The organism is Thermosynechococcus sp. (assembly GCF_046299655.1).
In the GTDB taxonomy this organism is placed as follows: domain Bacteria; phylum Cyanobacteriota; class Cyanobacteriia; order Thermosynechococcales; family Thermosynechococcaceae; genus Thermosynechococcus.
Window position 1 is genome coordinate 1 of the sequence record NZ_JBKBHZ010000019.1, and the last position, 46,716, is coordinate 46,716.

Genomic DNA, 46,716 nt, shown 5'->3' on the forward strand with positions numbered 1-46,716 from the left:
AGCTATGGGGGCGAGCGTAAACCGTCCTGGCGGTCCTTGGTTGTCTTGCCAGATAACTGCAGGGCTACTGAAAGCCCGCGCTGTAGCTTAGCTCAGCGTCGAGTAGTTTACTGACATGATGATTCAAATCCAGCAGTACAACCCGCACACACAGGGTTATGAACTAAGTCTAATGCCCGTGATTCGTTTTCCCAATTTTAGCGATCGCACAGCGGATATTCCCCTTGAGCGGTTCTTTATCCTTGTGGGCAATGAAAAGGGCAAGCCACTCCAACGGGTGAACCTCAAGGAATATCTCAGCAACTTTCGCAACTATCTCCACAACCCGCGATCCTGGGCAGGGAATCGTCGCTCCCTTTTGGCCGATCGCGATAGCCATGTCTTGGTGAGTGCCCAAGCCTGTTTCCTACCCATTCCGCCCCAGGGGGAAGCCACCTTTAACCCTGTCCTCTTTAACTACCAGAGCTACGCAAAACATCCAGCAGTTTTGGCCATTCTCGTCACCCGCCAAGGCACCAGTGCCACCGTCATTGACAACACGCGGGACGCCTTTGAAGCGGGGCGAACGTGGGGGCAGCGACTGTTTTTCAACAAAAACGGCGAACGGGCGAGCCTAGTGGGACAGCGTGCCCGCGACTTTGGCCTCAGCAGCGGCCAAGGTGAAATGACCTCCGCCCAAGCGGAAGCCGCAGGGATGAATATGGTAATGCTCATTCAAGTGCCCCTAAAGCAAGCACCTCGGCCACGCCCGCCAATGCCAATTTTCTCAGTACCAGAATCAAAATTGATGGAAGGGATGTCCACTGCCGCTCGCTCTAATGTGGAGGCCGCGGTAATTAGCCATGGCAAGGTGGAAGGTCCCTTTACCGAGATTGATGGTCTGCCCATCGAGCGGGATCCCCGCTTCCCCTTTCGGGTCACAGTGCAATTTTACAAGGCCACCGACAATGGCGTTGTCTCTGCTGCGGATATGCGGCACATCAACGATCAAATTGCCAAGGTCTATCGCAATGCGGATTATGTGGGCAGTCTCGTCATTGATGGGGATACTGGCCGACCCACGGAATACATGGGTAGTAAGCAAGAACTTTCAGGCTTGTCAACAAATCTTGGTTCAAGCCCACATGTCATCAACGAGGTGACAAACCTGAACCCCCCCAGCTGGTGGGAGGACTTTTGGCAACGGCACCAACAAAATACCGGTCAAACCCGCGAAGAAGCCCTAGAAATGTTGCGGCGATTGCGGGGCAAGGACTGGATGCCAAGGTCGCAGGGGGAACTAGAAGAGGCTTTGAAGACGCTACAAAATTCCCCCTAATAAAACTAACGCCGCTGCTGCTTACTCACCCATTTGCGGCTAAAGCGCAGTTCCATGCCGACGCTTTCTGCCCAGACTTGTAATTGCTTGAGGAAGGCTTGGCGATCGCTCCCTTGCAGAACGGCCAATTGATCGGCAGCTTCGAGGGCATAGGGATAGCCTTGACCGCTAATCAGTTCGCCACAGAGCCAGCGAATCACCTGATCCAGTAAACCCGCCTCGTAGATCCACAAGGGGAGTTCCAAACGCACAGGGTAGCCCTGATGCGCCTTGAGGTAGCAAAAGCCAATGCCCCTCGCCCAATCGCCGTACTCTTTCAGGATACCGCCGCGATCGCAAATAAACAGCGGCGAGCGATCGCCCCACTGGGTCAAAACGGAATTCAATAACTGCGCATCGGAAAGATAAGGGCTAGGCTCAAGGTGGGCAAGATGTCCCAGCAGGGTTACTAAATCCCGCGCTTGGGAGCTATCAATGTAGGCGACCACTGGAATGCGTTGCTGCGAACTGGCTTCTAAGATCTGGCGCAGGGCTGCCACATAGCGTGCTTGCCATTCGGGGGCATAGGACTCGGCAAACGTGGCCACAAAGGAGCCATCAAACAATAGGAATGCAGGTGCGGTTACCTCGGCCATGCGCTGCCGTAGGGTTTTTAGTTCCAGTTCAAAGCGGCGCAGGTGAATATAGCGTTCTTGGAAGCGATAGATTTGCGGCTGTCGCAACTGTTCTTCCGCTTGGCGCAGTTCCGCTGGTGTAATCAGTTCAAGGACAATTTCCTTAGCGTAGGGGCGATCGCCCCTGTGGGGATTCAGAAACCAGCCCGCTTGAACCACCCCCACGGGCAACAATAGCTCCTCACTGGGCACAATCTGGGAACCATCTACCGCAACGGTGGTGACATCCATGAGTTGAGTCATTGCCCACTCCCGTGCCGCCTGCCGATGGGGCCACTGTACCCCCAAGGGAATGCGCCACCCCTGATGCCAAGGTTCAATGGGACGTGCTCCCCAATCGGTGATCTGCGGATCCATGGCAGCGGTGATGTCGGGAATGGTTTGTTGCTGCCATGTCTTTAGAGCCTGTTGATAGGCCTGTCGCACCTGAGCCAAGGCGGTGTCATAGCTGAGAAATTCAGCCTTTTTATGGTTGAGTTGCTGCACCAGTTGGGAAAGGGGTAACACCATGCTTGGGAAAGACTAGAGAAACGCCTGTTGCTATTCTCATCGGAATAGGTATGGGTTTGCCTTGTGTCCCCTCCTGCGGTAGATATTAAGGTGTCCACTGACCCTCTCCCAAAAACTGTGAAGGCACTCAATCTTCTTGGCTCCACTGGCTCCATTGGCACCCAAACCCTCAACATTGTTGCCCAATATCCCGATCGCTTTCGGGTTGTTGGCCTTGCAGCGGGGCGCAACTTGGCGCGACTCATTCCGCAAATTCGCCAATTTCAGCCGGAGATTGTCAGTATTGCCGATCCCAAGCAACTGCCGGAGTTAGAGGCGGCATTGGCTGATCTGCCCCAAAAACCGCAACTGGTGGCTGGGGAAGCCGGTATTGCGACGGTGGCGGCCTATGGGGATGCCGATGTGGTGGTAACTGGCATTGTGGGCTGTGCGGGTCTGGTGCCGACAATCGCCGCCATCAAAGCGGGCAAAGATATTGCCTTGGCGAATAAGGAAACGCTGATTGCTGGCGCGCCAGTGGTTTTGCCCTTGCTCCAAGAGTACGGAGTCAAGCTATTGCCTGCGGATTCTGAGCACTCGGCGATTTTTCAGTGTTTGCAGGGGGTGCCCGAGGGAGCACTGCGGAAAATTATTCTCACTGCTTCTGGGGGGGCTTTTCGTGACTGGCCGGTGGAGAAGCTCTCGCAAGTGACGGTGGCCGATGCCCTCAAACACCCCAACTGGTCAATGGGACCCAAAATTACCGTGGACTCAGCGACCCTGATGAATAAAGGCCTAGAGGTGATTGAAGCCCACTACCTCTTTGGCATGGACTACAACAATATCGAGATTGTGATCCATCCCCAAAGCATTATTCACTCGCTGATTGAATTGCAGGATACCTCGGTGCTGGCGCAGTTGGGCTGGCCGGATATGCGGTTGCCGCTGTTGTATGCCCTCTCGTGGCCAGAGCGAATTCCCACGAATTGGTCGGCACTGGATCTGGTGAAGGCGGGGGATTTGACGTTTCGATCGCCGGATCACGAAAAGTATCCCTGCATGGGGCTGGCCTACGCTGCGGGTCGTGCTGGCGGGGCGATGCCGGCGGTGCTCAATGCGGCCAATGAACAGGCAGTAGCCCTCTTTATTGCCGAGGCCATTTCCTTCCTTGAGATTCCGCGACTCATTGAGATGACCTGCGATCGCTACTCTGCCCAAAACATTAGCAACCCTACCCTAGAGGACATTTTGGCCGCTGATCGCTGGGCGCGAGAAACGGTACAGGCGTTGGCACAACGGGGAGTTAGCCCCATGGTTGCCCTGTAGAGTGTGTCAAAATACCATCAGACTGCTTCAGAGGAGAGCCAATGGATACCCGCGCATTCAAGCGATCGCTACACAGTTCAGAAAACTACCACCGCAAAGGCTTTGGCCACGGCGAGGAAGTCAGTCAGCAACTGCAGGGAGAGTATCAAAGTACGCTGATTCAGCAAATCCGCGCCAATGGCTATCGCTGGCAGGAGGGGGATGTGAAGATTCGTTTGGCGGAGGCCTTTGGCTTTTGTTGGGGGGTAGAACGTGCCGTTGCCCTAGCCTATGAAACCCGCACTCACTTTCCCACGGAGCGCATCTGGATTACGAATGAGATTATCCATAACCCCTCAGTGAATGAGCGCCTACGGCAAATGGCGGTGGAATTTATCCCCGTCGTCAATGGAGCAAAGGACTTTAGCGGCGTGCGCCAAGGGGATGTGGTGATTTTGCCCGCCTTTGGTGCCAGTGTTCAGGAAATGCAACTGCTGAATGCGCGCGGCTGCACGATTGTGGATACCACCTGCCCATGGGTCTCGAAGGTGTGGCACAGTGTGGAAAAGCACAAAAAAGTGAGCTTCACCTCGATCATTCACGGCAAGTACAACCACGAAGAAACGATCGCCACCAGCTCCTTTGCGGGAACCTATTTGATTGTGCTGAATCTTGAGGAAGCCCGCTATGTCTGCGATTACATTCTCAAGGGGGGCGATCGCGAGGCTTTCATGGCCAAGTTTGCCAAGGCCTGTTCTGCCGGCTTTGATCCCGATCGCGATCTGGTGCGGGTGGGCATTGCCAATCAAACAACGATGCTCAAGGGGGAAACGGAGCAGATCGGCAAATTGTTTGAGCGCACGATGATCCAAAAATACGGTCCCGATCGCCTCAACGAGCACTTCATGAGCTTCAACACCATTTGCGATGCCACCCAAGAACGCCAAGATGCCATGCTGAACTTGGTCAAGGAACCCTTAGATCTGATGGTGGTGATTGGTGGCTACAACTCCTCAAATACGACCCACCTCCAAGAAATTGCCGTTGAGCACGGCATCCCTTCCTACCACATTGATTCTGCCGATCGCATTGGGCCGGGGAATCGCATTGAGCACAAGCCCCTGCATCAGGAGCTGACGGTGGCTGAAAACTGGCTGCCGGATCGGCCCATTACTATTGGCATTACCTCCGGTGCCTCCACTCCCGATAAGGTGGTTGAAGAGGTGCTCAATAAAATTTTTGCCCTGCGCTCTGTGGCAAGGGTGGCCTAGGCCTCTCGCTCTTGGGTCAAATCCCAGGCGGGCGATCGCTGGCAACTGATCTCGTAGAGGGCAATCCCCACTGCCACTGAGGCATTGAGGCTTGGGGTGCGCCCCGCGAGGGGAATCGCAACCATTTCATCACAGTGCTTTTGGGTTTGCAGGCTAATCCCTTCCCCTTCACTACCGACGACAAAAACGGTGGGGCGATCGAAGGTGATTTTGGGCAGGGGCACGGCTCCCCGCTCTGAGAGGCCATAGATCCAGTAGCCTGCTGCCTTCAGGGTTTCAAGGGCTTGGTTGAGGTTGATTACCCGTACCACCGGTAAATACTCCAAGGCACCTGCGGCTGCTTTGGCCACCGTTGCGGTAATGCCCACAGCGCGGCGTTGTGGAATAATCAGCCCCTGCATGCCGAGGGCCTCAGCGGTGCGGATCATGGCACCGAGATTTTGCGGATCTGTAATGCCATCGGCAGCCAAGAGAACGGGTTGACTCACGGTTGCGGCCTTGGCCAAGAGATCCTCAAGGGACCAATAGTTATAGGCCGCCACCTGAATTGCAATCCCCTGATGTCGTCCCCGCTGGCAGAGTTGATCGAGGCGTTCGGGGGTCACGGTATCAATAATCGCCCCTTGCTGCTTGGCCTCATTCAAGCGTTGATGAAAGCGTGGATCGTAGCGCAGTGAGGGAATGACCCAAATACGGTTACAGGGGCGGCCACTTTCAAGGGCTGAGAGCACGGCATGGCGGCCATAGAGGAGTTCGGCGGCCTCCTCCGCCGCGGGGGGAGTTGGGGTGTGTCGCCGGGAGCGAGGAGAACGGATTGCTGTCGGGCGATTTTTTTTGCGAGGACGAGGTTTCTCGGTCATGAAGAATCCCTAAGATGGCTCAGGTGTTCGCTAAAACATTGCCAAGGGGCGATCGCCATCATAAAAGATCGCGAAACCTTTAGGAGCTGCCTTTTGCCAAGTGGCTCAGGGCCAGATCTTGGGCAATGCGGTCGTGTCCATAGCTAAAAACGCGGGGCACGTCGGGGTGCAGATGCCGGGCAATCTCGCGGTAGGCATAGGGACTGCCATAGACCACCAGACCCGCCAGTTGATTTTGGGTTTGCAGTCGTTCGAGGGTGGCGATCGCTGGCCCACTTAAGCCCGCTTTGCCTCGAAAGGGATTGCCGCGACTAAACACCTGCACTAAGGTCGGTGCTTTGGGAAAGCCTGCAATCATGGTGAGAGGCGTTTGCTGATCAATCGCCACCCGTTGCTTAAATCCCCACTTGGGGGGCAGGGTCAAGGCCGCACAAGTACGCTTCAAGAAGCTGGCGTGCAGGGCATCATCCACTATCAGGCAATTTACCCCTGAGATCACGGGTTGCAAGGCTGGGCCAGCCCGCTCCAAACTCTCCTGGGCAATGGCGGTGGCCACCTCAAGGGCAGGTGTGGTTTGGAAATAGTCCAACCGTAATGCTAGGGGCTGAAGGCGAGCCTTGGCGGCTTGAATGCGGGCGACAGAGTCCCGAATGCGTTCAGGAGGAATCCGCCCTGACTCGACGGCGGCAACCACCGCTTCAATAGCTGCTGGGGGATCCAAGGGCATGAGCAAAATATCGGCACCCGCTTCTACGGCTTTAACGGCGGCTTCAGCGGTACCGTAGGTGTTGGCGATCGCCCCCATGACCAAGGCATCGGTCACAATGAGACCCCTAAATCCCATCTCTTGGCGCAGGATGCCCGTGAGAATCGGAGGAGACAGAGTGGCGGGTCGTGCCGCATCTAGGGCAGGGAGATGCACATGGGCACTCATGACGGCATCCACCCCGGCGGCAATGGCAGCAACAAAGGGCGGCCATTCAACGGCTTGCAGGCGATCGCGAGCGTGGGGAATTACGGGGAGTTCCAAATGTGAATCCGTGGCTGTATCCCCGTGGCCGGGAAAGTGCTTTGCCGTTGTTAGCACTGGATAGGCGCGTGCCCCTTGAATAAATGCGGTTGCGAGGCCACTCACAATGTCTGGCTCTTCGCCAAAGGCACGCACATTAATCACCGGGTTCGCAGGATTATTATTTACATCCACCACTGGCGCGAGAACCCAATTCAACCCAATGGCTAAAGCCTCGGCTGCGGTGTATGCTCCCATTTCCCTTGCAAGGTCAATTGCCCGTTCGCGGTTCTTTTGGGCAATGGCTCCCAAAGCTGCCGGCGGGGGAAATTGTGTGGCGCCACTGAAGCGCTGACCGACCCCCTCCTCAATATCCGCCGCTAGTAATAGCGGAATCGTCGCCCAAGATTGAAGTTGCCGACAGCGTTCTGCCACTTCGACGGCACTGCCCCCCAAGAGAATGACCCCCCCTACGCCCCAGTCTTTAATCCAGTGTTTTAAGGTGTCTTGGGGCGGCTCCCAAGTGGGGTACTGAATCTGGCGATCGTAGAGGTAGCCGCTGGCTCGCACCACCACCATCTGCGCCACCTGTGCCCGCAGCGAAAGATCAAAAAGATCAACAAGAGGGGGAATCAATGTCATCGGTGTAATCGCATTTAGAACAAAATTTCACAAATCAATAACTTCCTTATTCAGCATATAAAAAATTGTCTCCAACTCTCTCAGGGAACTGGCCTGATTTTTTATACTAAAAGTACAGCCTTTACCTAATGATCTTGAATGATCTTTAGGGGAAGTCCAATTGTGTTGCTTCACGAGAGCAAGTTTCAAATCTTTCCTGCGGTGTTCAATCATTAAGCCAAAGACTGGAGCCTAAATCGCTTTCTTTAGGAGTTGACCTATGCTAAAAGCACTACGTGAGAAACTACAAAGTATGATGGTCTTTTTGATGGAGGCATTTGGGCGCATCTTCACCCCTCGAAATGATCACTATCCTTCTACAGGAGCACAGCCCTTTACGGGAACGCCCGCCCGTAAGAGTTAGTTACTGCCTGACACAAGCATAATCCCTGTAGAGACTTTACAGGTAAAGATAACTAGTATTAGTTCTGCATCAGCTCTGCCATAGCGACAAGCAGGGGGCTGGTGCAATTTTTTATGAGCTTGGGGCGATCGCCGGAATTGTCAAAATGCAGAGATAGCACTCAAGGCTAAGGATACCACTAAAAGGACGTAACCGCTGAATCTAACGGCCTATTACAGAATCGGTTAAGGAATATTTCAGATATTGAATTTCCAGTTAACATTTGAGCGTTCCCAAAGACCTATGCTAACCTAAAAGTAGGCACAGAAAGAAAGGTTAACGATAAGAGTGAACTTAAGGCTTGTGCCTCCCAGTCCTTGAGTTCGGGATAAAGCAAGGTTACTCCAAGATAAATCTCACTCCTGTCTTGCGGGTAACATCACAATTCATCCTTTGAGCTTCACCGTTGTGTATTTGTCCTCTCGCTTTATCCAGCCTTATCGTTTGTGTGGTTACTGCCGAAGTCCCCCATCCTGTCGTCCATGGGAGTTAAGGCAAACTAGGTAACCTCTCAATATCCAAGGTCGTCAACGTTGACAGCAGTCCATTAACTCATTACCTAGTGTCCATGCTCCAAACCTGATCGGTTCAGATCATGTAGTGGGGGGTTGGATCGCTAGGTAGAACCACACTTTGTCCACGTTAGTTGTTGAGTTAATTCGTCATTGCTAACTTCGTTAGGGGTCTTGCTGCCGTCAGCTTGACCCCCTCGTTTTGTTTGCTTTTAGACTGCTTTTAAGCTATGGAGTGAGTTGCGGTTGTCGCATGGCGCGTGCCAGTTCTGCCGCCACCTCTGGTCGCGAAAACTCTGGGGGGGGTAATTCTCCCCGGCGCAGCATTTCCCGTACCTTGGTGCCGGAGAGGTGAATGCGCTCTTCCGGTTTGCTGGGACTGGTTTTACTGGTGGCCATCGACTGGGTGCGGGTGCAATAGAAGGCATGCTCAAATTTCAAGGGAATAATCCCTAGGGCTGCCGGATCAAATTCATCAAAAATATGTTGGGCATCGTAGGTGCCATAGTAATCCCCTACGCCCGCGTGATCCCGACCGACAATGAAATGGGTACAGCCGTAGTTTTTGCGCACAAGGGCATGGAAAATGGCCTCCCGTGGTCCGGCATAGCGCATGGCTGCTGGGTTAATGGCCAGCACTACCCGATCCTTAGGGAAGTAATGTTCCAAGACAATTTCATAGCAGCGCATGCGCACATCGGCGGGAATGTCATCCTCCTTGGTGGCACCCACAAGGGGATGCAAAAAGAGACCATCGACAATTTCAAGGGCACATTTCTGGATATATTCATGGGCGCGGTGGATGGGGTTGCGAGTTTGGAAACCGACAATGGTGCGCCACCCTTTTTCACGGAAGAGGGCACGGGAATCTACCGGATCAATGCAATAGTTGGGAAATTGGGGATGGGGATGCCGCTCTAGGAGCCAAATTGGGCCTGCTAAGTTGACGTCTCCCTGTTCATAGAGCACCTTGACGCCGGGGTGTTTGTCATCCTCGGTGCGATAGACACAGCGAGCCTCACGGCGTTTGTCATAGGTGTATTTTTCGGTGAGTTCGAGAATGCCTAAAAACTGACCCGCTGCATTATCCAGACGAATGGTTTGGCCAATTTCTAGGGGAGATGCCACCTCAGCACTGACAGAGAGGGTGATAGGAATAGACCACGGCAGGCCATTGGCAAGGTACATTTCCTCAACGACTCGCTCGTAGTCGGCCTGTCCCATAAAGCCCGTCAGGGGACTAAAACCACCAATGGCAATAAGTTCTAGATCAGAGACGGCGCGCTCATCAAGAGTCACGCGGGGCAATTCATCGGCACGGGCAAGCCAAGCCTGTTTTTCTTCAGCAGAAAGGATGCGATTCACGAGAGTGCCGCCGTGGGGGGCGATCGCATCCTTTGTTTGTACGGTTACGGATGAACTCAAGGTCGAACTCCTTTTGGGGCTAAATGAACGCGTTGCAAAACTTCAAAACTTCATAAGATAGAAGTCATTATTGGACGAATGGGTGCAGGAGACAACGGGTGAATCCCTATCGATATGGCGTACAGCGGGAGTGGTGCTGGCGGGGATGGTACACTCGCTATAGTTTCTGGCAGCCCGCTTCCTCTGGGGGAACACCGCTGATCCTGCTCCACGGTTTTGGGGCATCTCTACGGCACTGGCGATACAATTTGCGGGTTTTGGGAGAGCATCAGCTGACCTATGCCCTTGATTTAATGGGGTTGGGGGCAGCAGAAAAGCCCATTGCGGCCTATGGGGCTGAATTTTGGGCGGCTCAGGTTCATGCCTTTTGGCAGCAGATTGTCGGGCAACCGGCAGTGATTGTTGGCAACTCCATTGGCGCGTTGATTGCCCTCACCTGTGCTTACTGCTACCCAGAGATGGCGGCGGGAGTGGTGATGCTCAGCTTGCCGGATCCAGCGGTGCGTGAGGAACTGATTCCAAGGGCGATCGCTCCCCTACTCAGCGGAATTGAACAGATTTTTACGGCTCCTTGGCTCCTGCGCACTCTTTTTTACCTCGTTCGCCGGCCCCCTGTTGTCAAACGCTGGGCACAACTGGCCTACGCCAATCCCGCCTGTGTGGATGATGAATTATTGGACATCTTGCTCACCCCTGCCTATGACCGCGATAGCGATCGCGCCTTTGTGCAAATAACCCGCGCCATGAGTCGTCCAGATTTTGGCCCTAGTGCTAAAACGATGCTCAAAACCTTGTCCCAACCCCTATTGCTCATCTGGGGTAAACAGGATCGCTTCATCCCGCCGATGTTGAGTCAGCAGTTTCAACAGGTACAGCCGAGGATGCAGGTGATGATGCTGGATCACACGGGGCACTGTCCCCACGATGAGCAGCCCGATCGCGTCAATGGTCTGATTTTGGACTGGTTGCGCAGCCAAGCACTTACGGGGGGTTGAGTTCTACCCTCCGACAATCTACCGAGTGGGCGGGGGAAGCCGTCACTCCCTCAAATGGACCCCACGCCAAGGGATAGAATGGAAACGGGCTGGGCCGCCGAGCCGTCTCCCCTAAAAGCTGCATTGTGAGTGCGCCAATGACTTCTGTACTCCTCCAATCCGTTGTTGAAAGTGATGAACGTAGCGATCTGCGGCAGTTTTCACGAATTTTGCAGTTGGGGGAAAAACGCTATCTTCTGCGCAATGAAATTTTGACGGCCTTTGCGGAGTACTGTCGGGAACACGATCGCCCTGTGCCTACCCCCTCAGAATCGCGCCTCAGCAAGCTGGTCTTTTACACCCAAGAGATCATTATTGACAACGAAAGTCTGTGTTGGATTATTCGCCCCCGCATTGCCCAGCAGGAGGTGTGTCGGTTACTCATAGAAGATTTGACGATCGTGCCGATGACAATTCCCGAGCTACTGGATTTGCGCGATCGCCTGGTGAATCGCTATCACCCGAATGAAGGGGATATTTTTGAGATTGATGTGCAACCCTTCTATGACTATTCGCCGGTTATCCGCGATGCCAAAAATATCGGTAAGGGGGTGGAGTTTCTCAACCGTTACCTGTCCAGTAAACTCTTCCAAGACCCCCGCCAGTGGCAGCAGAACCTTTTTAATTTCCTGCAGATTCACCGCTACAACGGCTACCAGCTCCTAATCAATGAGCGCATCCGCTCACCCCAGCAGCTCTCAGAACAGGTGAAGCAAGCCCTTGTAGCCCTGAGCGATCGCGCCCCCGACGAGGCCTATAGTGAGTTTCGCTTTGAATTACAGAACTTGGGGTTTGAACCCGGTTGGGGGAATACTGCAGCGCGAGTGCGGGAAACTCTGGAAATTCTGGATCAACTCCTCGATTCCCCCGATCACCAAGTGCTGGAGGCCTTTGTCTCGCGGATCCCGATGCTCTTTCGCATTGCGCTAATTTCTCCCCACGGCTGGTTTGGTCAAGAGGGGGTGCTGGGGCGACCCGACACGGGTGGGCAGGTGGTCTATATCCTCGACCAAGTGAAAAGCCTTGAAAAGCAAATGCGCGAGGATTTAGAACTAGCCGGGTTGGGGGTACTGGCGGCACGGCCGAAAATTATTGTCCTGACTCGTCTGATTCCCAATGCCGAAGGGACGCTGTGCAACCAACGCCTAGAGAAAATCTACGGCACCCATGATGCTTGGATTCTGCGGGTACCTTTTCGGGAATTTAATCCCAAGGTGACGCAAAACTGGATTTCTCGCTTTGAAATCTGGCCTTATCTGGAAACCTTTGCCATTGATGCGGAGCGAGAGTTGCGTGCCGAGTTTGGCCATGTTCCCGACCTAATCATTGGCAACTACTCCGATGGCAACTTGGTGGCCTTTTTGCTGGCACGGCGCCTCAAGGTGACCCAGTGCAACATTGCCCATGCCCTTGAGAAATCTAAATACCTCTTTAGCAACCTCTACTGGCAGGACTTAGAGGATAAGTATCACTTCTCCCTGCAATTTACGGCGGATCTGATTGCCATGAATGCTGCCAACTTTATTATCAGCAGCACCTACCAAGAGATTGTGGGAACCCCCGACAGTATTGGCCAGTACGAGTCCTATCAATCCTTTACCATGCCTGACTTGTACCATGTGGTGAATGGCATAGAACTCTTTAGCCCAAAATTTAATGTCGTGCCACCGGGGGTGAATGAACAGGTTTACTTTCCCTACTACCACTACACAGAGCGACTGGAGGGCGATCGCCAGCGGTTAGAGGAACTGCTCTTTACCCTTGAAGATGCGCAGCACATTTACGGCTACCTCGAAGACCCAAACAAACGTCCTATCTTTTCAATGGCGCGCTTGGATCGGATCAAAAACCTCACCGGGCTGGCAGAGGCCTTTGGCCGTAGCAAAGAGTTGCAAGAGCGCTGTAATTTAATTTTGGTGGCGGGCAAGCTGCGCACCGAAGAGTCCAGCGATCGCGAGGAAATTGCCGAAATTGAGAAGCTCTATCAAATCATCCACGCGTACAATCTCCACGGCAAAATTCGTTGGCTAGGGATTCGTTTACCGAAAGCAGATTCGGGGGAAATTTATCGCATCATTGCCGATCGCCAAGGGATTTTTGTCCAGCCTGCTCTGTTTGAAGCCTTTGGCTTGACGATTCTCGAAGCGATGATCAGTGGTCTGCCCACCTTTGGCACGCGCTTTGGCGGTCCTTTGGAAATTATCCAAGATGGGGTGAATGGCTTTTATATCAACCCCACCCACCTAGAAGAAATGGCGGAAACGATTGTCCGCTTTTTAGAGGCTTGCGATCGCGATCCTGACCAGTGGCAGCGGATTTCCAAAGCTGGTATTGAGCGGGTCTACAGCACCTACACTTGGAAAATTCATTGCACACGCCTGCTTTCGCTGGCTAAAATCTACGGCTTTTGGAACTTCTCCTCGCAGGAGAACCGCGAAGACATGATGCGCTATATGGAGGCGCTCTTCTATCTGCTCTATAAACCCCGCGCTCAAGCCCTATTGGCAGAGCACATGCAGCGGTGAGATTGGTTTCGCTACTAGGTAGGAAGCTCCGCGAGAGGATGTCAAACGTAATGGTAATCGATCGCCCAGCGAGCCAATTCAGTGCGATTGTGGCACCCTGTTTTCCCCAGCATATTGCTGACATGGCTTTCCACCGTACGCTGACTCAGGTGTAGCTCTGCGGCAATTTCACGGTTCGACATGCCCCGTGCCACATATTGGAGAATGCGCGTTTCTGTGGGGGTGAGTTCGACACTAGGGGACGGTGTGGGCACAGGCGGCGTTTGCAGACCTTGAGCTTCCCGCAGGCGAGCCGTTTGCTTCAGGAGAGCTTGGATTTGAGCAAGGAGTTCATCCGGTTCAAAGGGCTTGACCAAGTACACATCCCCGCCAGTCTGTAGCCCCTTAATGCGATCGTGGGTTTGCCCCTTGGCTGAAAGAAAGAGCACCGGCAACCAACTGAGGTGTGCTTGTTGTCGCACTGCGCTCACAAAGCTATAGCCATCCATCTGCGGCATCATCACATCACAAATAATTAAATCGGGCGTCTGCTGCTGAAGAATGGCTAGCCCCTCCTTCCCATGGGCTGCCGTCAGCACCCGGTACCCCTGCATTTCAAGGTAATCCTTCACCAAGAGGACAAGATTGGGGTCGTCATCTACTAGGAGAATCGTGGCATTTTGCGCAGGGGACGCCTCAAGGTTCATACAGTTTGGGCAGTCGACGGTGCTGGTGGAGGGTTTGCCTGAAAATCAGTGTGCTTCTTTAGGATAGCTTATTCCTCTGGGGAGGAAGCGTTGGCAAATTCTGGGGCGGCCTCTTGGGGGGCGATGACAATCTGAGAGCGTCCTGCTGCTTTAGCGGCATAGAGGGCATCATCGGCTATCTTCACCAGTTGCAGTAAGCTTTGTCCATGGGTGGGAAATTGACTGAGACCGGCACTAAAACTTACCTTAAAGCTCTTGTGATTGGGGGGGTGAAATGTGTGATTGCGCAATCGCTGCAAACAGATGGCAAGGCGGTGTCTAGCCACCTCAAGGGAAATGTTGTAGAGGGCAATTAAAAATTCTTCGCCGCCCCAGCGAGCAACCACATCCTCCAGGCGTAGGGACTGGCGCAACATGCGGGCAGTGGTCACCAATACCTGATCGCCAATGTCGTGACCATAGGTGTCATTGATGCGCTTGAAATGGTCTAAATCTAAAACGGCAATGCAGAGGGGCTGTTTTTGGCGACTGGCAAGAGTCAAAAGGCGCTCAATATCCTCGGTGGCCTTGCGGCGGTTACTTAAACCGGTCAGGGGATCCACCTCTGCTAGGCGTTTGAGAAGGCGAGTCCGCTCTAGGCGATTGATAACCCGCGTGATTAGCTCAGGACCGACAATGGGTTTATTGATAAAATCATCGGCGCCCACGGCAAAAATCTGAGTGACTAGGGACGGATCAGTGGTGGCAGTGAGAAAAAGGATAGGAAGCTGGTTCCAGCGCGGATCATTGCGCACCACTTGGCAGAGTTCTAAGCCATTGATACCGGGCATCTGGACATCCAAAATCACTAGTTCGGGATGGGTGGCCTCTAGGACATCCCAAAATTGATTGGGATCCTGCACCGCCGTGACACTCATGCCCCAAGGTTCTAAAAGCCGTTTCAAAATGGCGAGGGTGACGGCGTCATCATCCACGGTCAGGATACTGGCGGAGGTAATCTCTTGGGGCTGTAGTAGCTGTTCAAGGGTCTGTAGCAGCCGCCCAAGATCCACGGGCTTACTCAGAGTCATCCGCGAGCCAAGGCGAATGGCGGCCAAGCGATCGCGCCACGTGTCGTTGGCAGTAAACACCAGTGCAGGGATGGGCGGACGATGTTGCCGCAATTGCTGCAAAAATTCGCGGGTGGTGACCGCATCGGGCATCACTTCAGGATTGAGAATGACGGCATTGGGCCAGCACTCCTCAAGGAAGGTCTTGACCAGTGGCCAACTATCCATGGCGACGTAGCGAAACCCACCATCGGTGGAATGTTCCTCAAGGGAGCGAATTAACTCAGCATCGTTGTCAATGTGGAGAACAAGGGGCAGGCCTGACTCGTTGTGATTCTCTGGTTTAGGGGTGGCGATCGCGCTAAGGAGTTGCTGGACAATTTCAAGGAGCGCTGCTGGGGAGCAGGGATAGTGGTAGTAAATGACTTGGGTGTCTGGCTGAGTGGGTGAGTTGGTGCGGGTGAGGACTAAAATTGGCTCCTGAAACCCGCGATCGCGGACTTGATGGCAAAAGACCTCAATGGCTGTGCCCAAGTGAGACTCATCCACAATCAACAGGTGGTAGCGACGACTGGCCAATAACCCCCAGAGGTCTTCGGGACGCGCCACCACATCCACCCGATGATCGGCAGTGGTCAAGATAGAAACTAATGTTGCTGCCGTTGCCACGTCGTTGTGATAAAGCAAAATGGCCATACTTGCCCGCCAACCACCTATTGCTATCAGCCTACTCTTTTGCCTTAATCTTGCTCAAGTTCTAGAAGATACAGGGTAGTTACATATCTTTACATTTCTATCTTTGCTAGATGCTAATAATTCTCAATAGCGGTGCTATAGTAAGCCTAGGCATTATTGAGACTTATCCTCAATAAGCTCAGTGCTGATACCTTTATCGAAGGAGGAATGTATGGTAATCTCCACTGAATCCACCACCTCTGCGACTAGACCACCCACAGGTGCAGGCTTACAAACCTACGGTCAAGCCGACGTTAAGTACGACTGGTGGGCAGGCAATGCCCGGTTTGTGAACCTTTCAGGGTTGTTTATCGCTGCCCATGTAGCCCAAGCAGCGCTGACGGTATTTTGGGCGGGAGCGTTTACGCTGTACGAAATTTCCCAGTACAAACCTGATCTACCCATGGGGGAACAGGGTTTGATTTTATTGCCCCATCTGGCAACCCTAGGCTTTGGCATCGGCGAGGGCGGTAAAGTAGTGGATCTATACCCCTACTTTGTCATTGGCGCTGTGCATCTCATTTCCTCAGCAGTCCTCGGTGCGGGTGCCCTCTTTCACACCTTTCGTGCCCCTCAGGATCTCAGTACCGCCACAGGGCGAGCACGGCGCTTCCATTTCCGCTGGGACGACCCGAAACAATTGGGCATTATTCTGGGGCATCATTTGCTCTTTTTGGGGTTCGGTGCCCTGCTGCTCGTATTAAAGGCAACTATTTGGGGTGGACTATACGACGCAAATTTGCAAACCGTCCGCCTTGTTACTCAACCCACATTGGATCCCTTTGTTATCTACGGCTACCAAACCCACTTTGCCAGTATTGACAATTTGGAAGACTTGGTGGGCGGGCATATCTACATCGCCGTCTTGCTGATTGCAGGTGGGATTTGGCATATTCTTGTGCCACCGCTGACTTGGGCACGGAAAGTCTTGATGTTTAATGCTGAAGCCATTCTCTCCTACTCCCTAGGCGGCATTGCCCTTGCGGGATTTGTAGCCGCCTATTTCTGCGCGGTAAATACCCTCGCCTATCCCGTAGAGTTTTATGGTCCTCCCTTAGAGGTGAAACTGGGGATTGCTCCCTACTTTGCGGACACGATTGATTTGCCCCTTGGGCAGCATACCCCCCGTGCTTGGCTGGCAAACGCTCACTTTTTCTTGGCCTTTTTCTTCCTACAGGGGCATCTTTGGCACGCCCTACGAGCCATGGGATTTAATTTCAAACAATTAGAAACTTTTCTCAATCCAGCTGTTGAAAGCTAATTGCAATAGTTCTCCCTTTGAGCGATAGCGATCGGTGCTGCCCTCGGTCGGAATGATCGAGGGTTTTTTGTGAATTCAAGGAAGGCTTTCATTCTTTTGGGAGCGTCTGCTACTTCTGAGCTGGCGCGCGATCGCTGGCGCAAAGAAAATCAAAAAGGCCACTTGCGCCGTGAAGACCCAGCCATAGTACCGCAGCACAGGAGATAGATCCCACTGCGCCATAACCCCCAAGCTGGCCACTGTCCATAGGAGAATGACCGTTGGCAGCAGCAGGTGGCGTTTGGGGCGTGCCATGACTAGGACTCTGCGGCGATATCGTTTTGCATGGCCTGCATACGGGCTTTGGCTTTGGCCGCACTCTTTTTCAGCGCCTGCAGACGCAGTTCATAGCGTTTGCGTTGGCGGCGGTTAGGGGCTTGCTCAATCAAGAGCTTGAGGGCACTGCCAAGGCTTTTGTAGGCGTTGGGCAGTTCGTAACCAAAGCGAGTGGCAAGGGCGATCGCCCGCTCATCGGCAGCAATGGCTTCCTTAAGAACCTTTTCACTATTGTTGCGCCGGTAGAGCCGCCAGCCCGAAAAAGCACACAGTCCAAGCGCCAGCATCAGTAGCAGGCCGTCTTGCACCCAGAGTTCACCCACAGCCCCCCCCAGACCAATGGCCAGTGCAGCCATTTCCCAACCGTCGCGAGGAATCGTGTCATTTTGAATGCGAGCCACTTCGTGCCAAAAGAGGAGATTGCGCTGATCCTTGGCCAATTGATCCCAACGGGCTAAATCAATTTGAATTTCCACCTCATCCTTGCCAATTTCCTCGCAGGTGATGAGGGGAGGATTCACCCCACTGGCTGGTTCGATCGTCACCCAGCTTTGCAGCTCCGGGGGCAACAGAGACTTAAGGCGGCGCAATTCTGCCAAGTCAGAACGGGCAACTGAGGATGCAGCCGAGGTCATAGTACAAGATAATCCTAGGGTATTTCTTATCTGTCTTACTCTATCTTAACAGTTGGCGGTTGCCCAATCGGGATGACAGGATTTGAACCTGCGACCCCTTCGTCCCGAACGAAGTGCGCTACCAAGCTGCGCTACATCCCGCTAGCTTATCTAAGATAGCATTTGGCGGCTGTTTTCTCAATTGGCCTGTGGGGATTATGCAGCAAAAAATTTAGGCCAAATTTAGTCCCTAGTCCAAACTAGGGCAGCCAAAACTCTCTCTAAGAAATAGTTTAAGAAATCTGCTCTATTGCGGCAACCACAATAAGCTATGGATAAAGAGAACAACACTCTCCCTCTCATGTGCGGGCAGAGTTTGAAATCACCTGAGATCGAGTGTTTGCCCTGATTGTTTTGTTCATCTGCTCACAGCGGAACATTGCCCATCTAAACAGCTCTACGCAGCCAGAAAAGCTATCCTAGTGACTCTGCTGTGCTTGATTGGACAGGCTCGGCTTTTTCGCGATCTAGCTTTTTAGTATGTCTCGTATGAGATTAAATATCTCATAAAAAGCCTTATTATGAGTCCAAATATCTCATTTAAGATAAATTCGCGACAAGTTGCAAATATAATACCCCCTCTGGGAGGGAATGGGCGCTTTCTTTTTGAGGTTAAGACTTGCTAAAGTCATGGCGTTACGGCAAGGCTGTGCTATAAATTGAGAAATATCTGCAATAAGCTGCTTTCAAAAAGTTGTTAAATGCAATATGTCATCACCCTTGTGGTTGCCGTTTACCTACATTGCCGACCCCCATTTTCGGAAACGGCGCCGGAGAAAAGATATGTCTAAACTGATTTCCCTTGCCGAAGCGAAGACGGGCGATCGCTACACGATTGCTGAATTGACCTGCGATAATACTCAGCAACTGTTGGGGATGGGGCTTAGGCCGGGGGCAGTCATTACTGTTTTACACAGGAGCGATCGCGGAGCAGTCATGGTGGCGCTCGCTTCCAGCCGGTTTTGCATTAACCACGAGTTAGCCCAAGACATCTGGCTCAAGGCGATTGACCCTGTAGAGGCGAACCTGCGCACTGCTCCCATTGGTGCTCGTCTACGCATTGTTGGCTATGCCCCCACCCATCCCGCTTACAAACGCAAATTATTAGCAATGGGCTTAACTCCCGGCACGGAAAAGGACTCTTTTTTATCGATCAGGAAATTGGCAGGCTTGCCCAAACCAAAGCAGCCACAACAATGGAGTCATTGCCCTCTGCCTAACCAATGGGTGCCGCTTGAGAAAGTGTCATGTGTCGCTCTCCAAGTTCCCAAATGCTCAGAGTACTGTTTAGGTAGTGAGGAGTGATTCGCAAACGCAAGTCCTGGGGTCGAAACACGGCAAGACTCCCAGGACTTTTTATTTTGGGTTGGAACTCCTACTCTAGAAAATATGCCTCTGCGAATTTCTGGCCAGCGATCGCTCAAAACGCTTCCCGGCCATAACACCCGCCCCACCAGCGCCAAGGTTCGCCAAGCCATTTTCAATATCTGGCAGGGTCGTCTGCAGGGGTGTTGCTGGCTGGATTTGTGCGCAGGTACTGGGGCAATGGGCGCAGAAGCCCTGCTGCGGGGCGCTGAGTGGGTAGTGGGAATTGAGCAATCTTCCCAGGCTTGCCAAGTCATCCGTCAAAACTGGTCAACCCTGGCCCAGCCCCATCAGCGCACACTGGTTTTGCGGGGGGATGTCCGCCAGAAACTCCTCCAACTCCCTGTGCCGCAATTTGACTTTATCTACTTTGACCCCCCCTACAAGAGCGATTTATATCTCCCCGTTCTGCAGTTACTTTGGCAACAAGGGTGTCTGAGGCCAACGGGGGAAATTGCCGTGGAGTGTCACACCAAAAACCCACCGGATTTAGAGGCCATTCTAGCGATCGGCTGGCAGCAAGAGCGGATTAAAACCTACGGCAGTACAATGATTCTTTTCCTCCGCCGTTAACCTCACAACCTATTTTCACCTACCACTGGGGCGCTCAAAACTCTAAGAGCGCATTAGTTGCAGCAGAGGGCGGATCACGGTAGAGTGGCATAGAGTTCTCAGGGGGGAGATTGGGGCAGCTACACGGGAGGGCAAATCCCCTGAGCGTGTCAAAATGTCCAAAAATATCTCCTCCAAAAATATCTCCAAAATGTCTCGTTCGCTGATTCAATTGTGGTATGCAAACCCGTCCCCTTGGTCGCACCGACATTCAAATCACGCCGCTGATTCTTGGCACTTGGCAAGCCGGTAAACGTTGGTGGGTGGGCATTGAAGATGAGGAGTCCATTCGCACGATTCGTACGGCTGTCGAAGCAGGCATGACCACCATTGATACGGCAGAGGTCTATGGGGAGGGTCATTCAGAGCGGATTGTAGCCGCAGCGGTGGGCGATTTGCGCGATCGCTGTGTCTATGCCACGAAGGTGTTTGCCAATCATTTGCGCTACAAAGACGTGATTGCCGCCTGCGAGCGATCGCTGCGCAACTTGAACACCGACTACATTGACCTTTACCAAATTCACTGGCCCGCCGGTTCCTTTGGCTCAGAGCCTGTGCCCATTGAGGAAACCATGCAGGCGATGGTGGAGTTAAAAGTTACTGGCAAAATCCGCGCCATTGGGGTCTCCAACTTCTCCCGTGCCCAACTGGCTGAAGCCATGCAGTACGGGCGCATTGACAGTGTCCAGCCTCCCTATTCCCTCTTCTGGCGCTGGGCGGAAACAGAATTAATTCCCTTTTGCATTGAGCACGACATTACCATTTTGGCCTACTCCCCCCTTGCCCAAGGGTTGCTCACGGGTCGCTTTGGGCCTGACCACCAGTTTGATCCCGAAGATAACCGCGCCAAAAACCAACTCTTTCAGGGGGAAACCTATGCCCGTGCCCTTGAGGCCATTGAACTCATGAGACCTATTGCCACCAGCTTGGGCACTACGGTGGGGAATTTGGCGCTGGCCTGGGTCTTGCATCAACCGCAAACCTGTGCTGTTGTTGGCGCCCGCCATCCAGAGCAGGTGCTAGAAAACATCAAAGCGGCTGACCTACACTTGGATCAGTCCATCTTGGCCATGCTGGATGAGATTAGTCAGCCGGTCATCGCCACTCTTGATCCCAAGAATCCAGTAATGTGGAAGTGGTAGTTCAGATTCACCAGCCTCTCTATGGAACTCCTCGTTCTTGGTGCAATTGTTCTCTACTGCTTAATTGCCCTGCGCTTTTGGCAAGGGTTTCACCGCACCTACTACACCCAATCGCGCTTTATTCTTAGCGTGCTGTGGCTGCCCCTCCTTATGAATAAGTCCTATCGGGAAAACTTTCGCCGGGCACTCCTAGGCTAGGTGGGGGGAGCAATTTGGCTGATTGGCGGCACCCAAGAGAGTCGCTGGATTGCGGATTTAATCCTATCCCAAGGGTTTCCCTGCTGGGTAAGTGTGACAACATCAGCCGCCTCTGGTCTCTATCCAGCCCATCCGTTGCTCACATGCCATGTCGAGCGCCTAACCCCTAGGCGTGCCCGCGAGTTGATTCAACAACACGCCATTCGCGGGATTGTGGATGCTTCCCATCCCTTTGCAGCGGAGATCTCTGCCCTTGCCATGCAGCTTAGCCAAGAACTGGGGCTACCTTACCTGCGCTTTGAACGCCCAAAGTTGCCCCAAGCAACGGGTATTTATACAGATTTAGCGACGCTGCTGCAAAGTAATCTCTTAGGGGGAGAGCGGGTGTTGTTGACCTTGGGGGTAAAACACCTAGCAGCCTTTGCCCCCCTCCAGGCTCAGGCAACTCTCTTTGCCCGAATTTTGCCGACGGTGACAGCGTTAGAAACGGCTCTTGCGGCTGGATTCGATCGCCGGCGCTTAGTGGCCATTTTCCCGCCTGTGTCCCTTGAGCTAGAGCGCGCCCTCTGGCAGCAGTGGCAGATTACAACGGTAGTCACCAAGGCCTCGGGCACCGCAAGTGAGCAGATCAAGCAGACCCTTGCCCGTGAGTTGGGGGTCAAACTGATTACCCTACAGCGGCCGCCGCTGAGTTATCCCCGCCAAACGGGCGATCGCGCCGGTGTCGAGGCCTTTTTGCAGGAGTTAGCCTCCCCTAGACAAAGCGATCCGTGACCGCCCCTAGGCTACTAGAAGAGACGAGTTTGGCATACTTTGCTAAAACGCCACGGGTATAGCGCGGCGCCGGTGGCTGCCATTGAGCGCGGCGTGCCGCCAGTTCTTCCTCACTGACATTCAATTGCAGGAGTCGCTGGTGGGCATCAATGGTAATCAAGTCTCCCTCCTGCACAAGGGCGATCGTCCCCCCCACCGCTGCTTCCGGCGCAACGTGACCCACGACCATGCCATAGGTACCGCCGGAGAAGCGACCATCGGTAATGAGGCCAACGCTATCCCCTAGACCAGCCCCAATAATAGCAGAGGTGGGAGCCAGCATTTCCCGCATCCCTGGACCGCCAACGGGGCCTTCATAGCGAATGACAATGACATCGCCGGAGTTAATTTTGCCGCTAAGAATGGCCTCCAGACAGGCTTCCTCGGAATCAAAGACGCGGGCAGGCCCAGTAATTTGGGGATGTTTTACGCCGGAGATTTTGGCGACAGCACCTTCAGTGGCCAGATTGCCCTTGAGAATAGTCAAGTGGCCGGTGGCATAGAGGGGGTTATCAAGGGGACGAATCACCTCTTGATTGGGGTCGGGGCGATCGGGCACATCCCGCAGCCGCTCGGCAATGGTTTCGCCTGTAATCGTCAGGCAGTCCCCATGGAGGAGGCCGGCATTGAGGAGCATTTTCATCACTTGGGGAATGCCGCCCGCCCGATGCAGATCGGTGGTGACGTATTGCCCTGAGGGTTTGAGGTCGCAAAGGACAGGCACCCGTTGGCGAATGGTTTCAAAGTCATCGAGGGTGAGAGGTACCTCGGCGCTGTGGGCGATCGCCAGAAAGTGCAGCACTGCATTTGTCGAGCCACCGATCGCCATAATCACACTGAGGGCATTTTCAATGGACTTGCGGGTGATAATATCGCGCGGACGGATATTTTTGCGGATGGCTTCCACGAGCACCTTGCCCGCCAACTCCGTACTGTCGGCTTTTTCGTCATCCTCTGCTGCCATGGTTGAGGAGTACATCAGGCTCATGCCCATGGCTTCAAAGGCGGAGGACATGGTGTTGGCCGTAAACATGCCCCCACAGGAACCCGCCCCCGGACAGGCATGGTGTTCAATGGCATGGAGGGTCGCCTCGTCCATTTTGCCGGCACTAAACTGACCCACCGCTTCAAAAGCACTGACAACGGTAAGGTCTTGCCCCTGCCAGTGACCGGGCTTAATTGTCCCCCCATAGACAAAAATGGCGGGAATGTTCATGCGGGCCATGGCCATCATTGCGCCGGGCATATTTTTGTCGCAGCCGCCGATCGCCAGCACCCCATCCATACTTTGGGCATTGCAGACCGTCTCAATGGCATCGGCAATCACCTCCCGCGAGACCAAGGAGTATTTCATCCCCTCGGTGCCCATGGAAATGCCATCGCTGACGGTAATCGTGCCAAATAACTGCGGCATGCCCCCTGCGGCGCGAATGCCGGCTTCGGCACGACTGGCTAAGGTAGCAATCCCCATATTGCAGGGGGTAATGGTACTGTAGGCACTGGCCACCCCCACAATCGGTTTGTTAAAATCCCCATCGCCAAAGCCTACAGCCCGCAGCATGGCTCGGTTGGGGGTGCGTTGAATGCCTTCTGTGATGATGCGACTGCGCCAGTTTTCTGCCATAGTGTTCTCGCGATCGGCCTAACGTCAATAAAGCATCCTTTTATTTTCCCCCAGCTGTGGGCGATCGCTCCAGCGGCCAAGCCAAATAAAACATCAAAGCAGTTAATAATCCAAGACCGGAAAGATACTTGACACTGTTGGGAATCAGGGGATTTGGTGACCAAAAGCCCTCGATAATACCCGCAATTATCAACAGCGGCACGATCCCAAACATCAGTTGCGCAGCTAAGGCACCATTGCGCTTCAAGGCGCTAAGGCGACGGTATCGCCCCGGCAAGAGAAGCGCCTGCCCCAGCAACAGACCTGCTGCCCCCGCTAGAAAAATGGCGGGCAACTCTAAAGCACCATGGGGACTGACAAAAGCCCAAAAGGGGTACTCTAGGTTGTTTTGCGCCACAAGGGCAGCGATCGCCCCCATATGCAAACCATTGTTCCAGAGGATGTAGAGGGTTCCCAGCCCCCCTAGAATTCCCCCCGCCAACATTGCAAAGGCAACACTCAGGTTATTGGTCATAATGGCACTAGAAGCCAAGGGTTCAACTCCCACAATTGACCCCAGCCACAGCTTCCCCTCCTTTTCTACCAAGGAAAGAATGTCCGAGGGCACCACCAGTTCCAAAAACTGGCGATCGCGCCACCCATACCACCAGGCGATCGCAGCGGCCACCAGAAACACCCCCAAAGCAAAGGCCGTATAGCCCCATGTTTGCTGGACAACCGCTGGGAAGCCCCGCTGCAAAAACCCCCAGACCCTGCGCCAATCTTGGGAGCGCCGACCCTGATAGACTTGGCTGTAGCCACGCAAAGTTAGACCCTGCAAATAGGTGACGATGCTACTGCCCAAGCGGCGCGTTTTTGCCCGTGCCAAATCCGCACTGACCACGCGGTACAACTGACTGAGGCGGCAAATCTCCGTTGCCGATAGGCTCTGAATGCCCTCGGTCTCAGCACGGTTGAGAAGTTGTTCTAGCTCTAGCCACTGCGGCTCTTGGCGCATCAGCCAGTGTTCAACATTCACGACTATCCGATTCCTCTTGAATTGCTCCCAAAAAGGACTCTAGGCGTTTGCGGGGAATGTAGGGCCAGCCGCCATTGGTTTCAATGTCCCGCAGCAGTTTATAGAGTGCTTGGCGGTTGGTGGGCAAGGCTGTCTGAAACTGATTGTCACAAATTTCACGGTGCAGTTGTTCCAAAAGTCGCAGCAGTGCCAACAGGTCATGGACATTCCCATTGGCTTGGTCAGCCGCCATACGGATGCGTTCCGCAAGGGCATTGAGGTCGGTTGGACTTAAATGCGATGGCGAGGAAATCATTTTTTCTATAAAGCTTTTTGAACTGAGAATAAAGACTTTCTAGCACAGTTGCTAGGATCGCAGTACTACTCAAGGAAGAGATGTTGATCATGTTTCGGACACCGGTTGCCCTTGTGGGAGCAGCAAAGTTGAACCTAGGTCCGGCGATTGCTCCCCCTGTCTTGGCAGAAATGCGGTGGATATAGATTCCCGTCACCTCTATAGGAACACCCACGGCAGTATCCAAGTGGATTTTGGCCTCTCGACCTTGGGGGACGATTACTGGCATAAAGCAACGGCCTCCTACAATCCCTACGATGTTAAAAGTGAGTATTACGGTTGGGATTGGAGGGGAACTCAAAGCCATTCCCCCGCTACGATAGCAGGGGATATTGCCCGTGGGTCTGTCGTCGTTAGCCTGCTACTGCACCAATACCCTGTGCGAGGTCAGCGGGTGCAAAGACCCCCAGCTCCGTAATAATCCCACTAATGAGATGGGCAGGGGTGACATCAAAGGCAGGATTGTAAAAATCCACGCCCGCGGGTGTAATGCGGCTAAACCCCACCTGATAAATTTCTTGGGGGTGTCGCTCCTCAATAGGAATTTCCGCCCCCGTGGCAATTTGGGTGTCAATGGTAGAAAGGGGTGCGGCAACAAAGAAGGGAATATTGTGGGCTTTGGCGGCAAGGGCAACACTATAGGTGCCAATTTTGTTAGCAGTATCGCCATTGAGGGCTATGCGATCGGCACCCACCACTACCGCGTCAATCATCCCCCGCTGCATACAGTGCGCCGCCATCGTATCGGCAAGCAGGGTGACGGGAATGCCCTCCTGCACACATTCCCAAGCAGTTAACTTCGCCCCCTGCAGGCGAGGACGAGTTTCATCGGCATAGAGTCGCTCCAAGCGACCTGCTGCCCAAGCCGCCCGAACTACCCCTAACGCTGTTCCATAGCCTGCTGTTGCTAGGGCACCGGCATTGCAGTGGGTGAGCAGACGCAACTTCTCGGGAGTTTTCGGCAGGACACTGAGGCCGTTTTTGCCAATGGCTTGACAGGTTTGCACATCTTCACGGGCAATGGTTTGGGCGGTTTCAAGAAGGTGCTGCTGGAGTGCCTCAAGGGAAACGGCAGGCTGTTGAGCTGCTGCTAGCATGCGATCAATGGCCCAAAATAAATTCACTGCCGTCGGGCGCGTTTGCCGCAATTTGGCAGCCACATTCTCAAGGTGAGCCAAGAAGCCCTCGCGATCGCTCCCCCTGTATTCCCGTGCCCCTAAGACCATACCAAAGGCAGCAGCAACCCCGATCGCCGGCGCCCCCCGCACAATCATTTCGCGAATGGCTGTAGCCATTTCGGCAGCGGTGGTGATGTCCTTGAGGACGTACTCTTCTGGCAAGCGGGTTTGGTCGATTAACTGCACGCGATCGCCCACCCACACCACAGGAAAGATGGTTCCAACCCTTGCCGTGACAGCCATAGCAGCCTCCGTGCTCACTAAAATTGACTACCCATCATAACCCAAGGGGGAGCCTATCAGTCTGGAATTTAGCTCCCTAAGCAAAGGTCAGTTCACCATTGACCTCAAGACGGGTAAATTGGTTGGGAATGAGAAACTGCTCCCCTAAGGTCTCCGCGACACTGGGAGTAATCCAGCCCAGTTGCTTCAACAGTTGAATGGCAACGGCATACTTGGCCCGCTTGGCACCATCGCTAACTTTAATGGCTAATCCCATGCCCTCCCCCACGCGCGCTATGCATTGAATCCCCTCAGCCCCCGACTTACTGAGAATTTCCCCCTCCGTCAGGCGCATCAGCTCACTATCAAGGGCACCGGGGCCGGCCACAAAATCTGGGTGGTGAGTCATGGCACGCACAACGCGCTCCATTGCCCAGTCATTGCCCGAGGCCAGTTGGCCGTAGAGGGTGGCCATCTGTACCAGTTGCATCAAGTACGTGGGCGCCCCACAGTCATCGTGGGCATAGATAAATTCTGCGGCGGGCATCTTGAGCAACTCTGCCACCTTGGAGAGGATTAGGGTCTGCACCGGGTGATTTTTGTGCAGATAGCTGGCCAATGGCCAATTGCGCTGTTGACAAACCGCTAGCATGCCGGCGTGTTTCCCCGAACAGTTGTGCTGGAGTGCCCCTTGGCGGCCGGCGGGAACGGGACATTGCAGGGCGGTGGGATCCACATCGGCACGCCAGAGGATATTAAAGACTTGGCGCACCTGCTCGATCCGGCCTTGGTGAGAGCTGCAGATAATGGCGAGGTCGCGATCGCTCAAATCAAACCGCTCCATGGTGCCGGTGGTGGTCACTGCCAAGGCTTGAAAGGGCTTGAGGGCAGAGCGGACAAAAGCAGCGGTTTCTCCATTCCCTGCAAGGGCAAGAATTCGACCCCGCGCATCACAGACAACAGCATGGGCATGGTGGCGCGACTCAACAATCCCTTCCCGCAGTAAGCAAACCTCGAGGGCAGGGGCTTGGGTGCGTTTGGACATAGGTTCGGTCATGCGGGTAAATGAGCAACAGTATCAGCAGCAGCTACAGGAGTGCCCAAGCAAGGGCAAGCCCCACAGAAAAGATGCCTAGCGCCAAAAGGGTTACCTGGAGCCGTTGCAAAATCGGGCGCAACTCGTAGGTATAGATCAGGCGATCTTGAGCCAATTCAGCTTCGGGCTTTTGCCACTCTTGACCGTCATACCAGCCCGTTTCTTCATAAACGACGGTGGGACGTTGCAGGCGATCGCCGACGTAGGCCCAACCCAACACAAGGCGCAGGAGGATGAGTAATAACAAAAAATTGGCTCCTAGGGCAGCGGCTAGGAAGGTGTGAAGGGGGACTTCTTTGAGAGGAAAGCTGGCGATCGCCACCGGCCCACTGACCAGCCAAGCCCCTCCCCACAGCAGTAGCAAACGCCGTTGAAAACGTGGCCGCGGCCAACTCGACCATTCAAAAAACCAAGAGGCTTTGAGGTCACGATATTCGTTGATCGGTCGTTGATCTGCCGGGACAGGACAGAGAATCTGAGACACAGTGGCACAAGTTCAAGGACGCTGTTTCCAGCATACCAGTCTCGCTGAAATCGTGGATCGCCACAGCATGCATGAAATCGGGCGATCGCCCCGTACACTAGAGAATGGCACACTCCCCTGTGCCGAGTGGCACAAAACTTTTGCTGCTATATTAATTGTTGCCAAGGCGTTGCCACATGAATCATTCTTTAACTTCCTTGCGGCACTGTTGATGGAATGGCACCAGTCTGATGTTGCGCAATTGCGTGTAATTGACCAGTTGCTGGCAGGACACAACCTGAGTCCAGCAGAGTACGACATTGCGCGCCGCGTAATTTATGCCACAGGGGATTTAGAGTATCTCAATCTCATTACTTACTCAGAGCAGGCTCTGCAATCCGGTGTGGCTGCCCTCGCCGCCCATACCCCGATTGTGGTGGATGTTACGATGGTGCAGGTGGGCGTCCTCTCCTACACCCAAAACACCTTTGGCAATCCCATTTACTGTGGAGCAGAAACCTTTACCCGTCCGCAGCAGGAAAAGTCCCGCATTGCCTTTGGCATTGAAACCTTGGCACGACGCCATCCCACAGCCATTTTTGTCCTCAGTAGTGATCATTCGGCTCTAGAACCCCTCCTGACCTTGGTGGAGGCTCAGGAGATTCGCCCCGCGTTAATTATTGACGCTGCCCCCAATTTTCTCTCCCCCATTTTGGAACGCCTGCAGAAGTCTTGGGTGCCCCACATTGCTATTAAGGGTTGCAAGGGGGGCGTGAGCGTGGCCACAGCAATTATGAACGGTTTACTCAAGTTGGCTTGGACCGCCTATGGTGACCCCCTGCCCTGAGACGAGTGAATGGCTCTGTATCGGCCAAGTTGTCGGTGCCCACGGCCTGCGGGGCGAAGTCAAGGTCAAGCCCTTTAGCGATTTTCCCGAGCGCTTTACGGTGGCGGGTTGCCGTTGGTTGCGATCGCCCCGGCAGCCCCAACCCTATGCTGTCACCCTCGTGCGCGGGCGATTTTTGCCTCGGTCTGAGCAGTTTGTGGTCACCTTTGCAGAAGTCAGCGATCGCACCGCAGCGGAGGCGCTTAAGGGATCCCAAATTTTAGTCCCCGCCAGCGATCGCCCGCCCCTTGCAGCCAATGAATACCACCTCATGGACTTGATTGGACTCGCAGTCTATCACCAAGGTGAGCGGGTTGGGGAAGTGGTGGGCCTAGTCAATGCCGGCAATGACTTGCTGGAAGTGCAGTTACTCAACCCAGTGCAAGAAGCCCCCCCATCAGTGTACATTCCCTTTGTGCCTGCCATTGTCCCAGTGGTTGATCTAGCAGCCCGACGCATTGAAATTGATCCCCCCTTGGGGCTGTTGCCCTGATCAATCCCTACCAAAATCGTTAATAATAGGGGTACCTCTATTTTTTTAGCCCCGACTCTTGAGATTGTTGTTGAGTGAGTTGCCCCAACCCATCCCTTAAAACCCGTTAATGCCACCTTGACGGTAGCCTTTACCTGAGCGATCGCCCTACCGTTTGTCCTTTCGTAGAGATTTCAGCGCCTTTGAGAGAGAGCATGAGCATTGGTAAAGTTCGCATTTATGACCTATCCAAAGAACTCAACCTAGACAATCGAGATCTATTGGCGATCTGTGAACAGTTGGGAATTGCCTATAAAAGTCACAGCAGTACTATTTCCGAGGCCGATGCCGATCGCATTCGCGAAGCGGCCAAAACCTATCAACCCCCCAGCGCCTCCCCCCGCAAAGTCTCAAAAACCCCTCCCCCAGTGAAAAAAGCCCCAGCTCCCCAAAAAACACAGCAAATTGTGGCGGTGCACACCCAAGCCCACTCTGAGCCGCCAGAAGCACCCAAGCCTCAATTACAACAGCCTCCCGCTCGCCCCCAAGCACTGCAAGCGCCGACACGACCCACGCCCCCTGAACCCATAGCCCCTAAGGCTGTGGCACCCGTGGCGCCCAAGCCCCCTAAACCTGCGGCCAAACCCGAACCGACACCACCGCGTCCAGCGCCGACTTTAGCTCCGCCACCCGCTCGCCCCACCAAGAAGGTGGAAACAGTTGCTGCAGCTCCCCCGCCCCGCAAAGAGCTAAAGGAACCCCCTAAAAAAGAGAAAGGGGCGAGCAGTCAAGATCGCATTGAAATTGTGCAGCGGGCAGTTCCCCCGGCACCCGTCAAGCCGGAAATGGCGCCCAAGCCAGCTTTACCAGAGCTACAACCGCCACCCAAACCCGTTGTGCCAGTCCTGCGGGCACCGAATCCGCCGAAGCCCGTCACCGAAACCGTTGAGGTACTCGATGACAAGTCTGTTAGCAAAGTCATCAAAGACCGCCACCGTCGCAAAGACTTTGATGATGAGGAGAACAAACGCAAATCCTCCCGCGCCGCCAAGTTGCGTGAAGAAGTCATTGATGAAGAAGAAGAACTCGAACTCACCAGCCGTTTAGTCGGGGTACACCAAGTCACGGTGGATGTGAGTCAATCGCTGCAACGGCCACCCAAACCTAAAGCCCCGCGTCCGGCTCGCCCTGTTACACCAGCGGCGAAAACTGAAAGAAGCAGCGAGAAAAAACAACCCCGCCAGCGCGATCGCCGTCACGAAGAGCCAGCCGAAGCACCACCTCCCGATCACATTACGATTGAAGGCCCAATGTCAGTGCAGGAGTTAGCCAGTTTAGTGCGTCGGCCCGAAGCGGAAATCATTAAAGTCCTCTTCTTTAAGGGAATCGCCGCCACCATCAACCAAACCCTTGAGGTGGAAACAATTGAACTCGTGGCCAAGGAATTGGGGATCACAGTGGAAACGGCACAGCAGAAAGCCGAGGCCACAAAAGTCACCGAAATGCTGGAGTCGAGCGACCTCGATCACCTGCAACGACGTCCTCCCGTGGTCACAATTATGGGGCACGTGGATCATGGCAAAACTAGCCTGCTCGATGCCATTCGCAATACCAAAGTTGCCCAAGGGGAAGCAGGCGGTATCACCCAGCACATTGGCGCCTACCACGTGGATGTGGAATACAACGGCGAAAAACATCAGGTGGTCTTCCTCGATACCCCGGGTCACGAAGCCTTTACCGCCATGCGGGCACGGGGGGCACGGGTTACCGATATTGCCGTTCTCGTCGTTGCTGCCGATGATGGGGTACAACCCCAAACCATTGAAGCCATTAGTCACGCCAAAGCAGCCAAAGTGCCGATCATTGTCGCCATTAACAAAATCGACAAAGAATCTGCCCAACCGGAGCGGGTCAAGCAGGAACTCACTGAATATGGTCTAGTGCCTGAAGAGTGGGGCGGCGACACGATTATGGTGCCCGTCAGTGCCCTACAACGGCAAAATCTCGATACCCTTTTGGAAATGATCCTCCTAGTGGCGGAAGTAGAGGATCTCTGCGCCAATCCCGATCGCCCCGCCAAAGGCACCGTCATTGAAGCCCACTTGGATCGGGCACGGGGTCCTGTGGCCACATTGCTGGTACAAAATGGGACACTGCGGGTCGGCGATATTCTGGTGGCGGGTGCCTGTTTTGGCAAAGTCCGCGCCATGATTGACGATCGCGGGCAGCGGGTCGAGGCAGCAACCCCCTCCTTTGCGGTGGAAGTTTTGGGTCTGGCGGACGTGCCTGCTGCCGGGGATGAATTTGAAGTGCTCAACGATGAAAAAGCTGCCCGTGCCCTTGCGGAAGAGCGAGCTGCCGCCCAACGCCAATCCCGCCTTGCTCAAGCCGCCGCCGCCCGTCGGGTCTCCCTTACCTCGTTGTCCAGTCAAGCCCGCGAAGGGGAACTCAAGGAACTCAATCTCATTCTCAAAGCCGACGTTCAAGGTTCCGTCGAGGCAATTTTGGCGGCTCTCAACCAACTGCCCCAAGATCAAGTGCAGTTACGGGTTTTGCTGGCTGCCCCCGGCGAAATTACCGAAACCGATGTTGACCTTGCCGCTGCCAGTAGTGCCGTCATCATTGGCTTTAATACCACCCTTGCCTCAGGGGCACGCCAAGCAGCAGAACAGCACAACGTGGATGTCCGCGAATACAACATCATTTACAAGCTCCTCGATGATATTCAAGGGGCAATGGAAGGGCTACTGGAGCCTGAGCTGGTTGAAGAAGAGCTGGGTCAAGCGGAGGTACGGGCAATCTTCCCCCTCAGTAAGGGAATTGTTGCCGGCTGCTATGTGCTCAGTGGCAAGCTGGTACGCAACTGTAAAGTGCGGGTGCTGCGCCAGCAAAACGTCATTCACACGGGCATCTTGAGTTCCCTCAAACGCATGAAAGACGATGTCCGCGAAGTGGCGGCGGGCTACGAATGTGGCGTGCGTTTAGACGACTTTGAACTTTGGCAGGAAGGCGATATTATTTCTGCCTTCCAAACAGTGACTAAGCGTCGTAGTTTGGCAGCAAGCGGCGATAAGGCATAGAATAAAGCTAGGTTCTGGGTTGTTTCTCTGTTGATGACCTATGAAACTCAATCGCCGCACTCTTTTGAGCTCCTTTGGCCAAGGGGGAGCGATTTTTTTGCTGGTGACTAGCAGTAAGGCGCTGCTCAGCGGTTGCGATCGCCAAGAGACCCCGCCTTCACCCCAAATTTCCGCCCGAGGACTACTGCAACCCGGTCAACTGATTTGGGGAGCTGAAGATGCTGCCCCCTATGTCTTTTTCGATCCTGAGAATCCTGAGCAGATCCTGGGATTTGAAGCAGAAATTGCCGCAGCGATCGCTCGCCTTCTAGGTGCTGAGCCAGTGTTAGTGAATAGTCTTTACGACCAGCTAGCCATCGCTTTAGCCGCTAACCAGATTGATCTGATTCTCAACGGTTGGGAGAGAACGCCAGAGCGACAACGCTATCAGTTGTTTTCGCAGCCCTATTATCGCTATGGCCAGCAAATTGTTGTACGCGCAGATGACTCTCGCTTTCGGGAGTACAGTCCCAACCGCAAGATTGACCTAGGCATCCTAGCGGGAATGAGAGTAGGGACTGGCCTTGGCTACAAAGCCCAAGAGATCCTTGAGCAAACGCCGCGTATTCAAACGCTGACCTATCGAAGTACCGATTACCTAACCGCCCTTGAAAACGGCGCCATTGATGCGGTGGTCATAGATAGCCCTATCGTTGCCTATGACATTTTGGGTCAGGGGATTGGTGGGCAAAAGAGACCGCACCTTCGGCCCATTGGCCAGCCTTTGTTTCCAGATGATTATGTAATTGCTTTTAATGCCAAGAGTGCCAAGGGCAAAATTCTGCAGGACGAAGTGAATGCAGCCCTCGACATCCTCAAGAAAGAGGGTGTGCTGCGGCAAATCTACGAGCGCTGGGGGATTTGGAATACCCTCCAAGCGGAGATCGGCATTTTCTAGGCTAAGCGCCGCAGCCATTCAAAGGCATCTACCCCCTTCTGCGGTGAGGCCTCTGGAACTCACTAGAAACGATCCGCAATCCAGTTGGGTTAATCTTAAAGTCAGTGACCGCGAGGGGAGTCCAAGGGTAGAACAATATGGGTGTTACGCGCCGGACATTTTTGCGTCGTTTTGTGCAGGGAGCTGGGGCGATCGCGATCGCTAGCGGTAGTAAAACCCTCCTCACAGCCTGTGCTGGCAATGTGGATTCGACCTCTGGAACCTCAACTACAGGTACCGTCTCCAGCAATGGCCTACTCAATCCCGGCAGATTGGCTTGGGGGGCGGAGGCTATTAGTGGTGCGCCCTACGTTTTTTACGATCCAGTTGATCCCAGTCAGTTAATTGGCTTTGAGGTGGAAATTGCCGACGCGATCGCCCAACTGATGGGGGTCAAAGCCGTATTCGTTGCCACGGCCTACGATCAACTCCCGGCTGCCCTAGCTGCCAATCGCTTTGACATGATTCTCAACGGTTGGGAAATCACCAGCGATCGCGAGCGCACTCAACTCTTTTCCCAGCCCTACTATCGCTATGGCCAACAGATTGTGGTGCGAGCCAATGACCCCCGTTTTGAGCAATACACTGCCACTAGTGAAGTCACCCTTGCCGATCTCGCTGGCATGACGGTCGGTACGGGTATTGGCTACAAAGCCCAAGAAATTCTTGAAAGGGACAAAAACATCAAAACCCGTGCCTACGATGGCAATTTGCCCTTTGATGATCTGGTTCAAGGGCGTATTGATGCGGTGATGCTAGACTATCCGATTGTTGCCTACTACATTCTCGGAGCTGGTCCAGGGGGCACGGTCAACCATCGCCTGCGCCCAATTGGTGTCCCGACCTTTTTGAATAACTATGTGATTGCCTTTAATAAGAACAGCCCCAAAGGAGAGGCCCTCAAAACAGAAGTTGATCAAGCCCTCGACATCCTCAAGAAGGACGGCACATTACGCCGCATCTACGAAAACTGGAAAATGTGGAATGATCAGCAGACGCAAATCGGTATTGTGTGACGTCGGTCTGCTCATAGAATCTCAGAAAGGCAATGCTGATAACTAAAATCGTGAGGATGGTGTTAGGGAGCAGGGCAAGCAGGTTAACCCAACGGCTCATAGCCTCTATTCTAAAGGCTGTCTCGATACTCAGCGAGTGGGGGAATCCCGTAAGCTAGGAATGCCAGTCTAACTACGACTGCGCCATAACTGACAGTGAGCTACAGGGCAGGGGACGCGATCGCCCACAATCAGAGTACGCCACTGTTCTGGCTTGAGGCGACTTTGTGCCACCCGTTGCAGATCCGCTGCCGTTGCTGTCTTGACGGCGCGCTGATAGCGGAAGATAAAATCCTTGGGCAAGTCATAGTATTCATAGCGCAGGAGGCGATTGAGAATTTGCAGGCGATCGCGAAAATTAAAGACAAACGAGTTGAGAATACTGTCCTTGGCATAGGTGAGTTCCGCTACGCTAACAGGTTCCCGTTGCAATCGTTCAATTTCCTGTCGCAGAGCCTCAAGAAACTGCGTTGTGGTTGCTGTTTGCGTTTGGCCAGCGCCATAAAAGACCCCTGGATAGTCAAATTCGGGACTCCAAGCGGCATAGACACTGTAGGCCAAGCCTTGGCGCGATCGCAATTCATTAAAGAGGCGACCCCCAAAGCCATTGAGCACCCCATTGAGGACATAGAGGTTAAATACGTCCGGATCCTTGAGTGTGCCCCCCAGTTGGCCGGTATAGATGTAGCTCTGGGAGAGGTGGGGGCGTTCAATGATCACGGTAGTTGGCGAGGTGTCAACCCTTACAGTCGGTACAGGGGGCAGAGGCGGTAAGTTCGGCGGATCCTGCCATGCGCCAAAAATTGCTTCAAGGCGATCGCCCATTTGCAAGGCGTCAAAATCCCCCACCAAGCCCAAAATACAGCGCGAGGGGGCAAGGTAAGTGCGGTAAAACTGCCGTACATCGGCAATAGTAATGTTGGCGAGGGTCTCTAACTCTTGGGTGCGGGCATAGGGACTGTCAGCCCCGTAGATTAACTTGTAAAATTCCCGTTCTGCCTGAGCACTAGGCTGATCGTTACGCCGTTGAATCATTCCTTGGCGGCGGCGGATTGCTAATTCAAAGCGCTCTGGTTCTACGGCTGGGGCTTGCAACATTTCCGCCACTTGGCGAAGTACAGCCTCGCTATGTTCTTTAAGACTACTGAAATTGATCCGCCCTAGACTCTTACCGACACCAGATTCGATGATCGCTGCCCGATCCTCTAACCATTGGTCAATCTCGGCAGCACGGTGAACTTGAGTGCCTCCTGTACGAATGAGATCGCCACTGATTTCCGCCAGACCCACCTGATGGGGGGGATCCCAACGGCTGCCAGCACGAAAAAGCAAAGTACCGCGTACCAACGGCCACTCATGATCCTCCAACAGATAGACCACCATGCCATTGCTAAGCTGAAAGCGCTTGTAGGCTGGCATAGCCACATCGGGTAAGGGCGCAAAAGTGAGTTCAGTGTAATGTTTGGGGGTCATGGGAGTGGCCTGAGTAGGTAGGACAAAAAAGACAAAAAAGAGCAGCAGAAGAACCAAAATTCCCAAGGCAAGCGATCGCCAAATACCCCGCCAAGACCTCATCCCCAGCAGCGATCGCCAAGCAAAAGAGTGAAAAATCCCCATGTTGCCCGCTATTCTCGGTCTTGCCTTCAACAGTTCAAAAGCATACCTTGCAAGTGTAGCCCACCGAGGCCGGCAGCAAAAGAGCGATGTCAATCTTTCGGGCAGCAAGACCAACTGGAAGACTCCTGTCCTAACCTAGAATAGGAGTCAGGTTTCTGTGGGCGGTTTCCCTGTTGTCAAGCGTTGAGTTCTCGGATTTGACGTATTTAATTCAGCAGAATTTGATGCGTATTCAACTAGGCAATTGACGTGAATCCCTCTGCGTGCCAAAAGTGGCGTCATCTTCTGGTGATTGAGGATCGTGCAGGCCGGCGCACAATCCGTTTAGAGGCCAATACTTACACTATTGGTCGTCACCCCAGCAACTCAATTGTCCTCAAATCACCCATGATTTCACGCCAGCATGCTGTTTTACTGCGGATTGTGGATCCCAATAGCGGCAACTTTCTCTTTCGTCTTGTGGATGGGAATCTGGAGGGGAAGCCCAGTGTAAATGGCACTATGGTTAATGGCAAGCGTTGCCAGTCCTGTATCCTAAAGCACTGTGATGTGATTGTCTTTGGGGGAGAAGTGCGCGCCCGTTACCATGTGGTGACGAATGTCTCCGATTCCACATTCACCCGTTACGCCCAAGCGGTGCAAATTGATGAGTTATCAGAGGAGGACAGCACAAGACTTGGCGTCAGTTGGGAGCCCTTTGGCGACATTGCACAGCTAAGTGAAGAACAACTACTGCGACTTTCCTCCTTTCCTGAGCTGAGTCCCCATCCCATCCTTGAAATCACGGCCGCTGGTCGCATTACCTACCTTAACCCCGCAGCTCTGCAGTGCTTTCCCGATTTAGAAACCCAAGGCTGTGCTCATCCTCTGTTTAGGGACTGGTTTCACAGCGGAAGTTGGGCAAAAGCAGAGGGGCTAACTCTTGAGGAAGTCACAGTGGGCGATCGCACCTATGAGGTCAGTATCCACATCTTGCTCCAAAGTCAGCTAATTCGCTGCTACATCACCGATATTACTGAGCGCAAACGCTCGGAGCTGGCGCTGCGCAGGAGTGAAGAACGCTACGCCTTAGCTGCAGAGGGGGCAAACGATGGTCTGTGGGATTGGCACATCAGCGATCGCGCGATGTACTACTCGCCTCGTTGGGCAGCCTTGGTGGGAGAACCCCCCGGAACCCTGCGGCCGGTTATCGAAGAATGGCTGCAGCGGGTTCATCCAGAGGATCTAGAATTGCTGCGGCGCAGTCTCAAAGATCACCTTCTTGGTCGTTCTCCCCACTTTGAGTGTGAATTTCGGATTCGGTATCGCAAGGGCGGTTATCGCTGGATGCGATCGCGGGGCAAGGCACTGCGCGATGAGAAGGGGCAGCCCTACCGCATGGCCGGTTCAATGACCGACGTTACCCATTACCACCTAATTCAGGAGCAGATTCTCCATGATGCCCTCCACGATGCCCTGACGGGCTTGCCCAATCGCGTGCTCTTTATGGATCGCCTGAGTCAAGCCATTACCCGTCGGGTGCGGCATCCCAACTCCCTCTTTGCAGTGCTCTTTTTGGATGTGGATCGCTTTAAGGTGATCAACGATAGCTTGGGACATCTAGTCGGGGATCAGCTTCTCATTGGCATTGGCCGACGACTCACGGCCTGTACCCGCGCGGAGGACACGGTTGCCCGCCTTGGTGGTGATGAATTTGCCATTCTCTTGGAGGAGTTAACGAATCCAGCCCAAGCCATTGAAGTGGCAAAACGGGTTTTAGCAGCCTTGAGCCGCCCCTTCCTGCTGGAGGGGCGTGAAGTTTTTACCAGTGCCAGTATTGGCATTGCCTTCCCCAGCGAAGAAACCAAAACAGTTGAGGACTTATTGCGGGATGCGGATACGGCCATGTACCGCGCCAAATCCTTGGGCAAGTCTCGCTATGAAGTGTTCAGTATGACAATGCGTGCCCAGAGTATTGCCCTGATGCAAATTGAAACTGATCTGCGACGGGCAACAGAGCGCAAGGAATTTCTGGTTTACTATCAACCCATTGTGGATCTGTCAACGCGCAAGATTGTTGGCTTTGAAACGCTGCTGCGCTGGCAACATCCCGAACGGGGGATCATCTCCCCCGCTGAATTCATGACTGTGGCTGAAGAAACGGGTTTGATTCTACTCATTAGTTGGTGGGTGATGGCGGAGGCCTGTCGGCAGATGCAACACTGGGCAAAGGTTTTTCCCCGCAGCCGTGCTCTCAGCATCAGTGTCAACCTCAGTGGCCGTCATTTCCAGCAAGCAGATCTGTTACCCAATTTAAGAGCCATTTTGTCAGAAACAGAATTTCCCGCCGAACGATTGCGCCTTGAGGTGACAGAGGGAATCCTGATTGACAACAAGGAGGTAGCGATCGCTACCCTACAGAAAATTCGTGCCATGGGCATTGGCCTGTCTATGGATGACTTTGGCACAGGCTACTCTTCCCTCAGCTATTTGCACCGTTTCCCCGTTGATACCCTAAAAATTGATCGCACGTTTATTTCTACCCTCAACAGGGAACAGCCTGCGGCTACAATTGTGCACACCATTCTCATGTTGGCTCACGCATTGCGTCTGAAGGTAGTGGCAGAAGGCATTGAAACCCGCGAGCAGTACCAGATTCTCCAAGCCCTTGGCTGCAACTATGGCCAAGGGTATTTCTTTGCGCGCCCCCTTGCCCCAAAACAGGTAGAACAGTTATTTGCAGGCCAATCTTTACGGCGCCTAATACGCCCCACGACCAAAGAGCACAATGCGCACGGTCTCCACTAGAATTTCCAAATCCAGATTGAGCGACCAATTGTCAATGTAGTAAAGGTCAAGGCGGGCAGCTTCATCAAAATTGCTAATCTGAGAGCGGCCAGAAATTTGCCACAGCCCTGTAATGCCAGGCAAGACCTGATGGCGAATGTGGTGCCAAGAATGAAAACGGGCAACATCCCGCAGGGGGAGTGGACGTGGCCCCACTAAACTCATGTCTCCCCAAAGGACGTTAAACAGTTGTGGCAGTTCATCAATGCTGGTTTTGCGCAGGAACCGACCAAGGGGTGTGCGGCGGGGGTCGTTTTTTAGCTTGAAGAGAATGCCATCGGCGGATTCATTTTGTGCCTCTAATTGCGCTTGGAGTTGCGGGGCATCAGCTCGCATGGTGCGAAATTTCCACATCTGAAAGACTTGGCCGTGGAGTCCCACCCGCTCTTGGCGAAAGAAGACAGGCCCTGGTGAGGTGAGTTTGATGGCGATCGCCACCCCAACAAAGAGAGGCGCCAACACCACAATGCCAAGGAGTGCCAAAATCACGTCCAGATAGCGCTTCAGCCGATACTCCCAACCATGCAGATAGGTCATGTCCACCCGCAGCGTGGGCAGGGCAGCCACAATTTCCGGTGTGCCACGGCGGTAGAGCGTTTCCAAACTGGAGGGAATGAGCCGCAGGGCAATACCATGCTGGCGCAGTTGCCAATAGAGCCTTGAGGCGAGGTGATCCGGCGGCAGGCCTTCGACAATGACCTCTTGGGCTTGGCAGTTGAGAATCTCGGTCAGAGTCTCCGGTTCATTCGCCATGGTGGCGATCGCCCTGCCGACAATCTTATAGTTGGAGCGTTGCCCCAGCAGGCTTCTGAGATACTCCTGCCGCTCTGGGGGCGCCACTAAAAAGGCGCGAATCGGTCGCCGTAGTGTCCAAACCTTGAAGGCTAAGCTGACCGCCAAACGCAAGACCACGGCAAAGACCACACTGAGACCCCAAGCACCAAAAAATAGCGAGCGGGGCAAATCCACCTTAGGATCATAAAAGTAGCCAATCGCCAGCGCCAGCAAATAGCCTAAGCTCAACACCTTGGCAAGGCGCAGATAATTTTTCCAGTAGCCGCGCGGGTAATACAGGCCGCTCACGGCAATCAAAAACAACAGACCCGCCGCAAAGAGCCAAAAAACACTGGGCAAGCCCCACCAGTACCAAGCGGCCAAATCAGGGGGCAATGGCGCATAGAAGCGATTGAGCTGCAAGCCCAACTTCCACGCCAGCACCAATGCTGCTAAGTCGCTGGCAAATAGGAGTCCTGCAACGACCGTTTCTGGGCAAAACCATCGCCCTTTGTTGCGAGGAGCGCGAATATCACTGCCAGAGACCCTAGAGCGAATCATTCTATGCAATGACAGAGACTAGAGCTTAGTATTCCGCAGAATCCGCTGGAGCGATCGCGATGCAATATCTCTTTGCAGACCCTTATCAATCCTCGACAATGACTCAACAATGAAGAATAGGAACCCTCTAAGAACCACCTCACCATGTCCAGCGATCTAAGCGATCTAATTTATCCTTCGACCCTCATCTTGACGAGCCTTTTGGCCGTTGGATTTGTGTTTTTCATTCGCGCCTCTACGAAAGAACGCCTTGAAACTAAAGAATGGCTCATTCCCCAGCCCATTACCGAACTTGCCCCCCGCCTCAAGCAGTATTTTCAGCAGCGGGGCTACCGCCTGCATACCGTCAGCGCCGACGGCAGTGAAGTGACGTTTCAGGGACATGTTGCCGCCAGCCCCTTTTTGGCCGCCTTCCTCTTTGGCCTTGCTGTCTCCGCTGCCACTGCGATCGCCCTTGTGTTGACCGTCCTCTTTCCCGATCGCGGTATTCTGGCCTTTGGCCTCATTGGTTTGACCCCCATTGCCCCTTGGTTCTATTGGCGAGGTGCCCAGCGGCTAGAAACCGTCAAGCTCTCTTTACAGACCCATGGGGTCGGTACCCAAGTCACCCTAGAGGGACATCGCGACGAACTGATCGTATTCGAGGACACAGTATTGCGATCCTAGGATTATGGGTATTCTCAGGTCAGATGCATAACCGAAAAAACATCACAGGGTAATCTTTTGACGACCTGTGAGGGACTTCGCGATGACCTACTCCCAAACCACCACCACCACTGATCAGCGTACCTTTGGTCAACTCCTCCTTGAGCTTGATATTCACCTCAGCCCAGAGGAAGTGGATCGTCTCGAGAAAAACTTTCGGGTGTATCCGGCCTGTCAAGGCTATCCCGTCACTAAAGTGCCCCACTGTGCTGTCGAGCGTGAGGTAGGTAGTGATGGTCGCTTGATAGCGGAAACAGTCAAGCCCAGTTCCCTAGAAACCAACGCCGCCTTTGAGCGGGCTTGTCAATGTGCTCAGATGTCCCTGAGTCACCTCAGGGCGATGACCGAACGCTTCCTAGGGGATCTCCAAGACTTGGCCACAAGCCACGATTACCCCAAACGATTGGGAACGGATCTAGCGCGGGGAATTTTGGCCAACTATTGGCAACAGTGGGGTCAGGAACGGTTTTATCAATGGGTCATTTGGTTAATGGAAAATTACACCCATGAATCCACAGAAGAAATTCGTGAATTGAGTGAACTCTATGAAACTGCGTTGGAAATTTATGATCAACTGTTTCGTGATTATTGCGGCTTTTCACCGCGGTTGGGAGCCAGATGATCCCCACCTAGAGGGGGCGACTTTGTTAGAATCAGTCAACAGATAGCTTTTCTGTGGTCAGCGGTAGGCTATCGCCCCTAGGTATCTTGCGAGGTCGGGTTTCTATGCACCTAAGTGAAATTACCCATCCCAACCAGTTGCATGGGTTGTCCATTGCCCAATTGAGTCAAATTGCCGCCCAAATCCGCGACAAACATTTGGAAACCGTGGCGGCCACGGGAGGACACCTTGGGCCGGGCTTGGGGGTGGTCGAACTCACCCTCGCACTCTACCAAACCCTTGACTTAGACAAAGATCGCGTGGTTTGGGATGTGGGACACCAAGCCTACCCCCACAAAATGTTGACGGGGCGCTACAACAACTTCCATACCCTGCGACAAAAGGGAGGCATTGCCGGCTATCTCAACCGCCGCGAAAGTCCCTTTGATCACTTTGGGGCGGGTCATGCTTCCACCAGTATTTCCGCCGCTTTGGGGATGGCGATCGCCCGCGATCTCAAGGGAGAAAAATTCAAAGTGGTGGCCATTATTGGCGATGGTGCCCTCACCGGGGGGATGGCCCTAGAAGCGATTAATCATGCGGGACACTTGCCCCACACCAACCTGATGGTGGTGCTCAACGACAATGAGATGTCCATTTCCCCCAATGTGGGCGCAATTCCCCGCTATCTCAATAAAATCCGCCTCTCGCCGCAGGTGCAGTTTATTACCGATAACCTCGAAGAGCAGTTCAAGCAAATCCCCTTCTTTGGTGAAAACCTCACCCCAGAGATGCAGCGCCTCAAGGAGGGCATGAAACGCCTTGCGGTTCCCAAGGTGGGGGCTGTCTTTGAGGAATTGGGCTTTACCTACGTTGGCCCTGTGGATGGTCACAATTTGGAAGAACTCATTGCCACATTCCAACACGCCCATACAATTCCCGGTCCTGTCTTGGTTCACGTGGCAACGGTTAAGGGCAAAGGCTACGCGATCGCCGAGAAAGACCAAGTGGGCTACCATGCCCAGCCACCATTTGATTTGGTGACGGGTAAGGCCAAACCCTCCAGCAAGCCCAAGCCCCCCAGCTACTCCAAAGTCTTTGGCGAAACCCTGACCAAACTCGCAGAAAACGATCCGCGCATTGTGGGCATTACAGCGGCGATGGCCACCGGCACTGGCTTGGATATTCTCCAAAAACGGGTGCCCAATCAATACATTGATGTGGGGATTGCTGAGCAGCACGCTGTAACGATGGCTGCGGGCATGGCCACCCAAGGCATGCGTCCTGTGGTTGCCATTTACTCCACCTTTTTGCAGCGCGCCTACGACCAGATTGTCCACGATGTCTGCATCCAAAATTTGCCCGTCTTCTTCTGTATGGATCGGGCGGGGATTGTCGGTGCCGATGGGCCGACCCACCAAGGGATGTACGACATTGCCTATCTGCGCTGCCTGCCGAATATGGTGCTGATGGCACCCAAGGATGAGGCTGAATTGCAACGCATGATTGTCACGGGGATTAACTACACGGCTGGCCCGATCGCCCTGCGCTATCCGCGCGGCAATGGCTATGGCGTTGCCCTCATGGAGGAAGGTTGGGAACCGCTGGAAATCGGCAAAGGGGAACTTCTGCGCTCTGGTGACGATCTTCTTTTGGTGGCCTACGGCTCAATGGTCTATCCCGCCATGCAGGTGGCAGAAATCCTCAAGGAACACGGCGTAAGTGCTGCCGTGATCAACGCCCGCTTTGCGAAGCCCCTAGACCTTGACCTGATTCTGCCCTTGGCCAAACAAATTGGCCGCGTGGTGACCTTGGAGGAGGGCTGCCTGATGGGGGGCTTTGGCTCAGCAGTTCTAGAGGCACTTCAAGAGGCGGATATTCTCGTGCCTGTACTGCGTTTGGGAGTTCCCGATGTGTTGGTCGAACACGCCACCCCTGAGGAATCCAAAGCCGACTTGGGACTCACCCCGCCACAAATGGCTGAAACAATCATGCAAAAGTTTGGGATAGCCCAACCAACGGTAGTGACCACTGCCTAGGGACGCGCTAGCACAATCACTGCATTCTGACCTCCAAAGCCATAACTACAGCAGAGAATGTGTCCTAAAGGAGCAGGGCGGCAGTGTTGGACAATGTCTAAGTCAAAGTCAGGGATCTCACACCCCACACAGGGGGGGATTTGCTGTTCGCGCAACGAGAGGCAAGAGAGGGCGATCGCGATCGCGCCAGCAGCACCGAGGGTATGCCCAAGGGCACCCTTGTGACTGGTGACCGAAACCCCCTGACCAAAAAGGCGTTGAATCCAAGCGGCTTCGGCGGCATCATTGCGCTGGGTGCCCGTACCGTGGCTATGGATACAATCAATGTGCAGTGGCGACAGCCCCGCTTGAGCCAAGGCCTTTTGAATGGCCAGCAGGGCACCTCCCTGGTTCACACTGGGGGCAGCCATTTTCTCAGCATCAGCACTGAGACCCACACCGGCAATGCGGGCATAGGGTTCAATGGCTCGCGATCGCGCCTGTGCCTCAGATTCTAAAACCACAATGGCGCCGCCGGCAGCCAAGCCAAATCCCTGCCGCTGGCGGTCAAAGGGAGCGGCTCGCTCCTGAGCCAACACGCCCAACTGCCGAAACCCCGCCAAGGTGAGGGAGGAAACGGCTGACTCCACGCCCCCTGCCAACACTAAATCACAATGGCCTTGGTCAATGAGTAATGCCCCTTGGGCGATCGCCCACATTCCCGTGGCACAGGCGGCTGTGGGGTTGAGCACTATCCCCTGAATACCCGCAATTTGCGCCACCTGCTGCGAGACGGCGGCCGGTAAGGTGTGTAACCATGTTGCTCGTGGTAGGGAGGGCTGCCGTAACCACGTTTCCCACTGAGCTTGGAAACCACGACTGGAGCCAACCACGACTCCAGCACTGCCTAGGGGAGCCGTTAATTTTGCATCCTTGAGCGCTTGAGTTGTCGTCGTTACAATAATTTTCTCAAGAGGCAAGGTGGTTGCACCCACCAGTCCTTCAGGGGTGGCAATGAGTGCTGTTTTTCCTTGACAGTAGCGCTGCCATGTGGCGATCACCGTGTCCCCCAGCGCTGTCCACAGCCCAATCCCAGTAATAACAACATTCACTGTACAATTGATTCAAGATATGATCGACATAATCGAGATCGTGACGCGAGGACAGCAAGCTTGGCAACGGCAATGGAGTACTGTGTGGTGATGGTTACTACTGCCACGGAAGCAGAAGCTCTCTCCTTGGCCGATCAACTCGTGGCTGAGCACCTTGCTGCCTGTGTGCAGATTCTGCCTATTCAATCAATATACCGCTGGCAAGGAACCGTACATCGCGATCCAGAATGGCAATTGCTCATTAAAACTCGCATCGCTTTATTTGAGCAGGTACGCGATCGCCTGCTAGCATTTCACAGTTACGAAGTCCCAGAGATCATTGCCCTGCCCATTATTGCTGGCTCTCCTACCTATTTGAATTGGGTGAAAGAGCAAACTCAAAAGCCATCTAGAGGTTAAGAATGTCTGAACCCAAGATCAAAAGTTTGTATTACATTACCCATATTAACAACCTACCCTCTATCTTTGAGCATGGCATCCTTCCTCTCTAGGAGCTAAAGGGATTCAATCTCTTGCTGTCCTCCCCCTTGGCTGTGGTCTAGGAGGACGAGAATGTAAAGAACAAAGAAATAGGGTCACTGGTGTGTCTTTATCTTAGTCAAATGCAGATTCAGGTTGCTATTAACTGACCCTAAAAACAAGAGGTGCCCGTAGAGTGTTTAACCAAAGATTTTTTATTTTTTTATTGGCTTCTTAAGATGATAGTGAAACTCTTTTCTTCAACTGTGGAAGTGCCTAGACACCGTTTTATCTAAAACCTAGAATAAGAAAATGGTCTCCCTTGCTCGCAAAAATCTTTTAGAAGATTTTAGTCGCTTTCTCGTTGCTCAACTGGGCATCACCTTTGCTGTCAGCCTCGTGACCATTCAAACGGGACTCCTTGAGGGGTTTGGTCGCTCCGCCACTCTCTTAGTGAATAAAAGCCAAGCGGATTTCTGGATTGCCTCGAACGAGCTGCGTTATTTTGGCCTGACATTACCCATTGAGTATCAAGCTGTCCTCGATGCCCAAGCCGTTGAAGGGGTTGCGGCCGCAGAACCGCTCCTGATGCAGTCAGCCATGTGGCGACGTTCAGAGACAGAAGCGATCGAGCCAGTGCAGGTGGTGGGTATTGAACCGACGGGAACACGACTACCTTTGACGACAGTTGCTGGTGCAGCTCTGACGAAACTAGAGGAACCCTACAGTGTCATCGTGGATCGCATTGACCTCAATGCCCTTTCCCTCACCGCTTTGGGGGAGCAAGGTCGCGTGAATAACTTACCCAGCGACGGTGATTGGCTGGACGCGCGGTGTCAAATCCATTGTCTCTAGCCCCTATGTCTTTACCTCGCTGGAAACTGCGAACCTTTATTTGAACTTCCCTCGGTTTGATACCAGTGAGCCAGTCCCCGAATTTCTGCCGCTTGTGTCCCCCAGCACTCGGATTACCTATGTCATGGTCAAAGCCGGGGGAAGATTTAGATAATCGGCGGGAAGCCCCGCGCTCTTCCGAAGGGGAGCGTCAGGATGAGAGCCAAGGGCGCTGAGGGGGTTCGCTGCCCCCGAAGTGCCCGAGCGAGGGGAGTCCTGCTGTTCAATAAGTGTGTGCTATAACCATAATTGTGCTATAGTAATTCCCCAATCGTCAGGCGGCTAAATCCAGCCTAAATAAAAGTTTTGCCAATGCGGAGATAGCGGGGTTCCTAAACAACATCCTGCCGTACAAAGCTGCAAACGCTGGGCGGTGGGTCGTGAAGGTT

General features: G+C 53.8%; 39 protein-coding genes, 1 tRNA gene and 2 pseudogenes. 24 read left to right on the forward strand and 18 right to left on the reverse strand.

All coding sequences use genetic code 11. The annotated features are described in order from the left end of the window. Nucleotides 1-109: 109 nt before the first annotated feature. Nucleotides 110-1,318: pseudogene (locus ACK4HN_RS10605) on the forward strand (hypothetical protein); the annotation flags it as partial. A 5-nt stretch (nt 1,319-1,323) separates the two neighbouring features. Here the strand turns inward: ACK4HN_RS10605 and ACK4HN_RS10610 are convergent. Beyond that, a complete protein-coding gene (locus ACK4HN_RS10610) occupies nt 1,324-2,502 on the reverse strand; it encodes a DNA double-strand break repair nuclease NurA (protein WP_409870198.1) in 1,179 nt (392 codons plus the stop codon). Between the two features lie 117 nt (nt 2,503-2,619). Between ACK4HN_RS10610 and dxr the strand changes: the two genes are divergently transcribed. After that, entirely contained in the window at nt 2,620-3,807 is a 1,188-nt protein-coding gene (gene dxr / locus ACK4HN_RS10615) for a 1-deoxy-D-xylulose-5-phosphate reductoisomerase (protein ID WP_409870208.1), read from the forward strand. 41 nt (nt 3,808-3,848) lie between these two features. After that, a complete protein-coding gene (locus ACK4HN_RS10620; protein ID WP_409870200.1) occupies nt 3,849-5,057 on the forward strand; it encodes a 4-hydroxy-3-methylbut-2-enyl diphosphate reductase in 1,209 nt (402 codons plus the stop codon). Here ACK4HN_RS10620 and rlmB read toward each other — a convergent pair. Beyond that, nucleotides 5,054-5,917, reverse strand: a complete 864-nt coding sequence (rlmB, locus tag ACK4HN_RS10625; RefSeq protein WP_409877616.1) for a 23S rRNA (guanosine(2251)-2'-O)-methyltransferase RlmB — start codon at nt 5,915-5,917, stop codon at nt 5,054-5,056. The two genes, ACK4HN_RS10620 and rlmB, sit on opposite strands and share 4 nt — an antisense overlap. A gap of 79 nt (nt 5,918-5,996) precedes the next feature. Then, a complete protein-coding gene (locus ACK4HN_RS10630; RefSeq protein ID WP_409877617.1) occupies nt 5,997-7,568 on the reverse strand; it encodes a glycoside hydrolase family 3 N-terminal domain-containing protein in 1,572 nt (523 codons plus the stop codon). A gap of 259 nt (nt 7,569-7,827) precedes the next feature. On the opposite strand from ACK4HN_RS10630, the gene ACK4HN_RS10635 reads away from it, so the two are divergent. Further along, nucleotides 7,828-7,971: a hypothetical protein gene (locus tag ACK4HN_RS10635; RefSeq protein WP_409850693.1), complete on the forward strand. Its 144-nt coding sequence runs from the start codon at nt 7,828-7,830 to the stop codon at nt 7,969-7,971. 779 nt (nt 7,972-8,750) lie between these two features. Here ACK4HN_RS10635 and sat read toward each other — a convergent pair. After that, on the reverse strand, nt 8,751-9,947 hold the full coding sequence (gene sat / locus ACK4HN_RS10640; protein ID WP_409850695.1) for a sulfate adenylyltransferase: 1,197 nt from the start codon (nt 9,945-9,947) through the stop codon (nt 8,751-8,753). Between the two features lie 98 nt (nt 9,948-10,045). On the opposite strand from sat, the gene ACK4HN_RS10645 reads away from it, so the two are divergent. Continuing rightward, on the forward strand, nt 10,046-10,942 hold the full coding sequence (locus tag ACK4HN_RS10645; protein ID WP_409877618.1) for an alpha/beta fold hydrolase: 897 nt from the start codon (nt 10,046-10,048) through the stop codon (nt 10,940-10,942). A 137-nt stretch (nt 10,943-11,079) separates the two neighbouring features. Beyond that, nucleotides 11,080-13,506 carry a sucrose synthase gene (locus tag ACK4HN_RS10650; RefSeq protein ID WP_409869331.1) on the forward strand — a complete coding sequence of 809 codons (2,427 nt, stop codon included), beginning with the start codon at nt 11,080-11,082 and terminating at the stop codon, nt 13,504-13,506. Nucleotides 13,507-13,547: 41 nt separating this feature from the next. On the opposite strand, the gene ACK4HN_RS10655 is transcribed toward ACK4HN_RS10650, so the two are convergent. Continuing rightward, nucleotides 13,548-14,192, reverse strand: coding sequence for a response regulator transcription factor (locus ACK4HN_RS10655; RefSeq protein ID WP_409869332.1), 645 nt, complete (start codon nt 14,190-14,192; stop codon nt 13,548-13,550). 68 nt (nt 14,193-14,260) lie between these two features. Continuing rightward, nucleotides 14,261-15,937, reverse strand: coding sequence for a diguanylate cyclase (locus ACK4HN_RS10660; protein ID WP_409877620.1), 1,677 nt, complete (start codon nt 15,935-15,937; stop codon nt 14,261-14,263). Nucleotides 15,938-16,148: 211 nt separating this feature from the next. Between ACK4HN_RS10660 and ACK4HN_RS10665 the strand changes: the two genes are divergently transcribed. After that, nucleotides 16,149-17,237 carry a chlorophyll a/b binding light-harvesting protein gene (locus ACK4HN_RS10665; protein WP_409877621.1) on the forward strand — a complete coding sequence of 363 codons (1,089 nt, stop codon included), beginning with the start codon at nt 16,149-16,151 and terminating at the stop codon, nt 17,235-17,237. A gap of 75 nt (nt 17,238-17,312) precedes the next feature. Here the strand turns inward: ACK4HN_RS10665 and ACK4HN_RS10670 are convergent, their stop codons facing one another. From ACK4HN_RS10670 to ACK4HN_RS10680, 3 genes are all read right to left on the reverse strand, one after another. Continuing rightward, entirely contained in the window at nt 17,313-17,531 is a 219-nt protein-coding gene (locus ACK4HN_RS10670) for a hypothetical protein (protein WP_409869334.1), read from the reverse strand. 2 nt (nt 17,532-17,533) lie between these two features. After that, on the reverse strand, nt 17,534-18,187 hold the full coding sequence (locus ACK4HN_RS10675) for a DUF3318 domain-containing protein (protein ID WP_409877622.1): 654 nt from the start codon (nt 18,185-18,187) through the stop codon (nt 17,534-17,536). 67 nt (nt 18,188-18,254) lie between these two features. After that, a tRNA-Pro gene (locus ACK4HN_RS10680) sits at nt 18,255-18,328 on the reverse strand. Between the two features lie 681 nt (nt 18,329-19,009). On the opposite strand from ACK4HN_RS10680, the gene ACK4HN_RS10685 reads away from it, so the two are divergent. The 5 genes from ACK4HN_RS10685 (at nt 19,010) to ACK4HN_RS10705 (ending at nt 22,317) form a co-directional block, all read left to right on the forward strand. Continuing rightward, nucleotides 19,010-19,531, forward strand: coding sequence for a FeoA domain-containing protein (locus tag ACK4HN_RS10685; protein ID WP_409877623.1), 522 nt, complete (start codon nt 19,010-19,012; stop codon nt 19,529-19,531). An 84-nt stretch (nt 19,532-19,615) separates the two neighbouring features. Then, nucleotides 19,616-20,164, forward strand: a complete 549-nt coding sequence (gene rsmD / locus ACK4HN_RS10690) for a 16S rRNA (guanine(966)-N(2))-methyltransferase RsmD (protein ID WP_409869337.1) — start codon at nt 19,616-19,618, stop codon at nt 20,162-20,164. A gap of 218 nt (nt 20,165-20,382) precedes the next feature. After that, the gene (locus ACK4HN_RS10695; protein ID WP_409869338.1) at nt 20,383-21,345 is read left to right on the forward strand and encodes an aldo/keto reductase; all 963 of its coding nucleotides are present in this window, start codon (nt 20,383-20,385) and stop codon (nt 21,343-21,345) included. A gap of 21 nt (nt 21,346-21,366) precedes the next feature. Further along, nucleotides 21,367-21,543 carry a hypothetical protein gene (locus tag ACK4HN_RS10700; protein WP_409869339.1) on the forward strand — a complete coding sequence of 59 codons (177 nt, stop codon included), beginning with the start codon at nt 21,367-21,369 and terminating at the stop codon, nt 21,541-21,543. Further along, the gene (locus ACK4HN_RS10705) at nt 21,544-22,317 is read left to right on the forward strand and encodes a cobalt-precorrin-6A reductase (protein WP_409869340.1); all 774 of its coding nucleotides are present in this window, start codon (nt 21,544-21,546) and stop codon (nt 22,315-22,317) included. On the opposite strand, the gene ilvD is transcribed toward ACK4HN_RS10705, so the two are convergent. From ilvD to ACK4HN_RS10735, 6 genes are all read right to left on the reverse strand, one after another. Further along, nucleotides 22,298-23,980: a dihydroxy-acid dehydratase gene (gene ilvD, locus ACK4HN_RS10710; RefSeq protein ID WP_409869341.1), complete on the reverse strand. Its 1,683-nt coding sequence runs from the start codon at nt 23,978-23,980 to the stop codon at nt 22,298-22,300. The genes ACK4HN_RS10705 and ilvD overlap by 20 nt on opposite strands. A gap of 40 nt (nt 23,981-24,020) precedes the next feature. Further along, nucleotides 24,021-24,998, reverse strand: a complete 978-nt coding sequence (locus ACK4HN_RS10715) for a stage II sporulation protein M (protein WP_409869342.1) — start codon at nt 24,996-24,998, stop codon at nt 24,021-24,023. After that, nucleotides 24,988-25,293, reverse strand: a complete 306-nt coding sequence (locus ACK4HN_RS10720) for a hypothetical protein (RefSeq protein ID WP_409853940.1) — start codon at nt 25,291-25,293, stop codon at nt 24,988-24,990. Before ACK4HN_RS10720 ends, ACK4HN_RS10715 begins: the two co-directional genes overlap by 11 nt. 392 nt (nt 25,294-25,685) lie before the next feature. Beyond that, on the reverse strand, nt 25,686-26,753 hold the full coding sequence (gene mtnA / locus ACK4HN_RS10725; RefSeq protein ID WP_409869343.1) for an S-methyl-5-thioribose-1-phosphate isomerase: 1,068 nt from the start codon (nt 26,751-26,753) through the stop codon (nt 25,686-25,688). Nucleotides 26,754-26,829: 76 nt separating this feature from the next. Then, nucleotides 26,830-27,777 (reverse strand): asparaginase, encoded by a 948-nt coding sequence (locus ACK4HN_RS10730; RefSeq protein WP_409869344.1) that lies wholly within the window; start codon nt 27,775-27,777, stop codon nt 26,830-26,832. 43 nt (nt 27,778-27,820) lie between these two features. After that, complete coding sequence (locus ACK4HN_RS10735; protein ID WP_409869345.1) at nt 27,821-28,312, reverse strand: CGLD27 family protein; 492 nt, start codon at nt 28,310-28,312, stop codon at nt 27,821-27,823. Between the two features lies 1 nt (nt 28,313). Between ACK4HN_RS10735 and ACK4HN_RS10740 the strand changes: the two genes are divergently transcribed. From ACK4HN_RS10740 to ACK4HN_RS10760, 5 genes are all read left to right on the forward strand, one after another. After that, complete coding sequence (locus tag ACK4HN_RS10740) at nt 28,314-29,138, forward strand: precorrin-8X methylmutase (protein WP_409877624.1); 825 nt, start codon at nt 28,314-28,316, stop codon at nt 29,136-29,138. Continuing rightward, the gene (rimM, locus tag ACK4HN_RS10745) at nt 29,119-29,670 is read left to right on the forward strand and encodes a ribosome maturation factor RimM (RefSeq protein WP_409869347.1); all 552 of its coding nucleotides are present in this window, start codon (nt 29,119-29,121) and stop codon (nt 29,668-29,670) included. Before ACK4HN_RS10740 ends, rimM begins: the two co-directional genes overlap by 20 nt. Before the next feature lie 194 nt (nt 29,671-29,864). After that, nucleotides 29,865-32,729, forward strand: coding sequence for a translation initiation factor IF-2 (infB, locus tag ACK4HN_RS10750; RefSeq protein ID WP_409877625.1), 2,865 nt, complete (start codon nt 29,865-29,867; stop codon nt 32,727-32,729). 40 nt (nt 32,730-32,769) lie between these two features. After that, the gene (locus ACK4HN_RS10755; protein ID WP_409877626.1) at nt 32,770-33,666 is read left to right on the forward strand and encodes an ABC transporter substrate-binding protein; all 897 of its coding nucleotides are present in this window, start codon (nt 32,770-32,772) and stop codon (nt 33,664-33,666) included. A gap of 137 nt (nt 33,667-33,803) precedes the next feature. Beyond that, entirely contained in the window at nt 33,804-34,721 is a 918-nt protein-coding gene (locus ACK4HN_RS10760) for an ABC transporter substrate-binding protein (RefSeq protein ID WP_409869350.1), read from the forward strand. A 168-nt stretch (nt 34,722-34,889) separates the two neighbouring features. Here the strand turns inward: ACK4HN_RS10760 and ACK4HN_RS10765 are convergent, their stop codons facing one another. Beyond that, nucleotides 34,890-36,377 (reverse strand): M16 family metallopeptidase, encoded by a 1,488-nt coding sequence (locus tag ACK4HN_RS10765; RefSeq protein WP_409869351.1) that lies wholly within the window; start codon nt 36,375-36,377, stop codon nt 34,890-34,892. Nucleotides 36,378-36,626: 249 nt separating this feature from the next. On the opposite strand from ACK4HN_RS10765, the gene ACK4HN_RS10770 reads away from it, so the two are divergent. Next, nucleotides 36,627-39,164, forward strand: a complete 2,538-nt coding sequence (locus ACK4HN_RS10770) for an EAL domain-containing protein (RefSeq protein ID WP_409877627.1) — start codon at nt 36,627-36,629, stop codon at nt 39,162-39,164. On the opposite strand, the gene ACK4HN_RS10775 is transcribed toward ACK4HN_RS10770, so the two are convergent. Further along, on the reverse strand, nt 39,117-40,538 hold the full coding sequence (locus ACK4HN_RS10775) for a sugar transferase (protein ID WP_409869353.1): 1,422 nt from the start codon (nt 40,536-40,538) through the stop codon (nt 39,117-39,119). The genes ACK4HN_RS10770 and ACK4HN_RS10775 overlap by 48 nt on opposite strands. A gap of 144 nt (nt 40,539-40,682) precedes the next feature. Here ACK4HN_RS10775 and ACK4HN_RS10780 point away from each other — a divergent pair, with 144 nt between their 5' ends. From ACK4HN_RS10780 to dxs, 3 genes are all read left to right on the forward strand, one after another. Further along, the gene (locus ACK4HN_RS10780; protein WP_409869354.1) at nt 40,683-41,204 is read left to right on the forward strand and encodes a cofactor assembly of complex C subunit B; all 522 of its coding nucleotides are present in this window, start codon (nt 40,683-40,685) and stop codon (nt 41,202-41,204) included. 82 nt (nt 41,205-41,286) lie between these two features. Next, on the forward strand, nt 41,287-41,865 hold the full coding sequence (locus ACK4HN_RS10785) for a hypothetical protein (RefSeq protein ID WP_409869355.1): 579 nt from the start codon (nt 41,287-41,289) through the stop codon (nt 41,863-41,865). A 104-nt stretch (nt 41,866-41,969) separates the two neighbouring features. Next, nucleotides 41,970-43,883 (forward strand): 1-deoxy-D-xylulose-5-phosphate synthase, encoded by a 1,914-nt coding sequence (gene dxs / locus ACK4HN_RS10790; protein ID WP_409853895.1) that lies wholly within the window; start codon nt 41,970-41,972, stop codon nt 43,881-43,883. On the opposite strand, the gene ACK4HN_RS10795 is transcribed toward dxs, so the two are convergent. Continuing rightward, nucleotides 43,880-44,974 (reverse strand): beta-ketoacyl-ACP synthase, encoded by a 1,095-nt coding sequence (locus ACK4HN_RS10795; RefSeq protein ID WP_409869356.1) that lies wholly within the window; start codon nt 44,972-44,974, stop codon nt 43,880-43,882. The two genes, dxs and ACK4HN_RS10795, sit on opposite strands and share 4 nt — an antisense overlap. 72 nt (nt 44,975-45,046) lie before the next feature. On the opposite strand from ACK4HN_RS10795, the gene cutA reads away from it, so the two are divergent. The 3 genes and pseudogenes from cutA to ACK4HN_RS10810 form a co-directional block, all read left to right on the forward strand. Then, nucleotides 45,047-45,373 (forward strand): divalent-cation tolerance protein CutA, encoded by a 327-nt coding sequence (gene cutA / locus ACK4HN_RS10800; protein ID WP_409869358.1) that lies wholly within the window; start codon nt 45,047-45,049, stop codon nt 45,371-45,373. Nucleotides 45,374-45,745: 372 nt separating this feature from the next. Continuing rightward, the gene (locus ACK4HN_RS10805) at nt 45,746-46,288 is read left to right on the forward strand and encodes an ABC transporter permease (protein ID WP_409869357.1); all 543 of its coding nucleotides are present in this window, start codon (nt 45,746-45,748) and stop codon (nt 46,286-46,288) included. 305 nt (nt 46,289-46,593) lie between these two features. Then, nucleotides 46,594-46,716, forward strand: a pseudogene (locus ACK4HN_RS10810) (RNA-guided endonuclease TnpB family protein); the annotation flags it as partial.

Bases quoted from the DNA above. Each gene is read 5' to 3' on its own strand.
- ACK4HN_RS10610 (WP_409870198.1), bottom strand. From the start codon at position 2,502: ATGGTGTTACCCCTTTCCCAACTGGTGCAGCAACTCAACCATAAAAAG.
- ACK4HN_RS10620 (WP_409870200.1), top strand. From the start codon at position 3,849: ATGGATACCCGCGCATTCAAGCGATCGCTACACAGTTCAGAAAACTAC.
- rlmB (WP_409877616.1), bottom strand. From the start codon at position 5,917: ATGACCGAGAAACCTCGTCCTCGCAAAAAAAATCGCCCGACAGCAATC.
- ACK4HN_RS10630 (WP_409877617.1), bottom strand. From the start codon at position 7,568: ATGACATTGATTCCCCCTCTTGTTGATCTTTTTGATCTTTCGCTGCGG.
- ACK4HN_RS10635 (WP_409850693.1), top strand. From the start codon at position 7,828: ATGCTAAAAGCACTACGTGAGAAACTACAAAGTATGATGGTCTTTTTG.
- ACK4HN_RS10650 (WP_409869331.1), top strand. From the start codon at position 11,080: ATGACTTCTGTACTCCTCCAATCCGTTGTTGAAAGTGATGAACGTAGC.
- ACK4HN_RS10655 (WP_409869332.1), bottom strand. From the start codon at position 14,192: ATGAACCTTGAGGCGTCCCCTGCGCAAAATGCCACGATTCTCCTAGTA.
- ACK4HN_RS10660 (WP_409877620.1), bottom strand. From the start codon at position 15,937: ATGGCCATTTTGCTTTATCACAACGACGTGGCAACGGCAGCAACATTA.
- ACK4HN_RS10665 (WP_409877621.1), top strand. From the start codon at position 16,149: ATGGTAATCTCCACTGAATCCACCACCTCTGCGACTAGACCACCCACA.
- ACK4HN_RS10670 (WP_409869334.1), bottom strand. From the start codon at position 17,531: ATGGCACGCCCCAAACGCCACCTGCTGCTGCCAACGGTCATTCTCCTA.
- ACK4HN_RS10675 (WP_409877622.1), bottom strand. From the start codon at position 18,187: ATGACCTCGGCTGCATCCTCAGTTGCCCGTTCTGACTTGGCAGAATTG.
- ACK4HN_RS10685 (WP_409877623.1), top strand. From the start codon at position 19,010: ATGTCTAAACTGATTTCCCTTGCCGAAGCGAAGACGGGCGATCGCTAC.
- rsmD (WP_409869337.1), top strand. From the start codon at position 19,616: ATGCCTCTGCGAATTTCTGGCCAGCGATCGCTCAAAACGCTTCCCGGC.
- ACK4HN_RS10695 (WP_409869338.1), top strand. From the start codon at position 20,383: ATGCAAACCCGTCCCCTTGGTCGCACCGACATTCAAATCACGCCGCTG.
- ACK4HN_RS10700 (WP_409869339.1), top strand. From the start codon at position 21,367: ATGGAACTCCTCGTTCTTGGTGCAATTGTTCTCTACTGCTTAATTGCC.
- ilvD (WP_409869341.1), bottom strand. From the start codon at position 23,980: ATGGCAGAAAACTGGCGCAGTCGCATCATCACAGAAGGCATTCAACGC.
- ACK4HN_RS10720 (WP_409853940.1), bottom strand. From the start codon at position 25,293: ATGATTTCCTCGCCATCGCATTTAAGTCCAACCGACCTCAATGCCCTT.
- mtnA (WP_409869343.1), bottom strand. From the start codon at position 26,753: ATGGCTGTCACGGCAAGGGTTGGAACCATCTTTCCTGTGGTGTGGGTG.
- ACK4HN_RS10730 (WP_409869344.1), bottom strand. From the start codon at position 27,777: ATGTCCAAACGCACCCAAGCCCCTGCCCTCGAGGTTTGCTTACTGCGG.
- rimM (WP_409869347.1), top strand. From the start codon at position 29,119: ATGGTGACCCCCTGCCCTGAGACGAGTGAATGGCTCTGTATCGGCCAA.
- infB (WP_409877625.1), top strand. From the start codon at position 29,865: ATGAGCATTGGTAAAGTTCGCATTTATGACCTATCCAAAGAACTCAAC.
- ACK4HN_RS10755 (WP_409877626.1), top strand. From the start codon at position 32,770: ATGAAACTCAATCGCCGCACTCTTTTGAGCTCCTTTGGCCAAGGGGGA.
- ACK4HN_RS10760 (WP_409869350.1), top strand. From the start codon at position 33,804: ATGGGTGTTACGCGCCGGACATTTTTGCGTCGTTTTGTGCAGGGAGCT.
- ACK4HN_RS10765 (WP_409869351.1), bottom strand. From the start codon at position 36,377: ATGGGGATTTTTCACTCTTTTGCTTGGCGATCGCTGCTGGGGATGAGG.
- ACK4HN_RS10775 (WP_409869353.1), bottom strand. From the start codon at position 40,538: ATGATTCGCTCTAGGGTCTCTGGCAGTGATATTCGCGCTCCTCGCAAC.
- ACK4HN_RS10780 (WP_409869354.1), top strand. From the start codon at position 40,683: ATGTCCAGCGATCTAAGCGATCTAATTTATCCTTCGACCCTCATCTTG.
- ACK4HN_RS10785 (WP_409869355.1), top strand. From the start codon at position 41,287: ATGACCTACTCCCAAACCACCACCACCACTGATCAGCGTACCTTTGGT.
- dxs (WP_409853895.1), top strand. From the start codon at position 41,970: ATGCACCTAAGTGAAATTACCCATCCCAACCAGTTGCATGGGTTGTCC.
- cutA (WP_409869358.1), top strand. From the start codon at position 45,047: ATGGAGTACTGTGTGGTGATGGTTACTACTGCCACGGAAGCAGAAGCT.
- ACK4HN_RS10805 (WP_409869357.1), top strand. From the start codon at position 45,746: ATGGTCTCCCTTGCTCGCAAAAATCTTTTAGAAGATTTTAGTCGCTTT.